This window comes from Sphingobacterium sp. ML3W, assembly GCF_000747525.1.
GTDB lineage: Bacteria > Bacteroidota > Bacteroidia > Sphingobacteriales > Sphingobacteriaceae > Sphingobacterium.
Genome location: NZ_CP009278.1, coordinates 3745673 through 3803343 on the forward strand (window position 1 = coordinate 3745673; position 57671 = coordinate 3803343).

The window sequence follows — 57671 nt, forward strand, 5'->3', positions numbered from 1 at the left end:
ACATCGTATTCATCAGGTGAAGGTGGTGTATTCAACAATAATGACTACGTATGGGGTGATAAAATGGATATCGGTAAAATCTACTCGCAATGGAATCCGAAAACCAAACAAATGGAGGACCAACCGCTTACTTCGCGTGGGAAAAATAATTTCAGCAATTTCTTGGTCCCTTCATTCGTATCCAACAACTCCCTGAGTTTTACCAATCAAGGTGAGCATGGTAGCATCCGTACTTCGATCAACCACATTTACAATAAAGGACAATACCCGAATCAACAACTGAACCTAACAAATATTTCGGTTACGGGGACGACCAAATTGAGCAATAAGGTGGATCTGGAAACGAATTTGGGCTATAACCGCAATTCTTCATCGAGTAATTTTGGGTCGGGCTATAACAACCAAGGGTATATCTACAATATCTTGGTATGGACGGGAGCCGAATATGACTTACGTGACTATCAGGATTACTGGTTGGTGAAGGATCAATCGCAAAACTGGATGTATAAAGGTTGGTACGATAATCCATACTTAACAGCCTACGAAAAAATAAACCCGGAGTTGATCAACAAAATCAATGCTGCTGTGACCTTGAATTATAAAGTGACAGACTGGGGAAAGGTGATCGTACGCTCGGGATATGACTATTATGGCACGGAAAGAACGCAACAGAATCCAATGGGGATCTACGGTACGCGTGGCGGATTTAAAGATTATGGTGGTTTCCACAACAAAGGAAAGTATCAAAATGCCCAATATAATGGATTCAGTTCCAATTCAGACATCCTCTTTACAGCGAATAAAACATGGGGCGATTTTGGATTTGATGGCATGGTCGGTGGATCTGTTTTCTATAAATTAGATAAAAACAGCAATTCGACTACCGTAAATGGCTTGTCCATACCGGGTTACTACTCGCTACGCAACTCTATTGACCCGGTCAGCACGGTGCAATCGCAATCGGAGCTCATGACCAACTCCATCTACAGTCGTCTGGCACTGTCTTGGAGAAATGCTATTTTTGTGGAAGCAACAGGCCGTAATGATTGGTCGTCGACTTTGCCTGAAGAAAACAGATCATACTTCTATCCTTCTGTTTCTGCAAGTGCTACATTGACAGACCTGTTCGACTTCAAACTTTCGTGGTTAAATCAATTTAAAGTCAGAGGGGCTTGGGTTATTTCTAAAAAAACACCTAATCCTTATGAAATAAGACAAGCATTCTCGATCAGCAACAACGTTTGGGATGGTTATCCGACCGCTTCCTACCCGAATAAGATCAAGGACTTTTCGATCGCACCGACACAAAATACCTCTTATGAGTTTGGATTTGACTTTGCGGTCTTGAATAATCGGGTCTATGGTAATTATACCCGCTACTACCGTTTGCAAAATAGTCGCGTTATCGATGCCCCGATCTCCAATATGACAGGTTTTACATATCGACTGATCAATACCAAAGAAGAGATCATGACCAAGGGTCATGAGATCACCATAGGCGGTACACCAATCAGAAGAAGTGATTTTAAATGGGATATCATCGGTAACCTATCGCAAAACATGAATTACTACCATAAGCTGGATCCTGAATATTCAAAGGATGCGCTTTATGTAAAAGAAGGGCTGCGCTACGACGTTATCGCAACATCAGATTGGGAAAGATCGCCAACGGGAGAAATCGTTCATAATGCTTCTGGCATGCCTATTTCTGCTAAATACGCAGACCAAGTCATTGGCTATTCCGCTCCTAAATGGTTCTGGGGTTTGACCAATCAATTCCGTTATAAAGATTTCAACCTTTCGCTAAGTATTGATGGTCGTATCAAAGGGATGTCTTACTCGGCCACAAATGCGAGACTATGGCAAACTGGAGCGCACCCAGATTCGGACAATGCCTACCGTTATGAAGAGGTGGTAAATGGTAACAAAACGTTTATTGCTCCTGGTGTAAAGGTGGTGTCGGGCTCTGTTAATTACGATAAATATGGAAATGCGACTGATGATACACGGGTATTCGCGCCGAATGATAATGTGGTGTCTTACGAAGGATATTGGAAGTCGGCCTACTCAGGGCGTCAGAATTATTGGGACGAAACTTTCATCAAATTGCGTGAACTGTCATTGAACTACAACGTACCGAACGCTTTTGCTTCAAAAATGAAAGCGAAGAAAGCAAGTATCGGAATTACCGGACAAAACTTATTCCTGTGGTCTAAAGAATACAAATTCTCAGATCCTGATGTCGGTTCGGAAGATTTGAGTTCGCCTTCTTTGCGATACATTGGTTTCAATATTAATCTGACTTTTTAATGCTTAACAATTATTCAATCATGAAAATAAAAAAGACATGGGTAACAATGGCTGCATTAGCACTAGTTGGTCTTTCCAGTTGCTCTAAATTTGACGAAATAAATACAAATCCTGAAACGCCAGAGAAAGTGAAATCTTCCATGTTGGCTACCCGTATAATCCTAAACTTAGGGAGCCAATCGAGTCAAAAGGGTTTTATACAACCCTACCTGCTAACCAAACAATTTGCATGGACAGAACTTGTCGAAGGTTATCAATACAATGGTTTCGGCACGATGGATATGAGCTTAACTTCCATCAATGATGCGCATTTTATGGGTAAATTTGCCACCAACGAAACGCTTAAAAAATCGTACGATGGTTTGATGCATTTTGCCCGTGCCATCAAGTTCTACGATCTGACCATGAGTGTTGGCGATATCCCCTACCATGATGCTCTTCAAGGTGAATCGGATAAAATATATTTCCCAAAATACGATACCCAAAAGGAGGTTTTCTTAGGTATCTTACAGGAACTGGATCTTGCGGATGAATTGTTTACGGCGGGCAGCAAGTTTGATGGTGACCCGATGTTTGCAGGCGATATAAACAAATGGCGTAAACTCGTGAACAGTTTTCAACTGAATGTGTTGATCCAATTGAGTAAAAAAGTGGATGATACGGATCTGAAAATAAAGGAGCGCTTTGCCCATATTGTGGCTAATAAACCCATCTTCACTTCCAATGCGGATAATTTCCAATTGGTACGCTCGGATAAAAGCGGTCAGACCTATCCTTTTTACAAGGTAGGTAACAACTATATCCTGTACCCGATGATGTCCGATGAAATCATCAAACCCCTGCAGGAACGTAAAGACAGAAGGTTGTTTTTCTATGCCAATCCTTCTGAAGCAAAACTAGCACAGGGTCTTAAGGAACAAGATTTTGCGGCATACACGGGAGTATCCCCTTCTTTAGCTTTTGATCAATTGAGTGCTATCACAAAATCCAAAGATTTTTCAAAATTAAACGACCGCTATACCGAATTGGCAACTGGCGAACCGACGCAACAGTATGGTTATGCTCATCTTTGTTTTGTAATTGCTGAAGCATCGGCACGCGGCTGGGTGAAAGAATCGGCTGTAGATTGGTATAAAAAGGGTATCGAAGCTTCGATGAGTTTTATAGCGAGCAATACCCCTGCTACCACACAATTTACACATGATATGCCCATGGATGCGACTTATATCGCGACTGCTACTGCAAACTATGCAGCTGCATTCCCAACGAACCTAGAGGCACAAGTGGAGGCCATCATCACGCAGAAATACTTAGCGAGTTTCTTGCAAGCGAGAGTAACGCCTTATTATGATTACAGACGTACAGGCTATCCGAAATGGAAAATAAACCCAGCTTCTAGCTTAAATGCTGATGCTCCGGATAAAATACCGGTTCGCTGGCGCTACCCTAGTGGGGAGTTCCAACAGAATAGTGCTAACCTAGACGAAGCTTTAAAAAGACAGTTTAACGGTGTTGACGATATCAATAACCTGATCTGGATCTTAAAATAAAGGATGAACAAAATAGCTGTGGAAGACTTTAAAATCTTCCGCAGTTTTTTTTGAAACCTAATCGTTACACTATTGCATTCAAATTCTTTCTAAATTTAAATTTTCAATCTAACACGACAATATCATACCAAATGGATAATAGAAGAGATTTTTTAAAGAAGGCTTCCCTTTTAGCTGGAGCTATGGGCCTGGAATGGGGACTGCCGGATGCCATACAAAAGGCAATGGCCATCGAACCGTTGGCAGGATCGAGTTTCCTGGATGCGGAGCATGTGGTCATGCTGATGCAGGAGAATCGTTCTTTTGACCATAGCTTTGGAACTCTGGCTGGTGTACGTGGATTTAGAGACCCTAGGGCCATACAATTGCCCAATGGAAATCCGGTATGGTTACAGTCGGGGAAGGATGGAAAAACATTCTCTCCTTTTCGTCTGGATATAAAAAGATCAAAAGCAGCTTGGACAAGCTACCTCCCCCATTCTTGGGAGAATCAATCCGAGGCTCGAAATGAAGGTAAACACGATAACTGGATCGAAGCAAAACGCTCTGGCTATAAAGCCTATCAAGATATCCCATTGACCATGGGCTTTCACACACGTGAAGACAATCCGTTTTACTACGCTTTTGCTGATGCTTTTACCATATGCGACCAAAACTTTTGTTCTTCGATTACAGGGACTACAACCAACCGTCACTTTTTCTGGACGGGTACCTGCGTACCGGGTAAAGGTGAAAAACCATTGGTCCGCAACTCGGATATCTACTTCAACAGATGGGCGAATTGGAAAACTTTTCCAGAGAAATTAGAAGAAGCTGGAGTCTCTTGGAAAGTATACCAAAATGAGGTCAGCATACAGTCGGATTTAAAAGATAGCGGCCTGCTCAGTAATTATACCGACAATAACCTCGAGTGGTTTGCGCAATATCACGTGGAGTTTAAGGACAGTCACTTGGCCTTCTTAAAAAAACGTGTTGCTGAACTTCCTGATGAGATCAAAACGATAGAGAAACGCCTGCAAGCCGGACAGGTTGAAAGTGTGCAAAAGGAGAAAAATACGCTCAAGCAAAAGAAGGAGCAATTGGCCAGTTTTGAAAATAAGCTCCAAACGTTTACTCCTGAAGCTTTTGAAAAACTACCGAAAGCCGAGCAGGCTTTGTTCCGTAGGGCTTTCCAGACCAATGAAGATGACCCAGATTACCGAGAAGCAGTTTCTGCTGAAGAGCAGGGAACAGCGATCCGTGTGCCGAAAGGCGATGTGCTCCATCAATTTAGAAAAGATGTCAAATCTGGACAACTTCCTACGGTATCGTGGTTGGTGGCTCCAGAATATTTTTCGGATCACCCTAGTGCTCCGATGTATGGTGCATGGTATACTTCTGAAATCTTAAATATCTTAACGGAAAACCCAGATTTGTGGAGGAAAACGATTTTCATCTTGAATTACGATGAAAATGATGGTTATTTTGACCATGTTCCTCCCTTTGTGGCCCCCAACCCTGCTGATCCGAAATCGGGTAAGGTGTCGCCAGGATTGGATATCTCTGGCGAGTATGTCAGTCTACAGCAAGAATTTGATGCTGGAGAAGATAAAGACAGCGCCACGGAAGGTCCTGTTGGATTGGGTTACCGCGTGCCGTTGGTCGTTGCTTCTCCTTGGTCCAAAGGTGGCTGGGTAAACTCGGAAGTGTTTGATATCACGTCTACCATTCAATTTTTAGAACAGTTCTTGAATAAAAAATATGGTAAGAACATCCATGAAGATAATATCAGCTCGTGGAGAAGAGCCATCACGGGGGATTTAACTTCTGTATTTCGTCCCGCAGAATCAGCCGCTACCAAACCATTGCCTTTCTTAGATCGAAATGCCTATATATTGGCCATCGACAAAGCAAAAACGCTGCCTTTGCCCAATAATTATCATCAGTGGTCTCCTACGGATATCGCTGCACTGAAAAAGGTAGGGAAGCAATCACCCTTATTGGCTATGCAAGAAACGGGTCAAAAACAGTCCAGTGCTTTAGCTTATGAATTGTATGTGAAGGAGGAGCTCAATAACAATGACAAACAGATCAGTCTCCATATGAAAGCGGGGAATGAGGTGTTTGGTGAGAAATCACTGAGTAGCCCATTCAATGTTTACACTGGAGACCAGTATAAGGATGGTGTTAAATTCTGGCCTTTTGCGGTATTGGCAGGACAGTCACTGGACTTCAGTTGGGATTTGTCTGATTTTAAAGATGGCATCTATGCGCTCACAGCATACGGCCCCAATGGCTTTATGCGTGGATTTAAAGGTAAAGATGAAGCTTTACAGGTGCAGGCGACTTACGAAACAGATAAAGCTGGAAAATTGACCGGAAATTTATTGATAACGATCAGAAATGAAGGAAAAGAATCCCTTACCATCGAGGCTAAAGATAATGCTTATAGCAAATGGAGCAAAAAAACAAACCTCGCTAGTGGGAAATCCGTAGCTTGGAAAATCGAATCGCAGCAACAGTCTGGTTGGTACGATCTGACGGTTAAAGTTCTTAATCGTCCGTTTGAACGCCATTTTGCTGGTCGTGTGGAAACCGGCAAACATACTAAAACGGACCCTCAATTGAGTATATAACCGAATTGCATATTATAAAAGTCGTCCTAATCTTGGGGCGACTTTTTCAATTGATATACTTCGCTACTATTTTCTCAAGATCTTCTAAATTGAATGGTTTAGCGAGAAAATCGTCTGCTCCAGCTGCTGCTGCAAGCGCGGCGATATCGCTATTGGCCGTGATATAGATAACAGGAATCATGTGGTAATCGGGGTGCTTTTTCAGCAACTTGGTCGCCTCGCTCCCGCCGATATTCGGTATCCAATTGTCCATCAATATCAAATTGGGTTTGAATGCCTCTACTTTTTCTATGATATCATGCGATGTCTGGGATATGGAAACTTCATATCCGTAATCCTCTAAAATAATCGACACGATATCTAATATGGCGGCATCATCTTCACAAATTAAAATCTTATTATTTTCCATGCTCTTATTTTTAAAATCTTAAAACAATACTGTTATTATTCATTTTTCATAAAAGACAGATTCACATTTTTGATATCACTTACTACCAAGCCGCAGAACCTCAGCTAAACTATTGATATATACTATTTTCAATTAATGCAAGCGTAAAGTAAAACGTGGACCCTACCCCCAATTGGCTTTCCATGCCATAGGTGCCCCGATGCTGACGAATGATCTCTGCTGATATATACAGCCCTAATCCTTGAAACCGAACTGAGGTCTCCTCTACGCGGTAAAACTTATCGAATATGGGTGCTTGATTTTTAGTGGGCACACCAATTCCAAAGTCTTGGATACTGACTTTCACCTCCTGCTTATTGCTTTCAGTATGTACAATGATACGATCCGAATCTGGACTATACTTGATGGCATTGTTCATTAGATTGATCAATACCTGCTCGATACGGACCTCATCGCCCAAAACTAAACTGTCCAACCTGTTGCCCATACGCTCGATGTGAAGCGCTCTGTTTTCATGCGTTTGATGCATGATCTCAATGACTGAATCGATCAGAGCATCCAGATCAAAACGATGGTAATGGATTTTTAATTTACCATTATCCATTTTTGATATATCCAATAAATCGGCTACCAAAGAACTCAGTTTATCCAATTGATCCTGCACACGATTCATATATTTGTATGTAGTGGTATTCTGTACTGAGGGCAGCGACCGATCGAGCAGCTGTACGTAGCCACGCATACTCGTTAGGGGTGTTTTCAGTTCATGCGATGCAATACTCAAAAATTCATCTTTCTTTTGTTCAATGTGCTTTTGATCATCGATATCAGTAAAAGTGCCCACCCAATGCGTGATCAAGTGATGTTCTTCGATAGGCACAATACGCAATAAATGATAACGATAAAGTTCGGATCCTAATGGTAGAATGCGAATTTCCATTTCGACACCTCTCCCCTCCAAAATATGTGTTTTTAAGATCTCTTCCACCGATGGATCTCCAGGAGGACATGCGGGATAGTCTTGCTCCGTTGCTGCAAACTTGAACCAGTTTTTATTGACAAAATCAATCTTTCCATCTTGATTTACGGTAAAGGCAATAAGAGGCAATGACTCTAGGATAAGACGTAAGTGATTTGCTTTTTCCTGAAGCGCCAATTGTGCACTTTTTCGTCCATCAATTTCAGCGAGTAGATTCTCCTGAACAGCTTTCAAAGCCAAAGTCTGTTTATGGATCCGATGAAAAATCTTGACCTTCAGCATCAATATTTCTGTATCTACTGGTTTTAAGACATAATCGATGCCACCGGACGCACTTTCTTGTTCTATAAGCAATCTGTCCTGATTTTGTGCCAGTAAAAATATAATGGGAATATCTTTGGTAATACTACAATCATGTAATTTTTCGAAAAGCTCCACGCCATCCATATCTAGCATTTCCAAGTCCAAAATAATCAAGGCATACCGATTTCTGATTGCTTTCTTCAATGCTTCTTGCTTTGATTGAGCCGTATCAACAGAGAAACCGTGGGATTCTAACAGTTGCTGTAAGAAAAGAATGTACGCTGGTTTATCGTCAACAATTAAAATCATATTGAAATTCTAAAATTAGTGCCTTAATACCCGTACCGTTTCAAAAATCAATCCAAAATAGTTTGCAGGTTAAACTACTAATCAAGAAAAATGGGAAATTTACCCCTTCGCAATAAAACAAGTGTAGTATGGAGCGTCCAATGCCTAAATGCTTATCTTAAAAAAAATGATGATAGCCGGACAATCCCCTAAAAAGCATAATGCTCCCGCCTACTCTACGTTATTTTCAACCTAGAATGTGGCTATTGATTCAGGAAGATATTCTTGTTTGCTTAGCTATTGACTTTCCTACTATAGAAGAAGTGCGCACGCCTATGTATTGCCTTTGGAACGGACTTCTTAATCCACTAAGTCGAAAGCGATGGCGAATCGAAGTAATTCGGCAAACGATTTACAGGTTGTTTTACGGATGATATTTTTACGATGGGTAGATACCGTGTGTAGCGAAATGAACAGCTGATCGGCGATTTCGGCTGACGATCTCCCATTGGTCAATAACGTGATTATTTCTTTTTCGCGTTGTGTCAAATCTGCGAATACACGGTAGTGACGACTGATAAACTCATCTTGATCGAGTGCTTTTGTAACACGAGAAATTACATTATTCATCCCAATAATAGGGGAAGCCAACAGAATGATTTTATTGTCCAGCATAGAAGTCCCGGGTATCTTAATCATTTTGCAGACGGTGTAAAACCAGGTATATTCATTTTTACCATGTACTTTGACCCGCTGAAAAAAATTATATTGTTTATCAAAATCGCCGACAAATAGGTACTGGGTCATCCCTTGAAAAATAGCCAGAGATTCCTCTTTGACAAAGTATTTCTCGTAATATTCTTCTCCTAATTGATTGATTTCTTCGACAGAGGTCTGCAAGTGCTCACATCCCCAATTATTCATATAACGGCAACCTAAGGGTTGCAATCCATCCATGTCATGTAGCATAACGGCGGCAGGTATTACTGCTCCGAAATCCACCACATCGAACTCTCCTTTCTTCAGGCTCTTGGACAACCCGAACATCTGTGTATCAAGCTGAGTCATAACATTAAATCGAAAAAGTTTATAAATATGGCTATTGTATTACGAATATATAGAATAAATGGGAATTAAAAAACTATTTCCATTTCGCATACGATGCAGCTGAATAAAAATAGTTTAAGAATCATAAAGTAGATTTTATTCCTTAATTTTACGCTAATAAATTTAGTAATAAAATGAAACGTTCGGGAACTGCTGATTTACCGTTGCACTATGGAAAAGTTCCGGCATGGCTCTATGAGCGCATGTCTGCACTGGGGCTTTCGATTGTAGAGGCAATCTTAGCAGACTATGGTAAAGATGAAGTTTTACGTCGGCTTTCCGATCCATTTTGGTTCCAAAGTTTTGGTGCTGTATTGGGTATGGACTGGCATTCGTCGGGTATTACCACCTCGGTCATGGGAGCACTAAAGCGTGCTATCAACCCGCAGTCTACCTCCTTAGGGCTATACATCTGCGGTGGCAAAGGTAAGTTTTCAAGAGAAACCCCTTCGGAATTGCTTCGCGTAGCTGAACATACAGGTCTTGCTGGCGACGTCCTAGTGCGTGCAAGCAAACTGACTGCCAAGGTCGATAATACAGCTATACAGGACGGATACCAGCTGTATCTCCATAATTTCATTGTTTCTGACCAAGGTAACTGGACGGTTGTCCAACAAGGGATGCATGATCACGACGGTACTGCTCGACGCTACCATTGGCATTCGCAAAATTTAAAATCCTTTATCGACGAACCCCATACCGGTATCAATGGTGTATCGCAAGAACGGATACTAAACTTGACGGCTAGGGCGGCAGCCCCCAATAGAGATGGAATCTTGGCCATTGCACAAACCGACCCGGCTCAGATCATGCAGGAATTTGCACATCTCGTGATGCCTAAAAGACACGATATCCGCGGATCTGATGTAGATCTGAAGCGCCTCGGTGCCCTACTATATGTAACCCGAGAATTGCAGACCGATAACTTCGAAGATCTGTTGCTGCTAAAAGGTGTAGGTCCGCGCACCATGCAGTCGCTGGCATTGGTAAGCGAGGTAATCCATGGTGGACCAGCTCGTTTTAAAGATCCTGCTCGTTTTTCATTTGCACATGGTGGCAAAGATGGTCATCCTTTCCCTGTGCCAATAACCATTTACGATGACAGCATAGCAATCATGCAAAAAGGGATAGAGAAATCTAAATTGGGACAGGCGGATAAATTAAGGACAATCAATAAATTGCACCAGATTGTTCTGCAGGCTGAGGCGAATTTCACTCCACAGTTTGATATACAAGAGATCATCGAACAAGAACGCCGCGACTCCTGGAAATATCAAGGCCGTACGGTTATGGGAAAAGCGGAGAAACCTACTGCTGACAGTCCTGGTATTCAATTATCGCTCTTTTAATCTCTTTACCAATATCCGGAGCCTTTCTTTGACGAATAAAGAGGGGTTGCTATGAAACCTAAAAAGCTCCGAAATTGGGAAATTCCGGAGCAAACTAAACCTAAAATTGCCAAAGTAAACATCTTGACGATTGCTACCTTTTAACTTTACTGCTACAAATGTCGGAAGTATATCGATTTTCAAACTACCTCAATTACGGATATCAGTATACATATTACGGATTAACCATAATAAACTATTTTCTATAGCCGTGAACAAAGGATAGAAGTAAGCAAATCGGAGATGGCCGGTGGGTATTTGGCACTGATACCTAAAAAAATATTAATCTAATTAATAATAGCCGATTTTTTCATCTTTTATTCTTAAATTTATAGTATGCAGCCAGCTATAAAAATAAAACGGGTATACGAAGAGGCCGAAAGCCAAGATGGCTATCGGGTATTGGTGGATAGGCTATGGCCACGGGGTCTCACCAAAGAGGAGGTTCACTTGGATGAATGGGCAAAAGACATCGCCCCTTCTACCCCTATTCGACTTGCTTACGCGCACGTACCCGAACGATGGGATGCATTTAAGATCCAATACAAAAATGAACTCAAGCACAATGAGGAGATTCCTTCCTTTTTAGATAAATGGGAAGACCACCCGACCATTACCCTATTATACGCAGCAAAAGACACCGAACATACACATGCCCTGGTACTTCAAGAATATTTGAAGAAGTGCTACGCAGCTCGAAAGTAATTAATTCCTAGCCTCATCTTTTATGAACAAGAATAACATTGATTTTGGTACACTTGCCATTCATCAGAAACATACGGATGGGCACCATGCCCATATCGCTCCTATTTATGCCAGTTCAACTTTTACCTTTGATAGCGCCGAACAGGGCATGCAAAGGTTTTCGGGTGAAGATCCTGGGTATATCTACTCTCGGTTTGGCAATCCGACGACAGATGCTACTGCACAAGCGATAGCAGATCTGGAAACCTGGAATATCAAAAACCTTGATGGAACACCTTTAAACGCAACTGCGCTATTGACTTCTAGTGGTCAATCTGCCATGTCCACCTTGTTTTTATCTTGTTTAAGTGCGGGCGATGCCTTATTGGCGACTCCTTCACTTTACGGTGGCACCCATGAGTTCATCATGAAAATGCTGCCGAAATTTGGTATCAAAGCCTATTTTTTGGATATGACCGACACCGACAAAATCGAGGAGTTATTAAAAGATAAACCGGAAATAAAACTCGTTCATTTTGAGTCGCCAGCGAACCCCACGATGCAATGCATCGATATCGAACGTATAGTAGCGGTTTCAAAAAAGTACGGTAAACTGGTATCTGTTGATAATACCTTTGCCACTCCTTACCTGCAGCAGCCATTCAAATATCAGGTGGATTTTATTTTCCATTCAACAACCAAATTCTTGAATGGTCATGGCAATGCAATAGGTGGCGTATTGGTAGGTCGAGATTTGGAAGCGATGAAGACCTATGTCCATCAAACACATAAACTGTTGGGGGTAAATAGCAATTCCTTTGATGCTTTTTTGGTCTTACAGGGTATCAAAACCCTGCCATTGCGTATGGAGCAGCATTGCCGAAATGCAATGGATGTGGCCCATTTTCTCTACAATCATCCAGAGATCTCGCAAGTGCATTATAATGGTCTTCCGACACATCCTGATCATGCCATCAGTAAAAAACAGATGCGTCATGCTGGTTCTGTGATGAGCATAGAGCTAAAGGGTGGCTATCAAAAATCCATCGACTTTGTAAACAAACTGCAGGTCTGTACACGTGCAGTATCCATCGGTACGGTCGATACCCTCGTATCGCATCCGGCCTCTATGTCGCATGCTGGTATACCGCGAGAAACCAGACTCAAAACAGGGATTACCGATGGCCTGATCCGCATCAGTGTCGGACTTGAATCCATTGATGATCTGCTCGCAGATCTGGAACAGGCACTGCGCTAACTTCGTTTAAGATAGAAATACCGATAAATGGGGATTGTATAGTCCTCATTTTCGTGTAAATTTGTATCTAATGAGCTATTACTTGATCACCCTTATTTCAATACTATTCTGCTCTCCGGTATGGGCACAACAAGTCGACACTTGGTATGCCTGTTACAATCAAGATAGTACGCTGATCGGATATAGCGATGCTGTCGGAAAGGTGATGATCGAACCGAAGTTTGGCGCTTATACCACTGCCAATCGCTTTGATGCTATTATTGCTGTTGCCGAAATGGGGCATACGCCTTTATCAACGTACTACCTGACTAAATCGGGCCGCGTGGTAGGAAGGGATAGTCTGCATCTGTTCGATAATGGTCCTGACTGTGAAAGTGAAGGTTTTATCCGGTTCAGAGATCCTGTGACAGGCCTTGCGGGCTTGTTCGATCGCCATGGTGACATCGTCATACCTGCCGAATACAGCGATCTGAAAAGGGTACATAACGGTATGATTGTGGCGCTGAAAGGTGCCAAAAAAAATCGGAATGGGGAAGTTTCCACTTGGACAGGTGGTCAAGAGTTGCTTTTGGATACAGCTAACAACATTTTGATCGAGAACTTTTCCTACAATCCTCAGCTCAACTTCTTTAGTCTTCAAAAGTCGACAACTCCTCCTCTGGACAGTACACGCACATCTTTTAAGGGAACCGACGGAAGCTACTACTCCTTTGTAGATTTTAAAAAGGAATTTGACCAATGGTTGAGAACGACCTTGCTGCCCGACCTGACGAAAGAAAAACTAAACCAATTGACCTACCCACAGGTAACCTGGCAAGCTGCAGAAGATTGGGTAACCAGCGATCGATCAACCTTTATCGAAGCTAATTTTGAACTGGTCAAAAGTAGGTTGGAGAAAATAACACAAGGGGATTTCCAAGGTTTTATTTCCAGTGATGGTCTCAACCCCTTTATGTTCAACACGCCAGATTTTGATGACTATTATAACAATTGTGGTGAATCTAAGGATTGGCAATATCCAACCCTGTCCTTGATCCTCAACCAGGATAGTGCTTCGGGCATTACACAAGATCATTTGGAGTTTTTAAGAACTGCGCAAGGGTATCGGTTGCTATGCGTCACCATCAGAAGTGCACAACTGAAATAAACCGACTCCTATTTTTCTTGAGGCGGAAAAAAGAACGATTTGGGATTCATCTTAAAGTAAATCCAAACGGCCTTTGCCATTTTTATCAATTCTCCAAAAGATAGGTTTCGGGAACGGAATGCAAGTGTCAATGATAATGAAAAGCTAACGACAAAATTAAAGAAACCAATGATCCCTATACCGAGTATCCCCCATATCCACATGTCTGTACTGAGCTCCATATCATGACCGAACAAGCCTAATGCAAGATTACCACTAGCAAAAGTAATGTGCCGAATATCGAGATTTAAACCCAAAAACATACCCACTGACGCTGTTGTTCCCATAAAAACTCCAAACCAGACATTGGAAACGATACCTGCCCATTTCTTTTCATAGAACCTGGCTACTTTTGCTGTTTTTTCCTTTCCGAAAACTTTCTTCAAGACCGGTTGCTCTTCGATGCGGTAATACACCGAGTTGTGTTTATCGCGATTGGAAATACTGCCCGCAATGATCCCTGATAAAAAAAGAAAGACACCTGCAATACAAGCGTGGAGTACCATCGGCGTTTCAGTTGGGTTGAGGTCATTGACCAATGTCAACCATTTTCCGGATGCTGCATTGAAATGAAAAACTTCTTGAATGCCCCATATCAAAGCTAGACTGATCGGGAATGCCATGATGACATTGCCTACGAAAGCAATAAACTGCGAACGGAATAATCGGGCGAAGAAAATAGCAAAATTCCAATACTTATGTCGATTCACATCCTGCCCAGAAGTACCATTCTCAATGGCGGCAATCAATGCCGATGCTGTCATAGCGGGTTGTTTGGTTGCCAATGTTGCTCCAAACAGGTAGATTGCAGTAAAGCCAATCGCATAATTTGCACTGTATAGCAGGGCATGTCCAAACTCGCTCGTTTCTACTTTACCTAGAAACAATTTGATGATACACATAATACCTACAATGATTCCTCCGCCACAAGCAGAACGAAACATGCGCCAATATTCTTTTTTGCTTGAGGTGATATAATGCTCCCCTGTCTGCGCGGTATGATGGGTAATTTCGTACGCCAACAGTTGCGTACTCTGTCCGATTAGTTTTCGAATATTACTCTTGCGACAATTATAACCGATTAGGGTCTGTGCAAAGGCAATACTCTTGGGTACTTGCTCTTCTTCTTTATCAATGACCAAAAAGGATATAATCTCTTTGATTCGCTCCAATTGATGTTGAATACGTAACAACGATTGATTGACTTTGATCGAGATACCAAAACGATGTGCATTGGAAAAGGCCGTTTCAATATAATTCTCACATTGTTTATGCAAAACGAGTATTTGTTTGTAGGCAAGGTCATCGGAGCTCATGTACCGCAAGTTGTTCGCCAAAAAGCGATCGTTCAATTCACTGAACTCACGCATGATCGCAATAAAGGGACTGTCAAAATTCTGGAACTCCGGAACCATCTTATTGACATCTGTCTCCATAGCTCTTCCCGTGATCCGTTGCACCAATACTTCTAATCCATAGAGGATTTCTTTGATTTCATAATTTTGTTCACTCTCATAAATCGACTTGAACATACAGATGTTAAATAAATCCAGTAATTGTTCTTGTGGAATGGCGGCCACCCAGTCTGCGTCTTTGGAGTGATAGAACACCTGATTTAAAACATATTGTAAGGTCGTTTTCGGTGGCTGCGCGGGTAGGTACTTTTCCGTAAACCGCTTCTTGATCTCATACCTAAAATCGGCATAGCTGATAATAGCAGCATCTGAAATCAACTGATCGAAATCTTTCATCCCTAAGATCCGGTGCATATACGCTATAAATACTCTTCTATCATCGGGGTATTCCATTAAATGATCCAATAGCGGAGTGATTTCTACCTGATAGAACAGTGATTTTCGTTTCGGACGGAACACATCTACCAATAAGGATAAGAAATCCAATTCGATATACGAGGGTTCATCTAATTGTGCATGGCATCTTTCAAATAGACGTTTTACTTCTTGACTGGCATTTAACTTTTCTCTCATGTAGCACAATTTCAAATGGCGTAACGATAATATCAGCTGGTGATTTTCTTCTCTGTATCTTCTAAATGTATGAAGTCATCAATGACCGTATTTCATACAAAAAATGATATAATGATGGCTTTATCTAAAAAATACTTGGACATCTAATAAAGAATTAAAGATGTTCCGGTTCAATTTTAGCTCTTATTCAAGCTCGCTTCAAATATAATGCCCTATTTCGGATGATTATTTTAAAATTACGAGCTATTTCAGTCCAACATAAAATAGCGTAGGAATCTGATCGTAAAAAAATAAATGTAGCTATTTCAACAGATTATTTTTCTTTAATCTCTGATTTTAGGTTGAAAAAGTTAAAATGTGTTAAATCAAAGGGGGCCTTGTACCATCGGGTACAATTTATGCGTTAAGTAAGTATTCATAATTTAGGTTAATAATTGGTTAGTTAAAACGCCTGGGGTTCCCCACTTCAGGCGTTTTTTTTGTACCCTATGGAATTCATTGAATAACGCAAGTCAGCATAGCACGACCCTAATTCCAATCGAACATCTCAAAAAGATCATCCTCCGCTGCTCCATGATAAAATACACTAAAGACATAATGCGCCAATAGATTTAACTTAAAATAATTATATTGCGGCTTGAAAATATGAATCAAAATACAATCTTCAGATTGTATCAATAAAGCTATCGATTATGAATCATCGCCATTACCTACAAGTTCGTGTATACGTTCTTTTTCTATTCGCACTATTTCTATTGACCAGCGCAGAGGCTAAAACTGGAAAAAGTGAAGATCAACCTATGTTCTGGACTTGGTTGGATTACAGACCTGGTCATAATTTTGACTCTGTTTGCCATGAAATGCAATATCTTGGCATTGAAGGTGTCATGCTCAATGCTCCTACTCCTGATGATTATAGAGTTGCGATTCCCATAGCTCAAAAATATGGAATCAAAGTAATAGCTTGGTTATGGACACTGAACTTGGAACATGACCGCGACCAAATATTGAAGGACCACCCTGAATGGTTTAGTGTCAATCGAAATGGAAAAAGCCTAGCCGACACAACTGCATATGTGGGATACTACAAATTCCTATCGCCTGTATTACCTGAGGTGAAGGATTATATCAAAGAGAAAATTGCGTCTTATTGTGCGGTGGAAGGATTGAGCGGTATCTCGATCGATTATAACCGTTATGTAGATGTTGTACTGCCAACAACCCTGTGGCCTAAATACAATATTGTTCAAGATCGTGAATATGCCGGTTGGGATTATGGTTATCACCCAGTAGCTATCCAAAAATTTAAAGACGAATATGGGTATGACCCAAGAACACAAAAAGACCCTTCAAGCGATCTTAAATGGAGACAATTTCGTTGTGACCAGATTACCGATGTAGCCAACATGATTGCAGATGTGGTACATGCAAGTGGCAAAACAATGGCTGCTTCGCCATTTCCTACTCCAAAAATGGCTTCTCGTATGGTAAGACAGGATTGGGGAAAATGGCATTTGGATATGGCATTCCCAATGGTGTATAGCAGTTTCTATACCGAAGACCCAAGTTTTGTAAGGGACTGTACGATTGAAAATGCAAAAGATAAGCATGAAATGACCAGTTTATATTGTGGGCTTATGGCGAGTGACAGTGATGCTATGTTCACTGAAATGGATGAGGCATTGAACCATGGTGCTCAAGGAATAGCGCTCTTTACGGTCAACAGCATTCGTGACCCTAAAATTAAAGAGAAATTTAGAAATTATACCGCACAGGCTAAAGCTAAAAAAGCAGCACATAAGGGTGTGATGCCGATCGTGGGTAACAATAAGGTGGAAAGAAACCCATTCAAAAAAGAGGGTATCATGAAATTAATCACGGCCAAGATCCAACAAATGGTTCCTAACGCGACATCGCAAACTGATCTACCTGAAGTGAAACTGTCGAGTTTCAAAAAAGTAGCTTCTTATGATGTGACCGAGCGCTACTTGGTGACGGACAAATTAAGCAACAAGAAATTTCACGTTACTTTTTATTTTTACGGGGGAATCCTTTCCGGTTGGAATGTGGATGCTGCAGCATAGATGGTGTAGGAGGTCTAAAAAAGCAGGTGTACCGAATCGGTACACCTGCTTTTTTTGTTAGCTCAAATGATAACTTTGATTCTTAAATTCCATAGACGTATAGTACTTATACTTTTCATTATCCAAAGGATAATCCCAACAGCCCATACGATGGAATATTTCCCCTCCAAAGCCTGTTTTGAAACGATATAGACCATACATAGGATGTGCTGTATCTGCCTGTGGTGCGATACCAAAGAAATCATATTCGGTACATCCTTTATCTTTTGCCATTTGCATCGCGCGCCATTGTAAAGCATATGTGGCCATATAATTTCTGTTTTCAGTAGCGGATGCTCCATACAAGTAGGTACCACGCTTGCCCGAAACGACTAAAAACATCGCAGCTAAGGGTAGACCATCCACCTCTGCAACCAACAGGTAAACATCTGCTGGAGAAAGGGTATCGTTTGCCCGAGCGGAAAGTACAATCCTAAAATAACTGATATCGTGTAAAAAGAAATTATTACGAACGGCAGTTTGTCGGTATAAGTCGTACCAAATCGCCAAACTATCCAGACCTAGGGAGCGAATCTTCACGCCTTTTCGTTTCGAAAGATTGATGTTATAACGCGTCTTGGTTTTCATAGCTCCCAACAACGTATCTTCATCTTTTTTCAGATCCATAAATATAGTATTGGAAGGCAAGATATCGGTATTGGCTTTTCTTAAGTTCCAATGATTGGTATTAAAGTTAAATCTTATCTCTTGGATCTTTTTATCAGGCACACCCAACCAGTTACCATTTAAATCGTAACAATCGTCATCTTTTGCCCAATGCGATTCCCAGGATAGGTCATATCGAATCATGATGCAGTTTTTCGGCAAACTAGAACGTAGACTTTCAGACAATTGCTCTAAGAAATATCCTTGGTTTTCTACCGATGGCTCCACCTCTGGACCATAGGGTACGTAAGCAATGCTATGATCTTGATCTACTGCTTGGATCAGGATCAATAAATCGCCAACAAAATAGGTCGTATCCTCAGATTCTGGATAGAGATCTGCAAATTTCGTTTTGAAATTGAATGCTTTTGAAGTGACTCCTTGTAGTCTTTTTACTTCAGACCAATAGGCCGTTTGTTGGATAATAGATGTTTGATAAATCTGCTTTATTTCTTTGTCTTCTAGTTCGGCAATCATGACGTATTAATATTAAATCAATGGGCATCAAAACTTGAAAAACGGTAAGTTTCAAATTTTGATGCCCAAAGCGGCAAACTTAGCCATAAAGATTTAATCGCCATACCCTCATTTGTCAGTTACATGTTAAAAAGAGCGCACTTGTATTAAAAGTATTCTTTTAAATCCAATCCTTTATCGCACAACGGCAAATAAAAGAGGTCAGATTTGACTCCTCCAAATTACGCATTGCAATAAACTGGTTTGGTAACCTCGGACAAAGAAGTATCTATTTGGCTTATTTAAATAATTCCAATACTTCGGCTACACTTACTTTGCCGAAATAGGCCGTTATATCTTGTCCTTCGAGCAGTTGGGCAATATGGGCAATATCATGTTTTTCTCCAATCAATATGTTTTCCAATTCTTCAATTGGTTTTGAGGCGAAAAAATCTCCAAATATCTTCGCTTTTTCGATATGACCCTTGTGCACATCCAAATGTACTTCGATGAATCCGGCTGGTATCTTTAATGCTTTCTTAAAATTGTAATTTGGTGAAGCCCCGAAGTTCCACTCCCATGTAGCATATTTGTCTGCTACCAATTTTTCGATTCCCGATATATCTTCATCGGTTAGGGTATACATCGTAGCCTCTGGATTATTTTTCATCATCTCGGCAATCAACAGCTGCTTAAAAGGTAATGTGCTGATGTTTTCTGGGAGGTACTCGCTGAGATTGATCACCCGGGCACGGTTTGACTTCACAGCCTTATCTATGAATTTCAGTGGATTCACTTTCAAAGCATCGCCCAACACCTCCATATGTGAGTCTATTAGGAGCGTACCATGCTGGATCATTTTTCCGTTTTTAGCGAGTTTAGCATTTCCACTAAATTTCTTCCCTTCTACCAACAAATCGTTTCTTCCTTCCAGTTTCGCAGGGATATCCATCTGATTCAATAAGGATACTACGGGTTGTGTAAAGGTTGAGAAATCCATAAAATCATTGGTTCCTAAAAGGGTATGAAAGGAAAAGTTCAGGTTGCCAAGGTCATGATAAACGGCTCCTCCACCCGACATCCGTCGCACGACTTTGATTCCTTGATCTTGCACATAATCGAGGTTAATTTCTGCTAAGGTATTTTGAAATTTACCGATAATGATTGAAGGTGCGTTTATGTATAATAAGAAAATATCTGCTTTTGGATATTTATACAATAAATATTCTTCAGACGCTATATTAAAATAAGCATTATTGGAGGGAGAATCAATGATCAACATATATCTAAAATTTCAACAAAAATAGCAAGATTTTAATAGAAAAGAATGGTCTGAGGTTGAGGTTAATAAATAAAACAGGGTGACCTGTAAATATAGGACAGTTGGAATGATTGGATACCAAGGTGCCTAATTATTTGAGAAAATGCGTAAATAATGTGACTTTTTGCTTTTATGTCTACACTGCTATATTGTGTATCTAAGCAAATTTATCTAAGTTTACAAGAGAAGAGAAGTTAAAATAATATTAGAATACTTTTCGACGAAGTGTATAGGTTTGCTATTTTCAGCAGCTATGCTTCGTGCAAATTAAATTAATATAAATAAATATCTTAGGATTCCACTGAAATTCAATAGATAAAGCATATTAAAGAAACAAGGGATGCCAGAAGAAACAGAAAAAAAAATAGCGATCTTGATCGATGCGGACAATATCTCTTACAAAAAAATAGAAGAGATATTAAACGAGGTAAAACGATACGGGATCCCTACGATAAAGCGTATTTATGGAGACTGGACCAGTCCTTATGTTGAAAACTGGAAAGACAGCCTTTTAACACATGCGATCACTCCGATCCAGCAGTACAGTTATACGCAGGGCAAAAACTCAACCGATTCGGCTTTGATTATCGATGCCATGGACATCTTACACTCGGATCGCGTAGACGGTTTCTGTATTGTTTCCAGTGATAGCGATTTCACACGATTGGCAACCAGATTACGTGAATCAGGTAAATTAGTGATCGGTATAGGTGAAAGAAAGACCCCGAAACCGTTTATATCTTCCTGTGATAAGTTTATCTATGTGGAAATATTGGAGAAAGAAGTCTCCAAAAAAGTAGTAAAAAAGAAAAATACGAATACGAATACGAATACCACCACGACCCCTACTCCTGTTGATCAACATAAAATTTCAGCTTTGGATGAAGAAACACTGGAACTGTTGAAAGATACGGTGGATGATACTGCAGATGAAAGCGGTTGGGCATTTTTAGGTGAAATAGGAAGTCTATTTAATAAAAGGAAACCAGACTTTGATGCGCGCAATTATGGATATGAAAAGATATCCCATCTTTTTAAAGCGTATAAAGAGGATTTTGAAATCGATGTCCGTAATTCGGAAAAGTCGAGAATAAAAAATTACTACATCCGCAATATCATTAACAAACCCGTATCAACTAACGTCGAGCCTATTCAACCTGCTCAAACACATACAAAGCATCAGGAAAGTACGACTTCAACTCAATCGGCTCATACGCATGCAAAGCATCAAACGAAAGCTGCTCCTGTTCAAGCTGAAAATGTACAGAAAAAGGGTCAGCAAAACAATACTCCTGCTCCAGTTGTAAACACGAAGAATCAACAAAAAGCTGCTCCTGTTCAAGCTGATAACGCACAGACAAAAGGTCAGCAAAACAATGCTCCTGCTCCAGCAACAAACGCTAAGAATCAACAAAAAGCGGTACCTGTTCAAGCTGACAACGCACAGGCAAAAGGTCAGCAAAACAATGCTCCTGCTCCAGCAGCAAACGCTAAGAATCAACAAAAAACTGCACCTGTTCAAGCTGAGAATGCGCAGACAAAAGGTCAGCAAAATAAAGCACCTGTTCAAGCAGCAAACGCCAAGAATCAACAAAAAACTACTCCTGTTCAAACTGAAAATGCACAGACAAAGAGCCCACAAGATGATACTACTGATCAAACAAATGCATCAACAGGGACAAAGACTCCTGGTACTGCTTTGGAAACAGCAATTATACCTACGAAAGGAAATCTGATTACTGCGGAAGATGTCACTAAAAATCAAATCAGGATTACAAAGGATTTGAAAAGCTTGTTCCCAAATAAAACAAAAAAGATAAGAATACGGATTAACAATGAATATGAGTGTGCTTTTTCGTATAGAAGAGATCGTTCACATGTCCTTAGTTTGGGACAAGAGGCCGCTCATGAATTAGCACTTGAAGCCGGTGCATCGCTTAAATTGACAAAATTGGGTGAAAACTCTTATCAATTAGAGAAGATAAGTAAAGAAAGTAACTAGAATTATTATAGGTTCTGTAATATTATTATTGCAATACATTAAATAACGATAAGTATAATTTCTGGCACAACATTTGAAATAACTTTTATTCATAATTTAGATTAATAATTGGTTAGAAAATGCCTTAAGCTCCCCGCTTTGGGCATTTTCATTTTTAATGACCATTTTTTAACTTTATCTTACAAACCCGCTATTCATCCCAGAGATGGGGGTGGGAAGATCAAAATCAATATTCCACTTTAATTGTTAACATCGTATAAAAGAAATGATATGGATAAACAACCTCAAAAAAAGACGAGTGATCACTTGGCAAATGAACGTACCTTCTTGGCCTGGATAAGAACTAGTATTGGAATCATGGGATTTGGTTTTGTCGTTGTAAAATTCTCTTTGTTTGTAAAGCAAGTCAGCCTAATGCTAAACAACCCTCAACATAGCAGTCAGAAAGGCTATTCTGCCGAAATTGGTGTCACCTTAGTAGCGCTTGGTGCCATTACGGCATTAATGGCTTACCTCAACTATAAAAAAGTAAGAAAAGAAATCAATGCAGATGCTTTTGAAAGTTCCAACCCACTCCTATCGGTAGCGACATTTGGACTGATATTTATTAGTGTATTGCTCATCTGGTACCTCATTGACAGTATTTAACCCTATAGTTATCTGCCCTGTATATGTTAGTGTACTATGCAGAGCGTTTTACATCATGACAGGACCTGAAACTTACTAAGATTCTAAGTCGGAATTCTTCTTCTCCGGACAATTAAAACCATATTCTAGGGACAGTAATTATGAATTGCAAATATTTTGTAACGAATTAACGTGAGGTTGTACTTACTGATTGATTAATTAATAAAACCAAAAATAGATACTTAAAGAAAAAGCAATGAATAAAATCTTGACGAGTTCACTTCAACCTTTGGCGACAGCATAATATGGTGGTGGATTATTTGGTTGAAAAAGCATTTCTCGATTTGTTGGAGGTCCACAAGGGGATCTTGCACAAGGTTGCTCGATTATATATGGACAATCCAGAAGATCGAAAAGACTTGCAACAGGAAATCATCATCCAATTATGGAAATCCTACCCCAAGTTTAAAGGAGAGAGCGCATTTTCTTCTTGGATGTACCGAGTGGCAATCAACACCGCTATTTCCTCCTTCAAAAAAGAAAAACGGCGAAGTGATGTTTACAACTACAACACAGCAAAAGAACCAGAACAGGAAGATTATGACCCCGAAAAAGACCAGCAACTGGAGGTCTTTTATCGCGCTATCCAACAGCTTAATGGGGTGGAAAAGGCTTTGATATTTTACTTTATGGAAGGACTATCCCATCGTGATACAGGTATACAGCTCGGTATAAGTGAAGGAAATGTACGTGTAAAACTCAATAGAACAAAAGAAAAATTACAGCAAATCATAAAAAAAATAGGTTATGAATCTTGATGAATTAAAATCGGCTTGGAATGCAGATAACACAGATAATGTGCGTATTCCATCTCGAATAAAGAAACTTGGTGCAGCTAAGCTTCCTTTGGATAAGTTGAAACGTAATATGAAAAATGAATGGTACATACAAATCGTAGCAATAGTTTTTCTTGCATTTTTCCCATGGCTGCTCAGGCTTCATCCTGCATATCATATCATTTATTATGCGTCTTATACATTTCTAGTTCTTATTTCAGCTTACTACCTAAATCTATTTCGCTTATTTTACAACAAAATAGACCATTATTCAATGGGAACCAAGGATAGCTTATTGGAAATATACTATGAATTTAAACTCAATATAGAACGATACCATGCATTTGGTTTTCTCTTATTGCCTATGGCAATTGTAGCTTCTGGTTTATATTTCAACAGCCGGTTAATCGAAAAGGAAAAAGATTTCTTAACGCTCCCCGCTAATACAAAAGTTTACCTGATAATTCTATCCATTGTAGTTTGTCTAACTGCTATCTTATCCATCCTCCTATGGACAAGATATTTTTATGGCACTTATGTGAAGCAATTAAAGGCCATATTGGATGAACTAAAAGAGGAAGATTTAAGAGATGGGAATTTAAAAATGAATGCTATGCAGACAAATGACACAAAAGAAATCCAGCCGAAAAAAGGAGAATAAGATGAATCCAATTTTATGAGCTATAAAAAAAAGCATTTGCGTAATCGCAAATGCTTTTTTTTATAGCTATTGATTCATGTACTAGAATCACACAAGTTGTTTGAGTGCAATTTCATATGCTCGGGATGAAAGATGTGTCTTTGAATCCGAGACTGCTCTAATCTGATCGATCGCTTGCCCGATAACACGAGAGACATCGGAGAACAGGGCATCATCACTGATCTCGACATTAGGTTGCATGAGATAGGCGAAAACACGGGCCATGCCACAGTTGGCTATAAAATCGGGAATGACGGAGACTTGCGTATCTGCATATTCCATAACGGGGCCATAAAATATCTCGCGATCTGAGAAAGGGACATTGGCACCCGAAGCAATCAATTCCAACCCATGTGTGACCAATTCACTAACCTGCTCTTTGGAAACCAAACGCGAGGCAGCAGCAGGTATGAAGATAGCAGCTCCAATCTGCCAAATCTCTTTATTTACTTCATCAAAAGAAAGTAAATCTGGACTACACAGCTCGTTCCCTTTTCGATTGAGGAACAAGGCTGTTACCTCGGCTTCTGTAAAACCTAATGGATTGATCAAGCCTCCTGCTCGATCGATAATCCCTACGACCTTAACCCCCATCTTACTCAGATAGAAGGCTGCTGCCGCTGCAACATTGCCCCAACCTTGTATGACCGCACTTTTACCGATACAATCGTTACCATAGCATCTGTAAAAATGCTTAACAGCCTCTGCTACGCCATAACCGGTAATCATATCGGCAATTTTATATTTACGCTTCATATCCGGACTGTATGCAGGGTCTTCCAAGACTTTGGAAACGCCGTACCGCAACTGTCCGATCTGATGGATCCTTTCATTTTCGCGCACATTGAAATGCCCATTCAACACGCCCTCTTGCGGATGCCAAAGGCCATATTGCTCGGTCAGGGGAATGACATCATGGATTTCATCGACATTCAGATCGCCGCCCGTACCGTAGTAATTTTTAAGTAATGGTGTGACCACTTTAAACCACCGATCCAATACTCCTTTTTTACGTGGATCTGATGGATCAAAATTGATTCCAGATTTTGCTCCACCAATAGGTGGTCCTGAAACGGTAAACTTCACCTCCATGGTCTTTGCCAACGATTCAACTTCATTTTTATCCAAGCCCAATCGCATGCGTGTGCCCCCGCCTGCAGCGCCTCCGCGTAATGAATTGATAATGACCCAGCCTTCTGCTTCGGTTTCCGTATCTTTCCATTCAAACACGATTTCAGGTCTTTTGCTTTCAAAAGCTTGCAGTAAATCTTTCATGTCTTTCATATTAGCCATTCTTGTATGTAGCTTGTTCTATTTTATAACCTTAAAGATTTCCACGTTTTGCTTGCTCGCGCTCTATAGCTTCGAATAAAGCCTTGAAGTTACCTGCTCCAAAACTTTGTGCGCCCTTACGTTGTATAATTTCAAAAAATAAAGTGGGGCGATCTTCAACTGGTTTCGTAAAGATCTGCAAGAGATAGCCCTCATCGTCACGGTCCACTAAAATTCCAAGATCTTGAATGATCTGGATCTCTTCATCAATTTGGCCCACGCGCTCTGGTAACATATCATAATAGGCTTCTGGTGGTGCTCCCAAAAACTCCACACCACGTGCCTTTAATGCTTTTACAGTCTGCACGATATCTTGCGTCGCTAAGGCAGCATGCTGCACGCCTTCTCCTTCATAAAAATCCAGGTATTCTTCAATCTGCGATTTCTTCTGCCCTTCTGCTGGTTCATTGATGGGAAATTTGACATATCCATTTCCATTGCTCATCACTTTACTCATCAGTGCGGAGTACTCGGTGTTGATCTGCTTATCATCAAAAGATAATACATTGACAAAGCCCATCACCTCTTGATACCACGCTACTGTTTCATTCATTTTATTCCAACCGACATTACCTACACAATGGTCGATATACAACAAGCCGACTTCTGCTGGTTGATAATCACTTTCCCAAACTTGGTAACCTGGTAAAAAGACTCCTTTGTAATTTTTACGCTCGACAAAGAGGTGAACCGTTTCTCCGTAGGTATAGATCCCTGAAGTAATAGCCTCGCCATACTCATCGGTCAATACTTGCGGTTCTTGATACACTTTAGCCCCTCTTTTAGTCGTTTCTTCGAATGCTTTAGTTGCATCGTCTACCCAAAGGGCCAGTATTTTAACACCATCACCATGTTTTTTGACATGCTCAGATATCGGGTGATCGGAGCGCAATGCCGTTGTCAATACCAATCGTATCTTTCCTTGGCGCAAAACGTAGGACGCACGATCGCGTACCCCTGTTTCTGGTCCGGCATAGGCTTCGGACTGAAAACCAAAGGCTGTTTTATAATAATGTGCGGCCTGTTTGGCATTGCCGACATAAAACTCGATATAATCCGTCCCATTGATGGGTAGAAAGTCTTGTGCCAAGGCTATTTTCTCTGCAAATGTCTGTTTCATAATAAGTATTATCTGTTTATTAAGGTTTGTTTTTCATTTACTATTACTCACTTAACCACGATTTGAAATAGTCTGGATCCTCAATTGCCAAAGCTTCCTCCGTGAGCATTAAGGGTCTAAAGGGGTCGATCATTACGGCCAATTCTTGTGTTTGCTTCTGTCCAATACTTTTTTCTACTGTACCTGGATGAGGACCATGCGGTATACCACCTGGATGCAGGGTTATCTGCCCTCGTTCCACACTTTTACGGCTCATAAAGTCGCCATCCACGTAGTACAAGACTTCATCAGAATCCACATTGCTGTGGCTATATGGCGCCGGAATGGAGTCGGGATGATAGTCATAAAGCCTTGGGCAGAAGCTACAGACAACAAAACTATCGGTTTCGAAGGTTTGATGTACTGGAGGTGGCTGATGTAGCTTTCCTGTAATGGGCATAAAATCATGAATAGAGAACGCCCAAGGATAATGGTACCCATCCCAACCGACGAAGTCAAAGGGGTGACTGCCGTATATATAAGGGTAGATCAATCCCTGTTTTTTGATTCGGACCTCAAAGTCTCCCATTTCATCTATCGTCTCCAATTGCATGGGTCTCTTGATATCCCGTTCGTAAAAAGGAGCATGCTCCATCAATTGTCCAAATTCATTCCGATAGCGCTTTGGCGTGCGGATGGGTGAAAAAGATTCGATGATAAACAAGCGATTGTCAGGTCGGTCAAAATGAAGTTGATAAATAATACCTCTGGGAATCACGATATAATCGCCATAAGCAAATGGAATCTGCCCATAACCCGTCTTTAAAACACCTGACCCTTCATGGATGAAAAGAATCTCGTCTGCCTGACTATTTTTATAAAAATAATCGCTCATGGACTGTCTTGGAGCAGCCAAGGAAATCTGTAGGTCGTCATTGACCAGAACAGGAACCCGACTTTCCAAATAATCATCCTTTGCTTGAATAGCAAACCCTTTCAGACTGGTATGTTTTAGGTGCTTTCGTCGTGCTATTTTTGGCGATACATCATAGGGTTCTCCGATCTGCTTGACCAAAGTGGGTGGATGGCAATGATAAACCAACGAGTAGGTGCTGGAAAACCCATGCGTGGAAACCAATTCTTCGGAATATAAGCTACCATCGGGTTTCCGAAATACGGTATGTCTTTTTGGAGGTACTTTCCCCAATTGATGATAAAGTGGCATAAGGGAATAAATTAAAAGATGAAATGAATGGATGTGGATCTATCAGTACCAAAATATCAGGGTACAGATGAATAAGAAGAGAGAACGACGTTAATACTGCGCAAACACCATATCAGCAATCAACGCCTTTGTAAAAGCGTTCATCCCTAAAATGACTCGAGTACATGTGACCCTGCTGGTGTTCATAATTGGATTTTTTTATACAATCAAACCTTGGTAGATGTATCGCTATCTCCTCTGTTTTTTGAGAATTTTTGCTTATATCAAATATAATATTTTAATTTTATATTTGATATAAATACCTGAAATTAACAGCGAACTCCCTATATTTAACTTAATTACGTCATGCATCATGGCATCAACGGGCTTTTTCAAACCAAAAATAGTGGTTAATGGCTCGGGTACCGATTTAGAAAAATATATTCGCAATTTTATGAGACTTGTAACCTGTATGTTGAATGAAAATGAGCGTCTTGCTTTTTTGATAGACCAACATATCTATCCCTGTCAGGAGGTTGATGTACATTTTCCAGACAGTATGGATCAGTACTTGCATGCAGCAGCTACGATCAAGTCCGATATGCATCATGCGTATCAGGAACTTTGTTCTTCTAGCAACAAACAGTTACCATTGACAGTGGAAGACAGCCGCTTACTCGCTCCTGTACCCCATCCAAGTTCTTTACGTGATGCCTATGCTTTTCGCCAACACGTAGCTACTTCACGTCGAAATCGTGGACTACCGATGATTCCTGAATTTGATGAATTTCCGGTATTCTATTTTTCCAATCACCGTGCTATCTGTGGCCCTGGCCCTGTAGCTTGTATGCCCAAGCATTTCGATAAACTCGACTTTGAATTGGAGGTCGCTATTGTTCTGCATAAGCAGGGTAAAAACATACCTGCATCCGAAGCGGATGCTTACATCGCTGGCTATATGATTATGAACGACATCAGTGCGCGTACCCTGCAGATGGAAGAGATGAAACTGAATTTAGGACCGGCCAAAGGGAAAGACTTTGCCACGGTAATCGGTCCCTGTTTGGTGACAACAGATGAACTGGAACAATATCGTGTAGATCCGCCGACAGGACACATCGGAGCGACCTATGATCTGGCCATGACCTGTAGCGTAAACGGAACATTGGTTTCTAGCGGCAATCTCCGTGATATGGATTGGACATTTGCCGAAATCATAGCACGTGTTTCTTATGGTGTTGAGGTATACCCTGGAGATGTCATTGGGTCTGGAACGGTCGGTACGGGCTGTTTTCTGGAGCTCAACGGGACTGGAAAATTAAACGATATCACTTACCCGGAACAATGGTTACAGGAAGGTGACCATATACAAATGGAAGTGACCGCCTTAGGTCAATTGCACAATCAAATTGTTGCAGCAAAAGATTAACATCATCAATAAATCAGCACACAACTACTTATGGCACAAAGAAAAACAACGGTTATCGACCCCAGCACGCAGCAAGCAGTCTTTGACAACTTGATCAAATATGCCATTGCCCCTCGTCCTATCTGTTTTGCAAGTACCATAGACGAGGCAGGTGATGTCAACTTAAGCCCCTTTAGCTACTTTAACCTGATGTCGCAACAACCACCTATCTGTGTCTTTTCGCCTTTGCTTCGTATGCGGGATGGATCTACAAAACATACGTTGGATAATATCCATGAAATACCAGAAGTGGTCATCAATATCGTCAACTATGCCATGGTGCAACAACAGTCGCTCGCGAGTACCGAATATGGGAAAGGCATCAATGAGTTTGATAAATCGGGGTTTACGCCGATTGCTTCCGAATTGATTAGACCTCCTCGTGTGGCAGAGTCTCCGGTACAATTGGAATGTAAAGTACATGATATCATCACTCTCGGAGATGGGCCTGGTAGTGGCAACTTGATCATTGCCGAGATAGTCCGCATGCATATTCACGAAGATCTATTGAATGACCAACATCAAATAGACCAGGATGCCTTAGATCTTGTTGCCCGTTTAGGAGGTAATTGGTACTCTCGGGTTACGAAAGAATCGCTCTTTGAAGTGCCCAAACCCCTACGCAATTTGGGGATTGGTGTAGATGCATTACCAGAACATATCCGATTCTCGGATATCCTGACGGGTAATCAATTGGGCAGATTGGCCAATGTCGAGCAAATGCCGATTTTGACGGATGAAGCTATCTTAATGGAAAACCCCAAAATTCTAGCCATATGGGAAGAAACAAAAGAAGACCCAGCACTAAGACGTAAACAACTCCAAACGCACGCTGCCACACTATTGGATCAAGGTGAGCTGATCGTAGCATGGCAGGTGCTTTTATTGGAAATATGATGCTGTAAAAAGAAGGTTACTTACCTTCTTGAATACGTTGCTGAACACTATTCCAATCGTAGATATGGAATACTTGTCCGTTGCTCATGGCCACCAATATCCCATTCGGATATTCAGGTCCCAGATTGACATGTGTTGCATCAGCGCCATCACATTCTACTGCTGAAACAGGTATGTCAGCTAATAATTTATAGGCATTAGGGTTTCCAGCCTCACCTTCTCTTGGGTAAACCAAAAAAGAATTGTTCTGTTGGTTGGAAACCAAAATGTAACCGGTCTTTTCTCCTGTTTTATAGATAGCGATCCCTTCATGGTCGCGTTTCGCTTCTCCTTGTGCAAACAGAGCCAACTCTTCATTATTGTTCAAAGTGGGGTCAGCATAATACTTGCGAACACCCACGGTTTCATCCGAATAATAGACATAGCCCAATTCGTTATCAACAGCGATTGCTTCAATTTCTTTAGCGCCACTGTATGTACCAAATTTACGTACAACATCGGCCTGAATGGTTCCATCTGCCTTACCGCTCAATTTGTACTGCCATAAATAACTTCCGGAAGGACCCGATTTCCGACCGACGATTGCATAGATTTCATTGGTTGTAGAATCGATCTTCTTGGTATAGATAGCAACTCCCATTCCGTCGCGTTCATCTTCTCCCTTTTCTCCAACAAATACGTCAATTCCACCGCCATCTAATGGTTTTAGATCAGGAAGGCTATACATGCGCAATTGATGTGATTTACGTTCTGTGGTAATCGCAACATCAACTTTTTCGCCATTGATCACTAAGCCGTAGGCAATGTCTACATTATTGGGACGTTGTAAACCGGTCACTTTATTCACAATCTTTCCTTTCAGGTCATAAACATATAAGCCTCCGTTGATTTCCTTATCCGTACCGACGATCAAACTTTTACTCGGGTCTTGCGGATTGATCCAAATGGCAGGATCATCGGTGTCGTACTCGGTTTGTTCGGTCACTACTGCTGGTTGGAGTGCATTAGATGCTACCGGTGTTAACTTGTCACTACATGATGTCGCTAATGCTAAAACAGCAAATCCGTAAAAAAATTGTATTGATTTCATTATTTTTCGGGTTATTATTGAGTGTTATTTTGATTTAATACTGATGCTGTTCAATAATTTTGTAGCACCAGTTTTTGCTTGTATGGTTTGGACTAATAGGGTATCACCTGCTATCGTAAAGGCCATAAAACCAGGTTCAGCAGCTGCAAAAAGTGTTCCGTCACGTTGTCCTGTTGGTCTCACCTCACTTCCTGCTCCACTTAAAAACTGTGTTGTAAAACGATTCTTTGGACGGATAACCTGTAAATCATGCTCATGCCCACAAATGTAGGCTTGCACACCATATTGATCAAAAATACCTGCAAATTTCGCTTCAAAGGCTTTTGTATCCTTGCTTTCTTTACGTTTACCACCACTGTAGAGGGGATGGTGACCTACGACAATTTTCCATTTAATGTTTGGATCGGTATCCGATAACGATTCGATCAACCATTTTCTCTGAGCTGCAGTATCTTGCTTTACCAAATCGGGATATTTTTCACTATTGTCATGATAACCATCGATAAAAGGATTGGTATCCATAAAAACCATCAATAATGTACTACCGTCCTCCAATTCAAATTTCTTCTTATAGTATGGACTGGGCATATTCCATCTTCGGCTCACTTGGGTATAATCGATTTGCGCTTTGGTACTGCCCCTATAATCGTGATTTCCTAAAATCGCATACCAATCTTTATAGAGGTTAGGGTGCGTATAAATCTCTTCATATGAAGACTTCCAATGTTGATCTTGTGTACTGGCTACGCCTGAAGGATAAAAGTTATCGCCGACAGATACCACAAACTCGGCATCGAGGGTAATGGCTGCACGACCTAATTCTGCTGCCACATCCTTTTGATAATATTCACCTACTCGGCCGAAATCGCCCAAGGCTAAAAATGTAAAACCATCTTTGGGTAACGTGACTTCTGGTGTGAAGTCTCCCTTGTAACCTGATAAGCGTTCTTCTTGCTGAATAGTTGATTGTGCAAAGGATTGCTGCAATAGCAATACGGCAAATAAGATTAGTAATGTGTATTTTTTCATGGCAATCATTTGTTTTTTAAGCTATATGAAGCAATCCTGCATGACGGTTTTTGTCCATGCAGGATTAATTGTGGCATTATATCGTGGATTTATAGATCAAACTTAAGTCCTAAGTTATAACGAGTTTGATAGTATTCCATCTGGCTCGTACGTGATGCGATACCTTGATAGTAGCGTAAAGGTTGATTTGTCAAATTATTGGCTTCGGCAAAGATGCGTAGCTTCTTTGTGATTTTGTATGAAGCATTAGCATCAACAAATAGTTGCTTACCATAAAATAGATCTTCAAAATCACTTCCTCCTAATTCATCGATATAACCAGCGGTATAGTTCAATGATACTCTGGATGAGAACCTGTTATTTTCCCATGATAATGAACCGTTGAACATATGCGGTGCTGTACCGGGCAGTTTAACACCTGAGCGCTCTTCCCCTTCTTCATTGGTGATACCCTTAGCTTTGGAATTGGTGTGGGTATAGTTCACGTATACACCGAAACCTTTTAGGAAAGCTCCTGGCAAGAAATCCAACTGACGTTGGAAAGCCACTTCAAAACCATAAACATCCACATTGTCGCCATTACGCTGTTGTACAAACTCCCAATTCTCGCCTGTAGGGATTGGATTCTTTTGATCTGGAAAGCTTCCATCAAACTTATCGGTTGTGTATTGTTTGTCTACGTAAGTATAGATGAAGTCATTTAAGTTCTTATAGAAAACACCTGCAGAAATCAATCCAATGGATTTGTAATATTTCTCTGCCATCAAATCAAAGTTGTAAGAATAGGTCGCTTTCAGACCGGGATTTCCGGCAGATACTTCCATATCTTCAGATATAGCACTGACATAGGGAGTCAATGCATAATAATTGGGTCTTGCCAATGCTGTCGTGAATGCAGTACGTAAGACAAAAGAATCGTCTACATTATACTTGAAAGATAGATTTGGAAGCACATTGGTATAATTATTTTTATTATGAACACTTCCTTCCAGATCCTCTTCATCCAGAACAAAATTGCCCGTATAATCAATTTTGGTATGCTCTACCCTTGCCCCAATAATCATGGATAATTTCTCATTGATATCCTGATCCCAACGTACATAACCTGCAAATATTTTCTCCTTTGCTTGATAGTTTTCTGTCAAATATTCCTCTGGTGCTTCTTTTTCATCAAAAAGGGACGAGTTTTTAAGGTCTAAATTCCCAAGGTAGTTACGATCCACGAAAGTTCCTGGGATATACTGACTACCAGGTTGGAAACCCGCGCCACTATAGAAACTGTTTGGAACTGTATTCAGGTTGCCCATTGCATTTACGGGTTCGTATTCATAAAAGATATTATCACGAGATTTATCTTTCAAACGCATACGAAGTCCTGTTCGGATGCGTCCTTTTTGATCTTTAATGACCGAGAAAGGAAAACGTACATTGATCTTTGCTCCAAATTCACTTTCTTCGGTGTAATTATCATTTTCAGAAATTTTTCCCTGTTTAAAATCCTCCGCTTTATCACCAACAGAGGTGACTAATGGAAAACGGGTATTGCTCAGGTCTTGTGTCATCGCTACGTCTTCTACTTCGTAAGCGATATAACGTTCGTGAGGCCTGTCTTCACTTGCTACAGCATAATTTGTCGACCAATCCAGTGCAATCTTAGGACTGACCAAATGTTCGCCACCGATGGAATAGTTCTGTACCTTTTGGGTTTCTAAACGACTGTTTTTATTTTTATTATCGTCAATACCACCTTTGGTCTCGCGATCTAAATTTCCCGTTACCCCTGTTATGTTCTCCTGATCGTCATATATTGGTTTCATTTTACGGTATCTGAGGCGGTAGCGGTTTTCACGATCATCGCGCCAGTTGTACATCGCATTTGCGTACAACATATGCTTTTCATTGAATTTATAATCAAATGCCAATGCTGTACTTCTACGGATACGTTGCACATCGTATTTACGAACTTCCATATCACTCATAAATACTTGTCCCTTCTCCCCTTCTTTCCATACGCCTTCCACGTTATCCGAACCGAAGCGATTATTGTTATAGGAACCACTCAAAACGACTCCTAATTTATTATTGGCAAATCGGTTACCATAGACCAGTCCAGCTGTATAGTTTCCTTTTTCGCGAATAGGCCCGTATCCACCAGCTACAGTAGCCGAGATACGTTGACCATTGGGCGAAGCACGGGTAACCAAATTGACCGATCCACCGATTGCATCTGCATCCATATCAGGTGTTAATGTTTTATTGACTTCAATGGTAGAAACCATATCGGAAGGAATCAAATCCATCTGCACATTACGGTTATCACCTTCAGCAGAAGGAATGCGATCACCATTTATCGTCACTGAATTTAAGTGGGGTGCTAAACCTCTAATGATAATATTACGTGCTTCTCCTTGATCATTTTGCATCGTAATACCTGGTACACGTTTCAACGCATCGCCGATATTGGCATCAGGAAAACGACCGACTTGATCTGAAGAGATAATATTACTGATATTCTGATTATTTTTTTGTTGATTCAATGCTTTGGCTTGTCCCCGAGCCATATCACCAAGTACGACGGCTTCTTCCAAAGCCATCGAAGAAGAAGATAGTTTTAATGTTATATAATTTTTTTGCTCCTTTTTGACCGAAATTGTCTTTTGTATAGGTTGGTAGCCAATGTAAACAACAGATACGGTATAGTTACCCGCCGGCAGATTCAGGAATTCGAAACGGCCATTATGATCCGAAACGGTATAACGATTGCCTTCTAATAGCTTAATCGTTGCGCCGGGCAAAGAAAGGTCATCGGCATCATCTAATACTTTACCTGTCAATAGTGTGGACTGTGCGTAGGTACTCACCGTTACCATCAACAAAAACATGGTGTAAAAAATTCTCATAGTTTGCGTTAATTATATTGTCGCAAAACTATAAGTCTGGCATGATACTAATGATAACTCATTGTTACATAATTGTTAATGTTTTTAAAAACAACTTCGAGTTTAATATTACTTAATAAATGACATCACAAAATCAATTTAAAGTATCATTAAAAACATTTTCTACAAAAAATTGCGATATAAATGAAGATTAAGTTAAGCCTTTACTCCCCTAACAATAATGCAATCTGATCATTTTTCGCTAAATGTACACCATCCAATATCAGTTTAGTTAAATGTTGGTGAGCGTTGATAATATCCTGAAGTTGTTTTTCAATTTCATCGGCTAAAGGAAGGTCCTCGTCGTGAATAGCCATTTCTAAGGTTTCGATATAGGCAAGCCAATCTATCGGAAAATCACGTTTGATACTGTGATAAATTTCTGCTAGGGTCACGTCTCGCTCTTCGCCTATTCTTTTTTTTCGAATCATGCCGTAAAGCTGATCCTTCGCTCTAGATTGTGGATCTAGTTCTTGTATAACGGTTCTGGTTGCGGACACAGCAGTTCCCTGTTCATAGGCTTCTTTATCTGCAGCACCACAAAACACAGAAACAATCTTTTCCCCCACAGCCATATCGTAGGTTCCCCATTCTGGATCAAATAAAATCTGACAGGTTTTGCTATCGACAACTTGGCAGGGTGAAAGGGTTATCAACTGAATTTTTTGGTTCTGTCGTACAATCGACCTAACCACTCCTCTCACTTCAATCCCGGAAGCAAATGTTAAAAAGGCGCGCTCGTCTATTTCAATACCATAACGTTCCAAATCTGCCTCATCAAAATTTTCCATTGCCTTCTCTGCGTCCAGCAAAAGTCCCACAGGAGAGCCAAACCCTGCCGCATGGTAAGTTTTCCCATGGCCTTCCAATTGTTTGTCTGCATAAGCCAAAGCCGTGGGTCCAACTGTTTTGATATATTGGATTTCAGTGCTGGCGATACCGGCTTGAAAAACCCCAGTTACCTGCAATCCGGAACTGTATACAAGGGTACACGGATTTTTACAAGCAATGGCTTTTTCTAAACCTATTTTCCCTCCTATCCTAAAAGACATCGTATCTGCAAATTGGTCCAATACATGGCGTAAGTGTTTGAAATCTGGAGTCACAAACAATTGTGGCTGTGGCTTGGTTATATCGTATGAATATGCTAAAGCCGATAAACAGTAAGGTAACTTGGGAACTTCAATACGCATACAAGACGCACTTTCGCCTATCGAAGATAACAAACCAGCTCCATAGATTTTCGGATTAGCTATCGTACCGATCAATCCATATTCTACGGTCCACCAATGCAACCTACTCAGCAATGCCATCTCAGAAGGTTCGCCCATATTATCTTGAATAACGGTCAATTGTTTTTCAGCGGCAGCGAGTTGTTCGGCAGTGGTCCGATTACTTTCCTTTAGGATGGAGAGATTACGAATAGCTTCATAGAGTTCAAAGTCTTTTTCCGAAAACATGGCTTTAGTCCCAATTTCACCAAAATACTGTAGATATTCAGCATATTCGGGTTCTCCAATGATGGGGGCATGACCAGAAGATTCATGAATGATATCTGGTGCTGGGGTATATTCAATATGCTCAATCTGACGTATATCTGCTGCTACTACGAGTACACGATAAGCCTGAAACTCCATAAAAGCTGCGGGCGGAATAAAACCATCCACGGTTGCTGCTCCCCAACCGATCTGCTTAAGGCTATCGTTCATAGCACGAAGATCTGGTATCTGCTCAATACTCAAACCTGCTTTGCGCAAACCGGGGATATAAGGGTAATAAGCGATATCACGGAGATAGGCATAATTCTGACGCATGACATAGCGCCATACGGCCTGATCGATAGCCGTATAACGTTCATAATATTGTGGTACTATAAAGCGCTTCAAATGAAGGGGTAAACGCTCTAATACTGGGTTACCATATGTTTCCATTTACCAATTGATCTATACACAAATTTAGTTTATTTTAACAAACATAAACCATAGTATATGAATTACTTACACGAAGACTTGTAATTTAAAACCATTAAAATCACATCCAAAATCAGTAATTCTTATTTAATTGATAAGCAGATATAAATTTTGTTAAAAATCGTGTAATGAAACCACGTAAATTAAAATAATTATCGTAAAAACTAAAATAAACAGTAAAGTAATAAAGCATGACCAAAAGGGGACAACAGACTTATACTGATGATATTAATTTTTGAATTTAAGGAACATACTGATTGGATTACGCCTGTCGATAATCTTCTTTTCTGATTGCGTACCTCACATTGATGCGATTAGGTTCGCCATGATAGGCTATTTCTTCAAGTCCTATATTTTTTGCTCCTAATTTTTCCATTGCTATCTTCGATCTTTCATTTGCATTGCCCACATGAAAATAGACGATAGCTACAAAATCAAATATATAATCAAGCATCATCTTTTTCACCTGCGGATTAATGCCCATTCCCCAAGTCTCGGTCCCATAAAATGTATAACCAATGAAAATACTATTATCGTCTGCATTATAATTGTAAAAACGGGTACTTCCCAATACCGTTCCTGTTGCTTTATCTTGAACCAGATAGGCGCCTTTACTCTGCAATGCACCTTCAAAGAAGGTTTGAAAGACAGGCCGCTCAAATCTATTTTTATTGGGATGCTGCTCCCATACTTTTGGGTCTTTTGCTACGGCATATAATACTTCAAAATCGGTATCCTGAAGTGGAACTAGTCTAAGCTTGTTGTTTTCGAGAGGTTCTTGAATAGAAAATTTCACCATCGTTTATATGTTTTAAGCATGCCGATATCTCGTCATCGTAAATAAAATAAAAGGTCTACGTCAATACAATTTAAGAAATCCAGATGAACAAAAAGGGCAACGAAAAGAAAAAAAAATTAAAAACCTCTCCTATTGATGCAGAATTAGAAAAAATCAACACTTAAATCTGGAATAAAGTACTGTTTTTTAAGCCTTTTTCATTGCATTACGATAATTTCATATATTTTGCTCAGGATACTTTTTTCAAAATTATATTTTAAACAACAAATTTTATACGGTATCATCGCTAGACCGTTTTGCAATTTGGTTCAAAAAAAGACATTATAACGTAATCATTTTGTCACAATCAAAATTTAATTGGAACTGTCGCTAAAATTATACTATTTTTACATCTCTTTTATTGCTCATATTTTTTAGTAATTAAAGGAGCATGAAATAAAAGAATCGTTAAAAGTAAATTACACTAAATTTCAAAAGGCGAATCATACTTAAATGTGATAACCATAGTATATGAATACAACTCTTCCGAATAAACTATACGCTGCAATTACCGCAATTGGAGGTTATATCCCTCAAAATAAACGAACAAATTCTGACTTAGAAAAAGTATGTGATACGAATGATGAATGGATCATCAAAAGAACTGGAATTAAAGAACGTCGCATTTTAGAAGATGATTTAGCGACATCAGATATGGCAGTTCGTGCAATTGAAGATCTAGCGAAGCAGTATAATAAGAACTTACATGAGGTTGATGCTATTTTGGTAGCTACATCAACTCCTGATATGCCCATGCCTGCAACAGCGAATATCATTGCCGAAAAACTTGGACTTAACAATGTTTGGGCTTTTGACATCAATGCTGCTTGTTCAGGTTTCTTATATGCTTTGGATATGGGAGCATCACTCGTGGAAACAGGTCGCTATAAAAACGTATTGATTGTTGGCGCAGATAACATCAGCACCTATGTCGATATCCATGACCGCTCGACCAACATTCTATTTGGAGATGGTGCTGGAGTCGTATTATTGGAACCTTCTGTTGAGGGGGGCATTATGGATGCTTACATGCGAAGTAATGGTGATGGACGAGCTTTTTTAAATATTGAAGCTGGTGGCACCCAATTCCCTATCAAGTTATCGGATACCGATACACAGAAAAGATACCTACGTCAAGATGGTAAAACGGTTTTTAAACAAGCTGTTCAATCTATGAGTGATGCTTGTACACAGGTGATGAAACGTAATAATCTCACTGTGGAGGATATCAACTGGGTAGTACCACATCAAGCAAACCAACGCATCATAGATGCTGTAGGCCGATCGTTGAGCATCCCAGAAGGTCGTACCTTAAGCAATATCGAATACTTAGGCAATACCATTGCTGCAACTATTCCATTATGTATATGGGAAAATGTAAAACTGATGAAAACTGGTGACATTGTCATGTTAACAGCTTTTGGCGCTGGTTTTTCTTGGGGAGCAAGCCTATTCCGTTGGATGATATAACAAAACTATAAACTGGATTATTTTAATAGATAGTCCATATATAAAAAAAGCCCCCTGATCAATGATCAAGGGGCTTTTAACGTTAATTTCGTAGGGTAATACATGCTCTACAAAATTAACGCGGAGCAATCGTATCGATTTGAAGATAACAATGGCTTGTGTTACGAATAAGCAGATTCTGTTAAACAGACCAACGTCAAAACCGTTTTAAATAAGCTCATTTTAGGCTACCAGTAAATCATATATAATGCGGTCGTGAGCAAAATAATCAACAATGCACCGACTATAAATCCGGTATGCGGTTTGAACATGGTACGATCCACTTCCAATCCTTTTGAAACTACACCATTCCTTTGGTCGATCAAACTAATAATCAGCATCCCGATGATACAGATGACAAACACAAAACCCATGCGATCTAGAAACGGGATCTCATACAGCCCACTTGCTGGATTCAAAACAGAAAAACCACTCGCATTTAGAAATGATAGATCGGCGTAATTCGGTAAAAATTTAAAAAATACAGACAAAATAAATCCCCCTATTGTTGCAAATAAAGCTGCATTAGAGGTTGTTTTTTTCCAAAAGAATCCTAAAATAAACATGGCAAATATACCTGGTGATACAAACCCTGTGTACTCTTGAATATACTGGAATCCGCCTTTGCTATCTATACCTAAGTGTGGAGCAATGATAACGGCAAGTACCATCGAAACGATGATCGTAATCTTACCAACATTAACCAATTGTTTTTCACTTGCTTTTTTATTAAATATCTTTTGATAGATATCCAGCGAAAATATTGTTGCGATACTATTGGATTTTCCAGCTAAAGAAGCCACTACTGCCGCAGTTAATGCTGCAAAAGATAAGCCCTTAAGACCTGAGGGAAGAAGGTTTAATAACACCGGATAAGCCCGGTCAGGATTCACTTCACCATGCTGCAACATTTCTGTTTGAAACATCCCATCCTTCCAAAGTACATAAGCCGCAATACCCGGTAATACCACAATAATCGGCATCAATAGCTTCAAGAAGGCCGCAAACAAAATTCCATTTCTAGCGGTTTTAAGGTCTGCTCCTAAAGCCCGTTGTGTAATGTATTGATTACATCCCCAATAATTGAGGTTAACGATCCACATCCCACCGACCAATACGGTAAGTCCTGGTAGATCCAAATAATTTTCATTATCCTGATGTAGGATCATATGAAAATGACTGGTCGCCTTTTCCGTCATGATCTTGTACCCTTGAAAAACCCCTTCACTACCATAGCTTTCTGCAACCAATTTCAGCGCCAAATACGTAGTGGCTAATCCACCTAAGATCAAGAAAAAAACTTGTATTACATCCGTAAACCCAATTACCCGCATTCCGCCAAGGGTGATGATAACTGCAAAACAGGCAATGGCATACATGCACAGCTCTAGGCCAAAACCCGATATACTACTCACAGCGAGTGCACCTAGATAAAGAATGGAAGTCAGGTTGACTACGACATAGAGCATCAACCAGAAAACAGCCATGATCATCGCTACAGTGCCATTATAGCGCTGATGTAAAAATTGAGGCATCGTGAATATCTTATTTTTAAGATAGACCGGAATAAAGAATACCGCAACGATAATCAATGTCACGGCCGCCATCCATTCGTAAGTTGCAATGGCAAGACCCATTTTAAAACCCGAGCCACTCATGCCAATGAACTGTTCTGCAGAAATATTTGAAGCAATCAGTGATGCACCTATGGCCCACCAAGTGAGTGAGCCTTCTGCTAAAAAATAATCTTTAGAATCTGGACCATCGATCTTACTTTTTTTCTGTCGATAGACCCAGATACCATATCCTGATACAATGATAAAGTAGATGAAAAAGACCAGGTAATCTTTGGTTGCTAAAATATTATTCATACAAATAATTAGGTTTATAATAACTGAATACTATTTTTAGATATAACGGTTGACCAAATTTTCCATAAATTCCTGTTGTCCACTTATTAATTTTGGTTCTCCTTCATTTATAGCATATGTACGAAGGTCCTCTAGTGTCAATTTACCATTCTCAAATTCTGCACCTGCTCCTTTATCAAAACTGCTATAGCGTTCTCTTCGTAGTTCTCTATACGGAGAGTTTTGCAGTAAATTATCAGCAGATATCAAAGCGCGGGCAAAATTATCCATTCCACCAATATGCGCATAGAATAGGTCTAATGGGTCTGTTGAATTACGTCTGATTTTAGCATCAAAATTTACACCACCTCCTTGCAATCCACCACCTTCTAGTATGATCATAAGTGATTCTGTCAACTCAGATAGATCTGTTGGAAACTGATCGGTGTCCCAACCGTTTTGATGATCCCCACGATTGGCATCAATAGAACCCAATAAACCAGCATCAACAGCAACCTGCAGCTCATGTTGGAAAGTATGACCAGCAAGTGTTGCATGGTTGACTTCTAGATTCAGTTTAAAGTCATCCATCAGATCAAATTCGCGGAGAAAGCCAATCACTGTCGCCGCATCGTAATCATATTGGTGTTTTGTCGGTTCGCATGGCTTTGGCTCGATGAAGAATGTTCCTTTAAAACCATTCTTTCGCGCGTAGTCCTTGGACATATGTAAAAATTGTGCTAAATGTTCCCGTTCTCTTTTCATGTTGGTGTTCAACAAAGACATGTACCCTTCACGACCACCCCAGAACACATAATTTTCACCTCCCAATGCAATTGTGGCATCGATTGCGGCTTTCACCTGAGCACCTCCATGTGCTAGGACATGAAAATCTGGATTGGTCGATGCACCATTCATATAGCGGTGGTGACTGAATAGATTCGCTGTTCCCCAAAGCAATTTCACACCACTTTTTTCTTGCTTTTCTTTGGCATATGCAACGATCTCTCCCAAATGTCTTTCGTTTTGATGGATATCATCCGTATAATCCACTAAATCGACATCGTGAAAACAATAATAAGGAAGTTGCATTTTTGTCATGAACTCGAAAGCGGCATCCATTTTATCTTTTGCACGTTCCATAATCGTTGCTTTTTTGTCCCAAGGGAAGAAATGAGTACGACCTCCAAAAGGGTCAGCTCCATCTCCGTTAAAAGAATGCCAATATGCACAGGCAAATTTAAAATGCTCTGCCATGGTTCTTCCTGCTACAACTCGTGTCGGATCGTACCAACGAAAGGCCAAGGGATTGTCCGAATTTATACCCTCGAATTTTACTTGTTCTACTTCTTTAAAGTACACGTGATCTCCTGTCAAAATTTTCATGCTATCTTAATTTAAGGTTTATGTTAAAGTTTTTCTTCTAATAATTTTTTCCAGTTTTCATATGCTTCTTCATATTGAAGGGTATGTTGAGGCATTATGGTCTTATATTTTCGTAGTCCTTTAAAGGCTTCGGTTCTATCGGCAAACACACCGATTCCTAAGCCTGCACCGAGAGCTGCACCTACACTACCATCGTTCTCATAAAGTTCCACTGGCGTAGCAGTTACACCTGCAAATGCCTCTTGAAAAACAGGGCTCAAAAACATATTGGCATGTCCAGCTTTAATAATTTGTGGCGCAATACCATTGGCTCTTAATACGTCGAGGCCGTATCTGAAAGCAAATGCAATCCCTTCTTGTGATGCCCGCCAAAGATGGGCGGCACCATGTCTCAAAAAGTCCAAATTTTGGATATGAGCACCTACTGTTTTATTTTTCAGCATCCGCTCTGCACCATTGCCAAATGGCAACATACTAATCCCATCCGCTCCAATAGGAATGGTTGAGGCTTGCGCATTCATGCTTTCATAATCATTCTTATTACCAGTTATTTGGCTGATCCAGCTGTTTTGTATGCCTGTCCCATTTATGCATAAAAGCACACCTAGACGTTCTACATCCGACGCGTAATTAACATGTGCAAAAGTATTGACCCTTGATTGCGGATCATGTACCCGCTGATCGGTAACAGCGTATATTACCCCAGATGTACCGGCTGTAGCAGCAACTTCTCCTGGGTCAAAAACATTTAAGGACAGTGCATTATTCGGCTGATCGCCAGCTTTATAACAGACAATAGCTTGCTCTGATAAACCAAGCTCTGTAGCTATTGTCGAGCGTAACGACCCATAATCTGAGAATACCGGTTGAACATCGGGTACCAAGGCGCGATCTATATTATAATAATTCAATAGCGTATCCGAAATATGCTGTTTATCAAAATCCCAAAGTATACCTTCTGAAATTGAACTGACATTGGTATTTATTTCACCTGTTAAACGCATACTGATGTAATCTCCAGGCAACATGAACTTATGGATCTTTTCATAAACCTCCGGTTCATGTTGTTTAACCCACGCCAGTTTTGAAGCTGTAAAATTACCTGGCGAATTCAGATGACTACCCAAAAACCCCTTATCTTCCAGTGCTGAAAAAGCTTGCTGTCCGATAGCTACTGCACGACTATCACACCAGATAATCGCATTCCGCAAAGCATCTTGTTTCTTATCAACTACCACAAGCCCATGCATCTGATATGCAATACCGATAGCCTTGATATCAAAAGGATTATACAGACCTGATGCATTGGCCTTTTTTATGGCTAATTGTGTGTTTTCCCACCAAATTTCCGGATCTTGTTCTGCCCATCCAGCATGAAGGGATATAATTTCTGCTTCCGTTTCGGGAAATTGGCAGGAAATTAGTTTTTTATTCGTTGTCGCGTCAATTACAGACACCTTGATAGAAGATGTACCTAGGTCTATTCCCAATAATAACATAATGATTTTATTTAATTACATACCAAGTTTGGCTCCTTGCAGGAATACTAACTTCAAATTCAACTTCATAATTTCTGTTCATAGTCATGGACTTTTCCGTACCATCCAGCACTGATAGGCGCAATCCTGTATTTACGTCACTGTTCGTTTTCCTCTTTTTTGAATTTAATAATAACATACATCAAACCATTATACACATATTAAATATCCTTTCGAACCCATAAATCTCAACAAATCGACCGTCCTTTATAAGCTGTATTTTAACCTATTATAGTGCTATTTTAGCCTCTTTTATTCATTATGCACAAGATTAAAGAAAATAAAATCGAGATAATTTATACCGTTATCATGCTATTATTGATAACATTTTGATAGCGATCAAAAATAGACATGCCTAATTCATTAATAAAATGTCAACGGCTCCAATTAGGAGCCGTTTGTGTATAGTATTAAAATTCCATATATTGCTAAACGATTAAATCGCTATTACCCCTCTAAAATATCCTGCCGATTCAGCCATGCCAGCCAAAGGATCTTCCATATCTTTTTCGTGCTCTAGGCTACATTTACCCGTATAATTTACTTTGCGCAATGCTTGAACAAATAAAGGAATATCGATTACGCCACGTCCCAGTTCACAAGTGGTACCATCTGCAGTTGCTGAGGTAACATTTTTCAAATGGATATCAAAAATTCGTCTATGGTATTTCTCCAAATCTTTTATTGCATCTTGAGCATCTCGCGTGTCATGCCCCATATCAAAACACATCCCCACATTTTCATCCAGATTTTTGATCAGATTAAAAATAACAGTGGCATTCGGATACAATTTATCTTCAGGTCCATGGTTATGAATACCAAACTTGATACCCGTTTCCTTCGTTTTATTGGAAAGGTATTGTAGATCCTCTGTATTGGGTATACCAATAATCAGGTTAACTCCCACTCGATTGGCATAATCAAAGGCATCATCAATTTCTTTTGTAGATTTTGTATAGATAGGTCCTACTGCGTAACCAGTAACACCAGATTGCTCTAATTTATCATGAAAATCGGTAATTTCTGCTGCTGTACTGTTGAAAGGTAGATGAAAATCTTTTATACATAGATATTTGATATCCATCCGTTTCATCATGTTCAAAGACTCATCTAACTTAAAGTTCACAAAACTATAACCAGCTACTCCTAGTTGAAATCCATCTTCCTTTTTTTTCTTCACTAACGTAGCTGCTTGTGCCTTTAATTGAAATGTACTGGCCAGGGCTATCCCAGATATCCCAAAAAAACCCTTTTGGAGAAAAACTCTTCTTGTATTCATAATAATATTGGTATTATTAACTTGGTTTGGTTCATATTGGTCAAAACATAGTGCCGACCTATTATTAAGGTCTTAATTTAGCAATTAAGATCTGGTAAATAAAATTTAATTATCAATAGCCTGCAATCCGACGCATCACTTTCCTCTCCCTTTAATACCCTGTTACCTCTTCACTTTGCAAAACAAACCCTACTGAAATTTGGTTATTCAATTTATTTTCAGTATCTTACAGAAATGTAGGTTTAAAACAACGAGATTTCTCTACGTACGTCGTTCATTGATGCCGATATCTCCGATAACATTTCAGGGCTGCATACAGATCATCTGTTTACAGCGATTCTTTCCTATCGTAGAGAGAAAGAATCATATATCATTCATTTAAAAAAGAAATAATTTGAAACAAAGCATTTTGGTCAACTATCCCAAGAAGACCTCTACTCCCGTGAACGTACAATTCAGTATTACCAAACATGGCAAATTCAAAACAATTACCTGCTCGGTACCAACTGCCGATTCGGCACCTGTGTGGTTAGAATTACGTAAGTTTGAACTTGTCGGTATGAAGTACGACGGTAATTATGAATTGCTTTTTGAGCACAGAAAATACGAAAAAAATATGGATACCGTACTCTTTATGGATAAGGTATTTGAAAGCATTATAGCCGTAGCTAATTAAGCTCACAGATAAACAACCTTACGATTTAAATTATTAAATTAAGGGTTATAAACAGGTAAAGCTGTCCAAAATGGACAGCTTTACCTGTTTATAATAAGTTTCATCAATTCATAACTATCGCATTCTAAATTCACTCATAAGCTCCTGTGCGGTCATTTTTTGATTATACACTTTCAACTCATCCAATATCGCATTCTTTAAACTGATTTCGGACAGAGGAAAAACTAAGGTCTGTACTTTCTTATACTTGATTTCCTTCCCATTATTCTTATCCTTATAAGGCATCACTACATCATATGGTTTCATGTCTTTGACCAATTTGCCATTAACATACAATTGTGTCCCTATGTTGTCACCAGTGATGCTTACCTGACTCCACTCGTTTACAGGTAAAGAATAATCAAAGTAATACTGATAACCATCACGTGTAAATCCAAGCCCCTTATCATCACTGAATATTTTAGCATTCTTAGACTTAAAAAGATCACCTTTTAATTGCGCTGCCGGTTTGACCCAAAAAGACACCGTATACTGCTCCCCAATTTCAGCTATAGGCAACACCAATTGACTTGCATCTCCAGTAAACTTAAGTCCATTGCCCTTTATACCTTTTTCAAACTGTGTTCCCGAAGCTTGCGCATCTTTCCATTCGTTGTCCAGCTGATTGCGTGTTTGCGAATCAAAGTTCAGGTAAAGTAGCAAAGGATCATCAGCGATATAATGACCTCTCATATTCAAACCTGGAGCTTCTATGACCGATTTCTTTTTTTCATTGAAGGTAAATAAGCTTGAATGTAGATCTTCTGCTCCCCACATTTTCTCGGAAAGCACCTGCACAGCTGGGAACACACGGTTATGCACATCTTTTTCCGATATTCCATTTCCTGCGATATCATTCCATACCGCAAACATGCCTCCGTCAACGATAGGATCACCTTTTTCAAAGGTGATATCACCAATCTTTCTCGGTTCCCAATTATTATATAAGTTGTCTGTATTCAAGTAATCGTAGTAATAACCCGCTGCCGGCACGATATACAGCCATCCATCAGGTGTACTGATCTGTTGGTAGCCCAATTTCTTCATCGCGATAGGATCGGCATAACCGTTGTACCACATATTCAGACGCACATCCTTCACTGTAACAGGTGTCGTACCTTGAGCATGCGTCAATGCTCCCCAAGCGCGTACCTTCTTACCATTGCCCTGTACCACTTTGATGACAAAATCTGTAAATTTTCTAAATTTCTCAGATTCACTTTTATCATATTCATCCGTTCCGACGTGCACTTCTTCACCAATAAACACCGGGTTAGGACCTTTTGTATACTCGTCAAATATATTCTTGACCACTTCGTATGTCAACGGATTGTCTAGGTCAAGATGATCCTGTCCATACTTTTCACTACCTACACCGGGTACTGCCTGGCTGATAGCCAATGAATGAGCAGGAACATCGATTTCAGGAATAATAGTCACTCCATAACGAAGTGCTTTTTTTTGCAATGCTATAAATTCAGCCTTGGTATAATGCCCATCTTTAGAAGCTAGATTTGGATAGCGTTCATTTTCTAACCTAAATCCCGAATACGTATTATCCCAGTTATAATTAAAGTACTTTGGAAAAGCATTATCACTAAGGTGAATATGAAAATTAGACATCTTATAATAAGACATCAGCTCGACGTAATCATTTAAAAAATCGATCGTAAAAAATTTACGCCCTACATCCAACATAAATCCCCGCACCTCGTAGGTAGGGTAATCACGAGAGAAGCCTTTTGGTATTGTCAGTTGTTTATTGTTTTGAGAGAGCAGCTGCAACAGCGTTCTTGTTCCGAAAACCTTACCGTTGTAATTTGGAGCTTGAATGCTGAAAACATCATCAATTTTTAGGGAATACCCTTCATTGCCTAGGGCTTTGTCGCCTTTAGAACCAATAAAGATATCGCCTGCTTTTGGTTCTCCCGTTCGCACAGGCAAATCCAGTCCAATCAACTTTTTGATATCTTCTTTTAAAAGTTGTGCGGCTTTAGCCGACTCCTCATCCTGCTGTTGTAAGACAATTGCAGATTCTGAACGTAATTTAAATACCCCATCCACCCCATACCATTCACGAAGTGACGGAATAACAAAAGGCTGCTCTCCTACTCCTTGATCTCCATAAACACCTTTGATGACGATATCTTTCATCGGAATCTCACCAAAAGCATGGTCCGATTTGCGTACGATCTTATAAAGTACATTTACTTTTTTATCAATTAAAGGTTGTGAAATTTGACCATTTAGGTCAATCACCACTTTATTATCCGATCCGATTAAGGAGACTTCATATCCTTTTATCTTTGGAACGACCAGCTTATTATTCTTAAGAGTAGGTTGAGAAAAAAGAGGACTTAATTTTGTAACAGCAAGGCTATCGAGCTGCGCCTGTGCAAAAAGACTACCAGCAAAAAGCTGAAATGCCATTATTGCATAGATTTTTTTCAATTTCATAATTATCTTATGTAGTTTAGATTTAATGCTGCTAAAGTGCGAAAATTTATTTAAAAGTGGTTGAATTTTAGTTTAAAAGCGACGCAGAATCGACTTATTATACTGAGGGATAAGTTTATTAATGACCAAAGCTTAACCCTAGTCATTCGATACAACCAACCCTACTCTGGATTTTACCATTATAATGTCAAACGTCATTATTGCACGGAGTCTACATATAATTCTTTTACCTCATCCATAGCTTCTCTACACTATAAAAAACAATGCCCACTAATAGTAGATTGAACAAAAAACCAAATAGATAAAAACGAGAAAAAGAAAAACCCATATTATCATACATATTCTTAGTTCGTTTTTCTGTAAAATGTAATACAAATAGAATACATTGGATTGTACTAAAGCTAATGCATACCCAATGGTTTATAATGTGACATCAAACATATCAAAAAATTAACAATCAATATGTTAAAAAACTCTAAATAAAAAAAAGCTACGTCTCGCGAGACGTAGCTTTCCATAAACATATAATTACTAACCTTACTTTTGTTTTTCAAGAAAAGCGACCAAAGAAGCGAACTCTTCAACTGTTAATGAATTTGCCAAACCTGCTGGCATCATAGAATTGCTCATTTCTTTTCTAGTTGCTATATTATTCTTTTTAACAGTCGTAACCGAACCAGCGATATCTCTCAATACAACTTGATCTGCTGTTTCTTTTGTTACAAAACCCATAAAACTCTTTTTATCCTTGGTACTGATCAACACCGTTGAAAAACCTTGAGATATAGAAGCATTAGGTTTCAAAATAGATTCTGCAATTTGCTCACGATTCATGATTGCCCCAATCTGGCCCATAAATGGTCCTTTCATCGTTTCACTTTTGCTAACACTATGACAAGCATAACATCCTTGTTTTGTAAATAATGCTTTTCCTTTTACAGGATCACCTTTGATTTTAGAGATCGCTATCAAGATATCTTCGATAGAAGTTTTACCAACTTGTCCTTTTTGGTTTTTGATTTTATTTAAATCAACTTTTTTCTCTGCCCCTTCTTTTACAGCAACTTCTTTCTTTACGATATTGAAAGCAGCGATTTCCATGCGGAACTTATCATTCAGATCTGCAAAAAACTGTTTTTTTGAAGCTCCAGCCTTTACGCTTTCCGCTTTTAAGAACTGTTCAATTGCTGGAGAAGATTCCCAAACGATACCTTTGTAGTATGGTCCGTGTGAATCTGGACGAGTACCCCACCACCATGATGCATCATAAGCCGCTTCTTTTTTATACAAACGAGCTAGCGTTACCAAAATTTTATCTTTCAACTTTTGGTCTTTAGATTTTCCGTAGGCGGAAATTAATCCGTCAACTGCTCTAGCATCATGCATATAACGCATAGCCCACAACGCTAAATCAGGACTCTCAGTTCCCAAGAACCCAACACTTGGATTAACGGCATTCAAACGAACTAAAGCTTGCACTGCTAGATGCGAAGGTATAATCGCTGCATTAGGAACATGATGTGGTCCTTCGACTCCTTTTGCTGGCGCAACAAATGATGCTGGCACGGGTGTCTGTAACAAGGCATTTGCTGCTTCGATACGTCCAAGTCGTCCTAAAGCAACTATAGAAGCTGTTTGCACACGTATCGATGGGTCTTTTAAGCCGTCAATAAATGGATCGATTGGAACTTGATCCAATGTACCCAAACGATCTGTCAATGTACGTAAAGCAAATTCACGGAGCTGATCTTCTTTTGCTAATGCAACTAAAGCTGGAATTCCTTTTTCTTTTGCAACTTGCGTATAGGTATAGATAGCTGCTACGCGTGCACTTAATGCTAAACTCTTATCTTTTGCAATAGCTAGTGTTGCTGATGCAACCTCATCAGCAGGTCTTGAAAGAAGTTCTTGTGAAGCATAAAATCGGGCTGTTGCACTTCCTGATTTCAATAAATCAGTCAACTCTGCAACAGTAGATTTCTTCACATTAGGAAATGCTTTATACGTCCATCCTTTTGGAACTGCACGAGCAACATAACCTTTATCTGGGTTCCCTGAATATCCGGCACCATCCCAAGCTGCTAAGTATAATCTACCTGAACCATCTACATCCAAATCCGTGATTTGTGGCAATTTGATAAACTCTTCTTCTTTTTGAGTAAAACTTGGTCCATCTGGAGTCACATGATGCATATAAAGGAAACTTCTTCCCCAATCTGCCATCATAGGTACTTTATTGTACTTTGCTGGCCAAGTATCTTCGTCCATAAATAAAGAACCTGTACCCGAACCACCACCTAACATGGCTAAAGCAGGAATAATTTCTTCTGTAAAGTTTTGAAACAATAATGGATAACCATATTCTCCAGATTGGATCTGATGTGAGAAACGAATATCCCATCCTCCACCATCATTGGTATTATCCCGCGTAAAAATGTTCATATAAGGATCGATAGCTACGTCGTAAATATTACGTAAACCATGCGTATAGACTTCCATTTCTTTACCATCAGGACGTACGCGTAAAATACCCCCTCCTAACATCGTCAGTTTTTTACCATCAGTACCTGTTGCATTGTGAAATCCAAAGTCACCAACGGCAATATACATCCAGCCGTCAATACCCATTCTAATACCATTGGTGGCGTGGTCAGTACCACGTTCTTGAATATATTTGGTATTACTCAATCCGACAATAAGCGGTTTGGCTGCGCCATCTGCTATTCCATCTTGATCCTTATCTTCAAAAACCACCAAATCCATTCCTGTAGCTATTCCTGACGAAGCATCGAATGTGGTATGTAGAACAAAGACTTGGTCTCCTAAGATAAATATACCTCTAGGATTATCAACACGAGCAAAATCGGTATGCTTATCCATTTTCCCATCATTGTCTGTATCGACAAATCGGCGGATAAATCCTTTTCCCATATCTTTTCCTAACGATCCGATCATATCAACACCAACATACACTTCACCCGTAGGTGCCACTGCTAAACAAGCTGGGCTTGGGGTAACATCTGCACCTGTAAAGGGCGTCATGATGAGATCTGCTGGCGCTCCTGGTAAAGTTTTGACACTATCCTGCACCTGTTGTGCCGTCGAATAATTTGTGCTTTTTGTTGTTACTTTTTGTTGTTCAGGCTTTTCGACATTATTGGTAAAACCCAATAATATAGGAAAGAGAAACAATAGATTTAATGTCCTTTTCATTTTAAGGTATTAGATTGATTGATTATTGAGCAAATTACAATTATTGGATCAGATTGTTAGTATAATAGCAAGATTATTACGAAAAATTGAGCAGTATTTAAAAATCCATCTTCATGATCACAAAAGAGAGGTTGTATTAAAAAATACAACCTCTTGATTCTTCAATAACTTGACCTACTTCATTTATCTTTGGTTCTTTTTAAGGTAAGAACCGTAATCTCAGGCCATACGCCTACCCTACCTTTAAGACCATGGTAACCGAAACCTCTATTGACATAAAGGAATTTCCCGTCGCGTTGATATAGTCCTGCCCACTGCTTATAGAAATATTGGATGGGACTCCATTTAAAACCAAAGAGCTCAATTCCAAATTGCATGCCATGTGTATGCCCAGCCAGAGTCAGGTGCACATGCTTCTCATGATCTACAGTAACCGCATCCCAATGAGATGGGTCATGAGACATCAGGATCTTAAAAGAATCTGCTGGTATAGCACCTGTAGCTTGATTGAGGTTACCAAATTGATGAAAACCGCCTTTGCCCCAATTCTCCACTCCAACTAAAGCAATACTTTGGCCATGTCTATGCAACAAGACTGCTTCGTTGAGTAACAATTTAAATCCCATTTCACGATGAATTTCTTTAACACGCAATAGATTAGCCTCTTTGAGTGAAGTGCTCGACCATTTGACATAATCGCCATAATCATGGTTTCCTAGAACAGAATACTTTCCATAGGGGGCCTTCAATGTCGTAAAAAGATCAATCCAGGAATCCATCTCTGAAGCCAAATTATTAACTAGATCCCCTGTGAACAACAGCAAATCGCTATTTTGAGCATTCGCCAAGTCAATACCCTTCTGTACCCCTTTGATATTACGTAAACTACCAGAATGGATATCAGATAATTGTGTGATCGTAAAATTATCAAATGCTTCGGGTAAATCTGAAAAATAAAGAATCTCTTTTCTAACTCTATAAAAATGCCGACCTCGCGTCAATCCAAAAATAATAGCCAAAAAAACCGCACCCGCTAGTATAACGACAAGTTCACTGACGTAAAAATTTCGAGGTGGAAAATTACGGAATATCCGACCGATGTCTTCTAGTAATAGAATCGGAATGGAAAATAATTTTGGAATAAAAATAAGCAACATGGCTGTAATCAAGGTAGATGCGTAACGCTGAATATCGCTGATACGTTGCCGAAGAATTACAGTGGCTATAATTGCAATAAGGACCAAAATATCTATAACCCAATAAATAACATGAATCAAGGAATTCGAAAAAAGTGTAACAATTGCTTGATAGAAGTAAATATCTCCTACCAAGAATAGTAATAAAATCAAAATAAGTCTCTGTGCCATATTCAACAAGATCTGGAAGAATAAGGCGAATGCCGTGCCAAAACGGAAAAAATATTAGAAAAACAATTGATACAGAATGGCTGTGAAATGTTTTACCACTTCAAAATCTACCCCGTCGAGACAAGTAATCAAAAATTAAGCGTCACCTCTTTCGGGAGATGACGCTTGATCAGAAATAATAACTAAAATTACGTTATTTCAATATTTTAAAAGATTTTGCTTGTTTCAATACTTTAAAAAAAGCAAAACCACATACCATGGACATCGTAATAAAAAGCATATCGATGAACAAAATATCATATGATTTTGTTTGGAAGGTATTCCAGACCCAAAGGTTTGTTGTTATCCCATTGACAACTGGCACAGCTAGACACAAAATGGTTGAGAAGATTAACGTATGCTTGTTTACTTTAGTTAGATCGCGTAACACTAATAAATAAATGATCATCACTACCCAACTATAGAAATAAAGACTATAGATAAAACTCTGATTAACAGTATCAGAAAATTTAATCACAATAAAGGTAAATGCAGTAATAGGCAGCATACTTAAGGACATGGAGATAAACAGATTTGCAGCCCAGAAATTAAACTTTCTCTTGTATGGTGGAATATTAGGTTTCTCCCGTGCTACTAGCCAAATCATAATACCGGAAGTGATCACTACACAGCCCAATAAACCGAGAACAAAATACAAAATGCGTAAGGTGCGGCCGCCAAAGTCTCCAAAATGTAAGTGATAAACTAAACTTTTGACCCAATCGACATAGGTTGCGTCAGTTTTAGGAGATTTTAGTATGGACGGTTTCCCCTCAATAGCTTTCATGCGAACATAACCAGATCCTGCAAAATTTGCACTCGGCTTTGGTTTGGTTTCTAGCGCGATTTCCATACTTTTATCTCCATAATTGCGGATATACAGTCTCGAAATGTCCGATTCTGGCCATTCACGCATCCAGTGATTGACAAATGCGTTAACGTCCATTTTATTAGGTAATACCTGATAACTATAAGTTGCTTCCATGGGTCTGGTATACTGAAGCTCTTGATACAGCTTATCCTGATCACCATTAAAAATTAATTTACTAAAAGGTGAAATAAGGACATAGTTGACGATGAGAACAACACCCGTAATGGCGAATATGAATTGAAATGGAAATCCGATTACGCCCAAAATAGTATGCATATCAGTCCATACTGTTTTCCATTTACTCCAAGGTCTAAATAAAAAGAAATTATTTTTTATCTTATCCCAATGAAGAAACAACCCTGTTATCAAAGCAAAAAGAAATAAGAATGATACAATTCCAGCTAGAAGGTAACCAAAGGGCGTTCCCAATTGAATCGGAATCTGATTGAGTGGGGCTAAAAAATGTAATCGATATAAAAACTCACCCATATCATAGCCTTCATCATAAGAACTCTGGGTTTTATCGACAAAAGAGTGTAAGAAATAGGCTGAATCCTCATTTTTCGCACCACGTCTCTTACGACCTTTTGTTTTTTCAGTTTTTACTTCTGGTTTACTAATCGTTGTATCTTGAGAGATACTCATATTGACATAAGTCCCATGTCCCTGTCTCAATAAGTAGAAATCAAAATTTCGACCCTGTAGGTTATACTTTGTACCCATAGAGTCGAGGATATAATTGAAATCTGCAGGAGCATCTACATTGCTTAATGATTTACCTTTTTGCCATGCGGCAATATCATCTTTAAAAAAGGAGAATGAACCAGCAAAAAAGATTACGTAAAGCAATGCTGCGATCACAATACCACTGATCGTGTGGGTATGAAAGTAAATATTGTATTTTCTTTGATCCATGGAACAAGGCTAATGATTGATAATATAAGGAAGAGAAAATAGTAAGGTAAGGCCAATATAAGTAAGTGCCAGACGTTCTAATTTAGGGTCTAAAAATGCCCAGAATAATAAAAATGCCCAAAGTAAGTATCCGGTAAAAAAAGCCGTAGCAATGACATTTTCAGCAGGAAACAGTTCTGTTAACAATACGTGAAAACTTATCATAACTGTATAACCACCTATAGTTCCCAATAAAATGCGGCAAAGCCTTACCCAAGGAGATTTTGTTAAATATTTTTTATTAGCAGGCATACATTAATGGATAAATACTTCTATGAGAAATGAACATAAATAGACTCCCAATACCGCACGATAACCGAAGTAAGCAAAAGGAAAGAAAAAGACTATGAGACAAGCCATACACATCAAAATCACAACAAAAGCAAATATCCCACTCGCTACGCCAATGGTATAGATTGAGCAGACAATCGCCAAGAGGAACAGCGCTATAGCGATCACCCGTGAATGTTTTTTACGATTAGCCAGATAGTCCCAAAGTTTGGATTTATCCCTCCACGCAATACGTTTAGAAGTATTCATCCATAACAGGAATGCTATGAATAAAATAAAGCAAACAGTACTCATCATAATTAAAAAAATAAAGGAAACAAAAGGATAGAAGCAGGAAACCTCAATGAGGTTTCCTTACGTTCTATCTATTATTGATATGAAACAATACTTGAAAACTTAATGTACCTATTGAACGCGTGTTACAGCAGTTATGGAACCACCTTCAACCCTAAGGCCTTGTGTTGCTGCTGCGGAATTAGCATTGACTTTATATATATAACTCACCGCATCTGTCAAGGCTACACCTATATAAGCGTTGCCATCTTTTGCTGAATAATTATTGTAAGTAACGGCTTTTATCTTATCCAAATCCGGCATGCCTGTCACATCTTTAAAGCTTTTATTGTACACGTCTACGATACCGATATGTTTACCATCATTATAACCGCCTTTTTCTGCTTTTGTGGTCATCTGAACGACAAATTTTCCTTGACCTACATAGGTCCAATTTGTAATATTTTTACCTGCACTGACTGCTTCAATATCAAAATAATATCCTTTATCGAACTCGCTAGCTCCTGATTTTATACGTAAGATAGCAGAAGGTTTTTTCGACGTAATAGCTCCTCCTTTAGTGGCTACCGCAGATGAAAAGGCATAGACATCTCCTTGCTCATCCAAAGCTAATCCATCTCTAAAATAACGACCAATGTAGCTCATACGGTCATCTTTTATCACTTTATCCAATTTCATTTCTGGGTAAGAATACACAGCTACGTATGCACTATCTGGATAAGCAGTATCAAATGCAGCATTGCAACATGCCTGAACAGACATGTAAGGAGCATATACTTTATTTCCAACTTGTTTAATCCAGGTAAAAAATGCAGATTCACCATTTCCAGCTACTTTTTGTACATCTAAAGTTCCTTCACCAGCCAACAAGAGGCTATTGGTGTTCAAACGATAGTAATTGGCCAATGGATTGGTCATATCGCGAGGAATTTTTAACATCAGGATATCCTCATTCACAGGTGCAAAAGCCTGTACTGTCTCGGTTACAAAATTGGATAGTCGTGTTAATTTACCGTCCACGATATTATAAGCAGTCACTGCCCCAGGATTTCCTTGACCATAAAGCATGGAGAAAAACTTATTATTGTGTGTCACATAATAGCGATAGGTTCCGTCTTGCTCAATCCCCTGTCCAGCTGTGGTTACCATACCCGATTCCAAATCTGGTGCTGTCAATAAATAATCTGCTACCCCAGTCGAGGCTACAGGTGAGACAGTCAGCACATAATTTCCTTTAGGGGACTCT

General features: G+C 39.7%; 40 protein-coding genes (2 of these 40 running past the window's edge). 16 read left to right on the forward strand and 24 right to left on the reverse strand.

The window, feature by feature from the left end; translation table 11 throughout:
• The 3 genes from KO02_RS16095 to KO02_RS16105 form a co-directional block, all read left to right on the forward strand.
• Window positions 1-2310 carry the 3' portion of a SusC/RagA family TonB-linked outer membrane protein gene (locus tag KO02_RS16095; RefSeq protein ID WP_038699911.1) on the forward strand. The gene continues 1035 nt to the left of window position 1, outside the view, so 2310 of the gene's 3345 nt are visible here — the last part of the coding sequence; its start codon lies off the left edge, out of view; its stop codon occupies window positions 2308-2310.
• A 20-nt stretch (window positions 2311-2330) separates the two neighbouring features.
• Window positions 2331-3860, forward strand: a complete 1530-nt coding sequence (locus tag KO02_RS16100) for a SusD/RagB family nutrient-binding outer membrane lipoprotein (protein ID WP_235212274.1) — start codon at window positions 2331-2333, stop codon at window positions 3858-3860.
• 131 nt (window positions 3861-3991) lie between these two features.
• Window positions 3992-6475 carry a phosphocholine-specific phospholipase C gene (locus KO02_RS16105; RefSeq protein WP_038699916.1) on the forward strand — a complete coding sequence of 828 codons (2484 nt, stop codon included), beginning with the start codon at window positions 3992-3994 and terminating at the stop codon, window positions 6473-6475.
• A gap of 46 nt (window positions 6476-6521) precedes the next feature.
• On the opposite strand, the gene KO02_RS16110 is transcribed toward KO02_RS16105, so the two are convergent.
• The 3 genes from KO02_RS16110 to KO02_RS22935 all read right to left on the reverse strand — a co-directional run bounded on the left by KO02_RS16110 (window position 6522) and on the right by KO02_RS22935 (window position 9522).
• Window positions 6522-6884 (reverse strand): response regulator, encoded by a 363-nt coding sequence (locus KO02_RS16110; RefSeq protein WP_038699918.1) that lies wholly within the window; start codon window positions 6882-6884, stop codon window positions 6522-6524.
• A gap of 109 nt (window positions 6885-6993) precedes the next feature.
• On the reverse strand, window positions 6994-8475 hold the full coding sequence (locus tag KO02_RS16115; RefSeq protein ID WP_038699919.1) for an ATP-binding protein: 1482 nt from the start codon (window positions 8473-8475) through the stop codon (window positions 6994-6996).
• 339 nt (window positions 8476-8814) lie between these two features.
• Window positions 8815-9522, reverse strand: coding sequence for a response regulator transcription factor (locus KO02_RS22935; protein WP_051959991.1), 708 nt, complete (start codon window positions 9520-9522; stop codon window positions 8815-8817).
• 173 nt (window positions 9523-9695) lie between these two features.
• Between KO02_RS22935 and KO02_RS16125 the strand changes: the two genes are divergently transcribed.
• From KO02_RS16125 to KO02_RS16140, 4 genes are all read left to right on the forward strand, one after another.
• Entirely contained in the window at window positions 9696-10910 is a 1215-nt protein-coding gene (locus tag KO02_RS16125; protein ID WP_038699921.1) for a DUF763 domain-containing protein, read from the forward strand.
• Between the two features lie 375 nt (window positions 10911-11285).
• Window positions 11286-11654 (forward strand): DUF488 domain-containing protein, encoded by a 369-nt coding sequence (locus KO02_RS16130; RefSeq protein ID WP_038699923.1) that lies wholly within the window; start codon window positions 11286-11288, stop codon window positions 11652-11654.
• A 22-nt stretch (window positions 11655-11676) separates the two neighbouring features.
• Entirely contained in the window at window positions 11677-12891 is a 1215-nt protein-coding gene (locus KO02_RS16135; RefSeq protein ID WP_038699925.1) for a trans-sulfuration enzyme family protein, read from the forward strand.
• Window positions 12892-12961: 70 nt separating this feature from the next.
• Complete coding sequence (locus KO02_RS16140) at window positions 12962-14038, forward strand: WG repeat-containing protein (RefSeq protein WP_051959992.1); 1077 nt, start codon at window positions 12962-12964, stop codon at window positions 14036-14038.
• Between the two features lie 8 nt (window positions 14039-14046).
• Here the strand turns inward: KO02_RS16140 and KO02_RS16145 are convergent, their stop codons facing one another.
• Window positions 14047-16065, reverse strand: a complete 2019-nt coding sequence (locus tag KO02_RS16145) for a recombinase (protein WP_051959993.1) — start codon at window positions 16063-16065, stop codon at window positions 14047-14049.
• A 692-nt stretch (window positions 16066-16757) separates the two neighbouring features.
• Between KO02_RS16145 and KO02_RS16150 the strand changes: the two genes are divergently transcribed.
• The gene (locus tag KO02_RS16150; RefSeq protein WP_038699929.1) at window positions 16758-18149 is read left to right on the forward strand and encodes a family 10 glycosylhydrolase; all 1392 of its coding nucleotides are present in this window, start codon (window positions 16758-16760) and stop codon (window positions 18147-18149) included.
• A gap of 57 nt (window positions 18150-18206) precedes the next feature.
• Here KO02_RS16150 and KO02_RS16155 read toward each other — a convergent pair whose 3' ends face one another.
• Together KO02_RS16155 and KO02_RS16160 are read right to left on the reverse strand one after the other, a co-directional pair.
• Window positions 18207-19331 (reverse strand): lipid II:glycine glycyltransferase FemX, encoded by a 1125-nt coding sequence (locus KO02_RS16155; RefSeq protein WP_038699932.1) that lies wholly within the window; start codon window positions 19329-19331, stop codon window positions 18207-18209.
• A 277-nt stretch (window positions 19332-19608) separates the two neighbouring features.
• A complete protein-coding gene (locus KO02_RS16160; RefSeq protein ID WP_038699934.1) occupies window positions 19609-20592 on the reverse strand; it encodes a lipoate--protein ligase in 984 nt (327 codons plus the stop codon).
• Window positions 20593-20971: 379 nt separating this feature from the next.
• On the opposite strand from KO02_RS16160, the gene KO02_RS23370 reads away from it, so the two are divergent.
• The 4 genes from KO02_RS23370 (at window position 20972) to KO02_RS16180 (ending at window position 24757) form a co-directional block, all read left to right on the forward strand.
• Entirely contained in the window at window positions 20972-22633 is a 1662-nt protein-coding gene (locus KO02_RS23370; protein ID WP_081918410.1) for an NYN domain-containing protein, read from the forward strand.
• A 270-nt stretch (window positions 22634-22903) separates the two neighbouring features.
• Window positions 22904-23281 (forward strand): YidH family protein, encoded by a 378-nt coding sequence (locus tag KO02_RS16170; protein WP_038699936.1) that lies wholly within the window; start codon window positions 22904-22906, stop codon window positions 23279-23281.
• A gap of 371 nt (window positions 23282-23652) precedes the next feature.
• Entirely contained in the window at window positions 23653-24078 is a 426-nt protein-coding gene (locus KO02_RS16175; RefSeq protein ID WP_235212275.1) for an RNA polymerase sigma factor, read from the forward strand.
• Entirely contained in the window at window positions 24068-24757 is a 690-nt protein-coding gene (locus KO02_RS16180; protein ID WP_038699938.1) for a hypothetical protein, read from the forward strand. Before KO02_RS16175 ends, KO02_RS16180 begins: the two co-directional genes overlap by 11 nt.
• Before the next feature lie 87 nt (window positions 24758-24844).
• Here the strand turns inward: KO02_RS16180 and KO02_RS16185 are convergent, their stop codons facing one another.
• The 3 genes from KO02_RS16185 to KO02_RS16195 are packed head-to-tail and all read right to left on the reverse strand — an operon-like array spanning window position 24845 to window position 28452.
• Window positions 24845-26071, reverse strand: coding sequence for a Glu/Leu/Phe/Val dehydrogenase dimerization domain-containing protein (locus tag KO02_RS16185; protein ID WP_038702842.1), 1227 nt, complete (start codon window positions 26069-26071; stop codon window positions 24845-24847).
• A 49-nt stretch (window positions 26072-26120) separates the two neighbouring features.
• Window positions 26121-27248: a 4-hydroxyphenylpyruvate dioxygenase gene (hppD, locus tag KO02_RS16190; protein WP_038699940.1), complete on the reverse strand. Its 1128-nt coding sequence runs from the start codon at window positions 27246-27248 to the stop codon at window positions 26121-26123.
• Between the two features lie 43 nt (window positions 27249-27291).
• Complete coding sequence (locus tag KO02_RS16195; protein ID WP_038699943.1) at window positions 27292-28452, reverse strand: homogentisate 1,2-dioxygenase; 1161 nt, start codon at window positions 28450-28452, stop codon at window positions 27292-27294.
• 352 nt (window positions 28453-28804) lie between these two features.
• Between KO02_RS16195 and KO02_RS16200 the strand changes: the two genes are divergently transcribed.
• Window positions 28805-29860, forward strand: coding sequence for a fumarylacetoacetate hydrolase family protein (locus KO02_RS16200; protein ID WP_235212276.1), 1056 nt, complete (start codon window positions 28805-28807; stop codon window positions 29858-29860).
• A gap of 30 nt (window positions 29861-29890) precedes the next feature.
• Window positions 29891-30796, forward strand: coding sequence for a flavin reductase family protein (locus KO02_RS16205; RefSeq protein WP_038699945.1), 906 nt, complete (start codon window positions 29891-29893; stop codon window positions 30794-30796).
• 16 nt (window positions 30797-30812) lie between these two features.
• Here the strand turns inward: KO02_RS16205 and KO02_RS16210 are convergent, their stop codons facing one another.
• The 5 genes from KO02_RS16210 to KO02_RS16230 all read right to left on the reverse strand — a co-directional run bounded on the left by KO02_RS16210 (window position 30813) and on the right by KO02_RS16230 (window position 38623).
• Window positions 30813-31886 carry a phytase gene (locus tag KO02_RS16210; protein ID WP_038699947.1) on the reverse strand — a complete coding sequence of 358 codons (1074 nt, stop codon included), beginning with the start codon at window positions 31884-31886 and terminating at the stop codon, window positions 30813-30815.
• Between the two features lie 24 nt (window positions 31887-31910).
• Window positions 31911-32915, reverse strand: coding sequence for a metallophosphoesterase (locus tag KO02_RS16215; RefSeq protein WP_038702846.1), 1005 nt, complete (start codon window positions 32913-32915; stop codon window positions 31911-31913).
• An 89-nt stretch (window positions 32916-33004) separates the two neighbouring features.
• Complete coding sequence (locus tag KO02_RS16220; protein ID WP_038699949.1) at window positions 33005-35815, reverse strand: TonB-dependent receptor; 2811 nt, start codon at window positions 35813-35815, stop codon at window positions 33005-33007.
• Window positions 35816-36018: 203 nt separating this feature from the next.
• Entirely contained in the window at window positions 36019-37785 is a 1767-nt protein-coding gene (locus KO02_RS16225; protein WP_038699951.1) for an aromatic amino acid hydroxylase, read from the reverse strand.
• A 301-nt stretch (window positions 37786-38086) separates the two neighbouring features.
• Window positions 38087-38623 (reverse strand): GNAT family N-acetyltransferase, encoded by a 537-nt coding sequence (locus tag KO02_RS16230; RefSeq protein ID WP_200878560.1) that lies wholly within the window; start codon window positions 38621-38623, stop codon window positions 38087-38089.
• A 510-nt stretch (window positions 38624-39133) separates the two neighbouring features.
• On the opposite strand from KO02_RS16230, the gene KO02_RS16235 reads away from it, so the two are divergent.
• Complete coding sequence (locus tag KO02_RS16235) at window positions 39134-40132, forward strand: beta-ketoacyl-ACP synthase III (protein ID WP_038699953.1); 999 nt, start codon at window positions 39134-39136, stop codon at window positions 40130-40132.
• Between the two features lie 227 nt (window positions 40133-40359).
• Here KO02_RS16235 and KO02_RS16240 read toward each other — a convergent pair whose 3' ends face one another.
• The 4 genes from KO02_RS16240 to KO02_RS16255 all read right to left on the reverse strand — a co-directional run bounded on the left by KO02_RS16240 (window position 40360) and on the right by KO02_RS16255 (window position 46224).
• The gene (locus KO02_RS16240) at window positions 40360-42042 is read right to left on the reverse strand and encodes a sodium/sugar symporter (protein WP_038699955.1); all 1683 of its coding nucleotides are present in this window, start codon (window positions 42040-42042) and stop codon (window positions 40360-40362) included.
• A 36-nt stretch (window positions 42043-42078) separates the two neighbouring features.
• Entirely contained in the window at window positions 42079-43407 is a 1329-nt protein-coding gene (gene xylA / locus KO02_RS16245) for a xylose isomerase (RefSeq protein ID WP_038699957.1), read from the reverse strand.
• 23 nt (window positions 43408-43430) lie between these two features.
• Entirely contained in the window at window positions 43431-44906 is a 1476-nt protein-coding gene (locus tag KO02_RS16250) for a xylulokinase (RefSeq protein WP_038699959.1), read from the reverse strand.
• 475 nt (window positions 44907-45381) lie between these two features.
• The gene (locus tag KO02_RS16255) at window positions 45382-46224 is read right to left on the reverse strand and encodes a sugar phosphate isomerase/epimerase family protein (protein ID WP_038699961.1); all 843 of its coding nucleotides are present in this window, start codon (window positions 46222-46224) and stop codon (window positions 45382-45384) included.
• A gap of 394 nt (window positions 46225-46618) precedes the next feature.
• On the opposite strand from KO02_RS16255, the gene KO02_RS16260 reads away from it, so the two are divergent.
• On the forward strand, window positions 46619-46900 hold the full coding sequence (locus tag KO02_RS16260; protein WP_038699963.1) for a hypothetical protein: 282 nt from the start codon (window positions 46619-46621) through the stop codon (window positions 46898-46900).
• A gap of 114 nt (window positions 46901-47014) precedes the next feature.
• On the opposite strand, the gene KO02_RS16265 is transcribed toward KO02_RS16260, so the two are convergent.
• From KO02_RS16265 to KO02_RS16295, 6 genes are all read right to left on the reverse strand, one after another.
• Window positions 47015-49396, reverse strand: coding sequence for a family 20 glycosylhydrolase (locus KO02_RS16265; RefSeq protein WP_051959994.1), 2382 nt, complete (start codon window positions 49394-49396; stop codon window positions 47015-47017).
• A 537-nt stretch (window positions 49397-49933) separates the two neighbouring features.
• Window positions 49934-52609 (reverse strand): c-type cytochrome, encoded by a 2676-nt coding sequence (locus KO02_RS16270; RefSeq protein ID WP_038699965.1) that lies wholly within the window; start codon window positions 52607-52609, stop codon window positions 49934-49936.
• A gap of 179 nt (window positions 52610-52788) precedes the next feature.
• Window positions 52789-53976, reverse strand: coding sequence for a metallophosphoesterase (locus KO02_RS16275; protein ID WP_038699967.1), 1188 nt, complete (start codon window positions 53974-53976; stop codon window positions 52789-52791).
• Between the two features lie 193 nt (window positions 53977-54169).
• Complete coding sequence (locus KO02_RS16280) at window positions 54170-55801, reverse strand: PepSY-associated TM helix domain-containing protein (RefSeq protein WP_038699969.1); 1632 nt, start codon at window positions 55799-55801, stop codon at window positions 54170-54172.
• Between the two features lie 9 nt (window positions 55802-55810).
• A complete protein-coding gene (locus KO02_RS16285; RefSeq protein ID WP_038699970.1) occupies window positions 55811-56092 on the reverse strand; it encodes a hypothetical protein in 282 nt (93 codons plus the stop codon).
• A gap of 444 nt (window positions 56093-56536) precedes the next feature.
• A protein-coding gene (locus KO02_RS16295; protein ID WP_038699972.1) for a DUF4374 domain-containing protein crosses the window boundary here: on the reverse strand, window positions 56537-57671 show its 3' portion. It continues 86 nt past the right edge of the window; the window shows 1135 of its 1221 coding nt (coding positions 87-1221); its start codon lies off the right edge, out of view; it ends in the stop codon at window positions 56537-56539.

What these genes read in the sequence shown, in the direction of transcription:
- KO02_RS16100 (WP_235212274.1), top strand. Translation starts at nt 2,331, where the DNA reads ATGAAAATAAAAAAGACATGGGTAACAATGGCTGCATTAGCACTAGTT.
- KO02_RS16105 (WP_038699916.1), top strand. Translation starts at nt 3,992, where the DNA reads ATGGATAATAGAAGAGATTTTTTAAAGAAGGCTTCCCTTTTAGCTGGA.
- KO02_RS16110 (WP_038699918.1), bottom strand. Translation starts at nt 6,884, where the DNA reads ATGGAAAATAATAAGATTTTAATTTGTGAAGATGATGCCGCCATATTA.
- KO02_RS16115 (WP_038699919.1), bottom strand. Translation starts at nt 8,475, where the DNA reads ATGATTTTAATTGTTGACGATAAACCAGCGTACATTCTTTTCTTACAG.
- KO02_RS22935 (WP_051959991.1), bottom strand. Translation starts at nt 9,522, where the DNA reads ATGACTCAGCTTGATACACAGATGTTCGGGTTGTCCAAGAGCCTGAAG.
- KO02_RS16125 (WP_038699921.1), top strand. Translation starts at nt 9,696, where the DNA reads ATGAAACGTTCGGGAACTGCTGATTTACCGTTGCACTATGGAAAAGTT.
- KO02_RS16130 (WP_038699923.1), top strand. Translation starts at nt 11,286, where the DNA reads ATGCAGCCAGCTATAAAAATAAAACGGGTATACGAAGAGGCCGAAAGC.
- KO02_RS16135 (WP_038699925.1), top strand. Translation starts at nt 11,677, where the DNA reads ATGAACAAGAATAACATTGATTTTGGTACACTTGCCATTCATCAGAAA.
- KO02_RS16140 (WP_051959992.1), top strand. Translation starts at nt 12,962, where the DNA reads ATGAGCTATTACTTGATCACCCTTATTTCAATACTATTCTGCTCTCCG.
- KO02_RS16145 (WP_051959993.1), bottom strand. Translation starts at nt 16,065, where the DNA reads ATGAGAGAAAAGTTAAATGCCAGTCAAGAAGTAAAACGTCTATTTGAA.
- KO02_RS16150 (WP_038699929.1), top strand. Translation starts at nt 16,758, where the DNA reads ATGAATCATCGCCATTACCTACAAGTTCGTGTATACGTTCTTTTTCTA.
- KO02_RS16155 (WP_038699932.1), bottom strand. Translation starts at nt 19,331, where the DNA reads ATGATTGCCGAACTAGAAGACAAAGAAATAAAGCAGATTTATCAAACA.
- KO02_RS16160 (WP_038699934.1), bottom strand. Translation starts at nt 20,592, where the DNA reads ATGTTGATCATTGATTCTCCCTCCAATAATGCTTATTTTAATATAGCG.
- KO02_RS23370 (WP_081918410.1), top strand. Translation starts at nt 20,972, where the DNA reads ATGCCAGAAGAAACAGAAAAAAAAATAGCGATCTTGATCGATGCGGAC.
- KO02_RS16170 (WP_038699936.1), top strand. Translation starts at nt 22,904, where the DNA reads ATGGATAAACAACCTCAAAAAAAGACGAGTGATCACTTGGCAAATGAA.
- KO02_RS16175 (WP_235212275.1), top strand. Translation starts at nt 23,653, where the DNA reads ATGGACAATCCAGAAGATCGAAAAGACTTGCAACAGGAAATCATCATC.
- KO02_RS16180 (WP_038699938.1), top strand. Translation starts at nt 24,068, where the DNA reads ATGAATCTTGATGAATTAAAATCGGCTTGGAATGCAGATAACACAGAT.
- KO02_RS16185 (WP_038702842.1), bottom strand. Translation starts at nt 26,071, where the DNA reads ATGAAAGATTTACTGCAAGCTTTTGAAAGCAAAAGACCTGAAATCGTG.
- hppD (WP_038699940.1), bottom strand. Translation starts at nt 27,248, where the DNA reads ATGAAACAGACATTTGCAGAGAAAATAGCCTTGGCACAAGACTTTCTA.
- KO02_RS16195 (WP_038699943.1), bottom strand. Translation starts at nt 28,452, where the DNA reads ATGCCACTTTATCATCAATTGGGGAAAGTACCTCCAAAAAGACATACC.
- KO02_RS16200 (WP_235212276.1), top strand. Translation starts at nt 28,805, where the DNA reads ATGGCATCAACGGGCTTTTTCAAACCAAAAATAGTGGTTAATGGCTCG.
- KO02_RS16205 (WP_038699945.1), top strand. Translation starts at nt 29,891, where the DNA reads ATGGCACAAAGAAAAACAACGGTTATCGACCCCAGCACGCAGCAAGCA.
- KO02_RS16210 (WP_038699947.1), bottom strand. Translation starts at nt 31,886, where the DNA reads ATGAAATCAATACAATTTTTTTACGGATTTGCTGTTTTAGCATTAGCG.
- KO02_RS16215 (WP_038702846.1), bottom strand. Translation starts at nt 32,915, where the DNA reads ATGAAAAAATACACATTACTAATCTTATTTGCCGTATTGCTATTGCAG.
- KO02_RS16220 (WP_038699949.1), bottom strand. Translation starts at nt 35,815, where the DNA reads ATGAGAATTTTTTACACCATGTTTTTGTTGATGGTAACGGTGAGTACC.
- KO02_RS16225 (WP_038699951.1), bottom strand. Translation starts at nt 37,785, where the DNA reads ATGGAAACATATGGTAACCCAGTATTAGAGCGTTTACCCCTTCATTTG.
- KO02_RS16230 (WP_200878560.1), bottom strand. Translation starts at nt 38,623, where the DNA reads ATGGTGAAATTTTCTATTCAAGAACCTCTCGAAAACAACAAGCTTAGA.
- KO02_RS16235 (WP_038699953.1), top strand. Translation starts at nt 39,134, where the DNA reads ATGAATACAACTCTTCCGAATAAACTATACGCTGCAATTACCGCAATT.
- KO02_RS16240 (WP_038699955.1), bottom strand. Translation starts at nt 42,042, where the DNA reads ATGAATAATATTTTAGCAACCAAAGATTACCTGGTCTTTTTCATCTAC.
- xylA (WP_038699957.1), bottom strand. Translation starts at nt 43,407, where the DNA reads ATGAAAATTTTGACAGGAGATCACGTGTACTTTAAAGAAGTAGAACAA.
- KO02_RS16250 (WP_038699959.1), bottom strand. Translation starts at nt 44,906, where the DNA reads ATGTTATTATTGGGAATAGACCTAGGTACATCTTCTATCAAGGTGTCT.
- KO02_RS16255 (WP_038699961.1), bottom strand. Translation starts at nt 46,224, where the DNA reads ATGAATACAAGAAGAGTTTTTCTCCAAAAGGGTTTTTTTGGGATATCT.
- KO02_RS16265 (WP_051959994.1), bottom strand. Translation starts at nt 49,396, where the DNA reads ATGAAATTGAAAAAAATCTATGCAATAATGGCATTTCAGCTTTTTGCT.
- KO02_RS16270 (WP_038699965.1), bottom strand. Translation starts at nt 52,609, where the DNA reads ATGAAAAGGACATTAAATCTATTGTTTCTCTTTCCTATATTATTGGGT.
- KO02_RS16275 (WP_038699967.1), bottom strand. Translation starts at nt 53,976, where the DNA reads ATGGCACAGAGACTTATTTTGATTTTATTACTATTCTTGGTAGGAGAT.
- KO02_RS16280 (WP_038699969.1), bottom strand. Translation starts at nt 55,801, where the DNA reads ATGGATCAAAGAAAATACAATATTTACTTTCATACCCACACGATCAGT.
- KO02_RS16285 (WP_038699970.1), bottom strand. Translation starts at nt 56,092, where the DNA reads ATGCCTGCTAATAAAAAATATTTAACAAAATCTCCTTGGGTAAGGCTT.